This window comes from Pseudomonas sp. NFX1 (genome assembly GCF_051123555.1).
GTDB lineage: Bacteria > Pseudomonadota > Gammaproteobacteria > Pseudomonadales > Pseudomonadaceae > Aquipseudomonas > Aquipseudomonas capeferrum.
Window position 1 is genome coordinate 799662 of the sequence record NZ_CP169366.1, and the last position, 55261, is coordinate 854922.

Consider the following 55261-nt stretch of genomic DNA (forward strand, 5'->3'; position numbering starts at 1 on the left):
GGCTTACCGTTTGCTGGCCGAGGTGCAGGGGACGGGGCAGGAGCGCCTGCGAGCACTGGCAGCGGACCAGCAGCAGGGCTTGGTATTGCTGGAAGGTCTGCGCGCGCAAGGGGTTGTTATCGGTACGGTTGTCGGGGCAGGCTGAGGCAGGCAGGGGATAGGGTTGGGTGACCAACCTATCCTGAATAATCATTTCATTGCTATTGAGCCCCTGGCCGTGAGCCGTGCCCGGAGCCAATGGTCAAGGCTCAGGCGGCCGGCGCCCTGGAGCAGCAGTGGCAGCAATGCCACCAGGTAGATCATTGGCAACTTGAAGTTGCCAAAGCCCTGGTCGGTGATCGCATACCCCTGTGCCAGCTCCGCAAGGCCCGACCACTGTGCCGGCCAATGCACCGCAGCGATGGCCACCACGGTAACGACCATTAGCCCGGCCGAGGCCAGCCGCGTACCCAGGCCCAGCAACAGAAGCACAGGCAGCACCAGCTCGGCCCACATCGACAATTGCCAGTTCAGTTCTGCCGGCAGTGCGCTGAAGGGAAACGGCAAGTTCGACTGCAGGTGACCGAACCAGTTGTGGCCGGTGAATTTCTCCCAGCCAGACTCGAAAAACTCCCAGGCCAGAAACAGCCGCAGCGGCAGGTCGGCGCTCCAGCTGCCGATACGGTCGATGCGGGTGAATGTGTGGGTTATTGCCGTCATGCTTAGCGGTTTCATTGCTGTAACTCCTGCTGTGCCATTGTGTGGCCAGGAGTGTGTAGCGGTGGCGTATCGGCAGTGTGTCGGTGGATGCGTCAGTGTGTATCGGACTGTAGCTATCGGTTGTGTAAGCCGGCCCATCACTCATGCGCCTGGGTTCACTGCAGCTCGATTTCTGCACACAACCCACCGCCCTGGCGATTGCTCAGGGTCAATCGCCCGCCCATGGCCTGGGTCAACTGCTGCGCGATCGCCAGCCCCAGCCCTGTGCCCCCGGTACTGCGGTTACGCGAACTTTCAACCCGGTAGAAGGGCTTGAGCACTTCATTGAGCTCATCGTGCGGGATACCGGGGCCGTCATCGAGTACCCGAATCCGGGTGCAGCCCTGTTCACGGCTGACCTCCAGCAGTGCTTTGCCAGCGAACTTGAGGGCATTGTCCACCAGGTTGACCAGCACCCTGCGCAGCGCATGTGGGCGGGTCTCCAGCAGGCCTTCGGCGTTACCATGGCGTTCGACCTGGGCGCCGCTGTCCTGGTAATCGAACACCAGGCTGTCGAGGAAGGCGCCGAGGTTGATCCGGCACGGGGCCTCGGTGTTGATGTCCATACTGCGGGCATACGCCACACCTTCGCGTACCAGATGCTCCATGGCACTCAGGTCATGCCACAGTTTGTCTTTCTCGACCCCCTCGTCCATCACTTCGACGCGCAGCTTCATGCGGGTGATGGGGGTTTGCAGGTCGTGGGAAATCGCTGCCAGCAGCTGCATGCGCTCCTTGAGGTAGGCCGCGATGCGCGCTTGCAAGGCATTGAAGGCGACGGCGGCGTACTTCACCTCGCGTGGGCCGCTTTCGTCCAGTTGTACACCGGGCTTGTCCGGGTCGAGGTTGTCCACCGCCTGCGACAGGCGGGTGAGCGGGCCGATGGCCAGGCGCACTGCCAGCCAGGTGCACAGCAACAGCAAGGCCAGTTGGATCAGCAGCACCACCGGCAGCCAGCGGGCCACCGGTACGCTTGCCGGGGTGACGTCGAGGGTCAGGGGTGCGCCGTCGGCCAGGGTCAAGTGCACCTGAAAGTGCGCATTCGGGCCAGGGATCTCCTGGAACGTCAGGCGATAGTCGTCGCCGATGGCCTTGACGATCGACTCGGCGGCCATGGGCGGGTCGCTGGTCGGCATCGCCTGGCCTTGCAGGCCCTGGTCAAGGTGGTAGCGGTAGGTGCGCCGCTCCAGGCGTGGCAGCCAGGCGGCGCGTTCGGCTGCGGGCAGGCGGTCGAGGATGGCCACCGACGTGGCGACGTCTTGCTCCAGGTTGCTGAGCATCATCGAGCGGCTGCTGATGTAGCGCTCGTAGGCTTGCAGGCCGAACGACAGCCCATAGGCCAGCACCAGGCCTGTGAAGAAGATCAGCGCCAGGCGCGAGGCCAGGGTACGTGGCCATTTCATGAGGGCGACTCGAGCAGTTGCACTGGCAGTGAGAACACATAGCCCTCGTTGCGCACGGTCTTGATGCAGGCGGGTTCGCGGGCGTCGTCCCCCAGGCGCTGGCGCAGGCGGCTGACCAGCAGGTCGATGGAGCGGTCGAAGATGTCCGCCTCGCGGCCCTGGGTCAGGTTCAGCAGTTGTTCGCGGCTGAGTACCCGTTGCGGGTGGTCGAGGAATACCCGCAACAGCCGGTACTCGGCGCCGCTCAGGGCCACCAGGGTATCTTCGCTGTCGAGCAGGTGGCGTGCGGTGGTGTCCAGGCGCCACGGGCCGAAGGCAAGCAGGCGGCTGCTTTCACTGATGGTCAGGTTGGGCGGCAGCATCCGTGTGCGGCGCAGCACGGCATTGATGCGGGCCAGCAGTTCACGTGCGGAGAACGGCTTGGTCAGGTAGTCGTCGGCGCCCATCTCCAGGCCGATGATGCGATCGGTTTCATCGTTGCGCGCAGTCAGCATCAGCACCGGCGTGTTGCGGTGCTTGCTGGCGCGCAGTTCACGGCACAGCAACAGGCCATCGTCGCCGGGCATCATGATGTCGAGGACGATCAGGTCGACGCTGCTGGCTTCGAGAAAGGCGCGCATTTGCCGGCCATCGGCGACGATGCTGGTGCGCAGGCCGTTCTTCTTCAGGTAGTTGCCGACCAGTTCGCGGATCTCGCGGTCGTCGTCGACGATCAGGATGTGATCGACGTGTTCCATGCGCAGCGTTCCTGTGTGGGGAGGGTGTGGACGCAGTGTACCGAGCGTTATCGGGCTTGCCTGCGGGGCTTTGTATTGCAGTGTATCTGCTGCGGGTGCAGATACAGGAGGAGGCAGATCACAGGTTCAGGTGACACATACGGGATACCTGGCGGACGTGTAATGGCTCTCGACCGGGGAGCAATCCTCCCCACCCCCAGCGTTCCACAGGAGAGTTGCCATGAACCTCAAATCCATCGCCAGCGCCAGCCTGCTCGCCGTGCTCAGCTTCGGCGCCTTGACCGCCCAGGCCGCCATGGCGCCGATGAACGATGCCAGTGTCATGCAGTACCGTTACGGTGATCACCTGGATGTGAAGAAAGTCCTGTCGGTGCAGGATGATCAAAGCAACACTTGCGGCCTGGTCAACACCCGCATGGACTATCTCGATTCCAAAGGGCAGCAGCAGAGCGTGGAGTACCGCTCCTACGCCACCGGCGGCTGCCATGAGAATTGATCGGCGCCTGGCGCTGAAGGTGGGCGGCCTGGCGCTGGCGCTGACAGGCCTGGGCCTGGCCGGTTACCTGAACGCAGGCGACAGTTACGGCGCCATGCCCTCGCTGGCGGGCGCCAGCCAGTGGCTGAATTCCCCGCCACTGGACGCGCCGGCGCTCAAAGGCAAGGTGGTGTTGGTGGACTTCTGGACCTGGGACTGCATCAACTGCCAGCACAGCCTGCCGCATGTGAATGACTGGGCACGGCGCTACGCCGACCAGGGCCTGGTCGTGGTGGGCGTGCATACGCCTGAATACGATTACGAGCATGATGTTGCAACCTTGCGCGACAAGGTGGCCATGCTGGGGATCGCTTACCCCGTGGCAGTGGACAACGACCATCAGGTGTGGAATGCCTGGGGCAACCAGTTCTGGCCGGCGCATTATTTTGTCGACCGCAAAGGGCAGGTGCGCCATGTGCATGTTGGCGAGGGGGACTATGGCACGCAGGAACAGGTGATACAGGCATTGCTGGATGAAAAGGCTTGATCGGCCTGTGCCGGCACTTTCGCGGGGCAAACCCGCGAAAGTGCCGATGCCGGTTCAGCTGAAACTGGCAAAGTGGGCCTGCATCCGCCCCGCATCGGCCTCGCGTCCGCTGAACAGTTCGAACGCCTTGACCGCCTGGAACACCGCCATGTTGCTGCCGTCCAGTGTACGGCAGCCCAGCGCCCGCGCTGCACGCAGCAGTTCGGTTTCCAGCGGGAAGTAGATGATCTCTGCCACCCACAAACGTGCGTGCAGCAGCGCCACCGGCAAAGGCGTCCCTGGCAGCTTGGCCATGCCCACAGGCGTGGTATTGACCAACCCGTCTGCCTCGGCCACTGCCGCGCTCAAGTCTGTACCGAGCACTGCTCGGCTTGCGCCGAAGTGCGCGTTGAGGTTGTCGACCAGTGCTTGCGCCCGCGCAGCGTCCACCTCGAACAGCACCAGCTGTTCCACGCCCCCACCCAGCAGGGCATGGGCCACTGCCGAGCCGGCGCCACCGGCACCCATCTGCACCACCTGCCGGCGTGCCACATCTGGCAAGCCGCGGCGCATGCCTTCGGCAAAACCCAGGCAGTCGGTATTGTGGCCAACCCGCTTGCCGTCCTTGAGCACCACGGTGTTCACCGCACCGATCCCGCGTGCTTCATCCGACAGCTCGTCGAGTAGCGGCAAAATCGCCTGCTTGAACGGGTAGGTGATGTTGAGCCCGGTGAACCCGGTGTGCTGTGCGGCATCGAGCAGGCCGGGCAGGGCGCTGTCGTCCAGCTGCAACTGATCGGCGTCGATCAGGCGATAGAGGTAGCGCAGCGCCTGGGCGTCGCCTTCGTGCTCGTGCAGCGCCGGGGTGCGTGACAACTGGATGCCGCGGCCGATCAGGCCGGCGAGGATGGCTTGTTCGCTCATGCTGCCTGCTCCCGCAGCATGTCTGCGAAATGGCTCAGGGCCAGGCGGTAGCCATGGCTGCCGAGGCCGCAGATCACGCCAACGGCAATCGACGAGACGAACGACAGGTGGCGGAAAGGTTCGCGTTTGTGCACGTTCGACAGGTGCACCTCGATGACCGGCAGTTCACTGGCAACCAGGGCGTCGCGGATGGCCACCGAGGTGTGGGTCCAGGCGCCGGGGTTGATCAGGATACCGGCGCAGCGGCCACGGGCGGCGTGGATCCAGTCGATCAGTTCGCCTTCGTGGTTGGTCTGGCGAAATTCGATATCCAGGCCCAGGGTGTGGGCGCTGTCGGCGCAGCCCTGGGCGAGGTCGGCGAGGGTTTCGCGACCATACTGGGTAGGCTCGCGGGTGCCCAGCATGTTCAGGTTAGGGCCGTTCAGCACAAGAATAAGGGGCTTCATGACAGGCATCGCTTTGTTGTTTTTGGTTGCGCTTATATTTGTACCACCTGGTTAGTTTCGTCAATTGCATGGAGCCGCTGCAGCCGGATAGTGGGCGATAACCGGACGTTTTGCGCCATGGCCGGCATTCTCCGGATGACAGAATTGTAATGTTGCCGCCACCACCCCGATAAGCACGCCACCCTACAGTCCCTCGCCAACGCTCGCCGACGAGGACCTGTTTCGTGCCCCGCACCCATGCCATCCCCCGCAAGATCGCCTTGCTCAGCCTGCTATTGGCGGCCATCGGCACTGCCCAGGCCAGTGCCGGCCTGAGCCTGCCTGAAGCGCTGGCCGCCGCTTTTGCGCAAAACCCGGAACTCGCCGCCGCCGGCCGTGAAGTGGGTGTCGCCGAAGGCGAGCGGCGCCAGGCGGATTTGCTGCCCAACCCGGAGCTGTCCTGGGAGGCCGAGGACACTCGCCGCGATACCCGCACTACCACCATCACCCTGAGCCAGCCATTTGAACTGGGTGGCAAGCGCGGGGCGCGCGTCGCCGTGGCCACCACCGGCCAGGCCATCGCCCAGCTTGAGCTGGAGCGACAGCGCAATGGCTTGCGCGCCGATGTGGTACAGGCCTTTCACACGGCGCTGCGTGCGCAAACGGCGCTGGAACTCGCGCAGCAGTCGCAGGCGCTGACCGAGCGTGGCCTGCGTGTGGTGCAAGGGCGTGTTACGGCCGGCCAGGCTTCGCCGGTGGAGGCCACGCGCGCCCAGGTGCAGCTGGCCCAGGCACAATCTGAGGTACGCCGCGCCGCCTCGCAGCGCAGCGTCGCCTACCAGGCCTTGGCGCGGCTGACTGGTAGCCCGCTGGCGACCTTCGACCACCTGCAGGCAGCCAACCTGTCGCCGGGTGCCGCGCCCACGGCCGAGGCCCTGCTCGACAAGGTCGAGCAAACCGCCGAGTGGCGCCTGGCAGCGGCGCAGGTCGAACGCGGCGAAGCGTCGCTGGGTTCGGAAAAGGCCCAACGCATCCCCAACCTCACCGTCAGCCTTGGCAGCCAGTACAGCCGCGAGGACCGCGAGCGGGTCAATGTGGTCGGGCTGTCCATGCCGCTGCCGTTGTTCGACCGCAACCAGGGCAACGTGCTGGTGGCTGCGCGCCGGGCCGACCAGGCACGTGACCTGCGCAACGCCGTCGAGCTGCGCTTGCGCAGTGAAACCCGCAGCGCCCTCAGCCAGTGGGCCACGGCCATGCAGGAGGTGCAGGCCTACGACCGCACCATCCTGCCCTCGGCGCAGCAGGCGGTGGACACCGCCACCCGCGGCTTCGAGATGGGCAAGTTCGCCTTCCTCGATGTGCTCGATGCCCAGCGCACGTTGATCGAGGCGCGCGGGTTGTATCTGGCTGCATTGGCCGCGGCGACCGATGCGCGGGCCCAGCTCGAGCGGGTCTATGGCGACCTCGAAGGCAGTTTGTGATTCGCAAAAAATCCTACAGCAGGAGCAACAATGGATAACCCACGCAAGATTGCCATGCTGGCTGTCGCCTTGGCCGTGCTCGGCCTCGGTGGCCTGGCCTGGACCGGCAACCTCGGCCAGGCCAGCAGCGGCGAAGCCCAACACGACGGGCATGGCGAAGACAGCCACGGCCACGCTGATGAACAGGCCGGCGAAGATCACGAAGACGAGGCGGGCCAACTGCACCTGTCCGACGCCCAGATCAAGGCGGCAGGCGTGCAGTTGGCGGCGGCCGGCCCTCGTGAGCTGGGCACCGCCATCAACTTCCCGGGTGAAATTCGCTTCGATGAAGACCGCACTGCCCACGTCGTGCCCCGTGTACCTGGCGTGGTGGAGTCGGTGCAGGCCGACCTTGGCCAGGCGGTGAAGCGCGGCCAGGTGCTGGCGGTGATCGCCAGCCAGCAGATTTCCGACCTGCGCAGCGAACAACAGGCCGCGCAGCGCCGCCTGGAGCTGGCGCGCCTGACCTTCCAGCGTGAACAACAGCTGTGGCAGGAACGCATCAGTGCCGAACAGGATTACTTGCAGGCTCGCCAGGCGTTGCAAGAGGCGGAAATCGCCTTGGCAAACGCCCGGCAGAAGGTCGCGGCAGTCGGCCCGGCCGGCGCCGGTAACCGCTATGAATTGCGTGCCCCCTTCGATGCGGTGGTGGTGGAAAAGCACCTGACCGTGGGCGAGGTGGTCGACGAGACCAGCAATGCGTTCACCTTGTCCGACCTCAGCCGTGTCTGGGCGACGTTCGCCGTGGCCCCGCGCGATTTGAACAGAGTGGTCACCGGCCGCAGCGTCACGGTCAGTGCACCGGACCTGGGGGCCGAGGTCGAGGGCAAGGTCAACTATGTCGGCAGCCTGCTCGGTGAGCAGAACCGCGCCGCCACCGTGCGTGCCACCCTGGCCAACCCCAATGGCGCCTGGCGCCCTGGGCTGTTCGTGAACATCGCGGTCAGCGTCGAGCGCGCCGCCGCCGCGGTGGTGGTGCCGCAAAGCGCTCTGCAGACATGGGAGGCGCAGACCGTGGTGTTTGTCCGCACCGAGCAAGGCTTCGAAGCGCGCCCGGTGCAGACCGGCCGCCGCGACCCAGGCCAGGTGGAAGTCACCGCCGGGCTGGCGGCAGGCACCCAGGTTGCCACCGCCGGCAGCTTCGTCCTCAAGTCGGAGCTTGGCAAAGGTTCTGCCGAGCACAGCCATTGAAACCGGGAACGCATCCATGTTCGAACGCCTGATCCAATTCGCCATCGAGCAGCGCCTGGTGGTGATGCTTGCCGTGCTGTTGATGGCCGCAGTGGGCATCCACAGCTACCAGCAACTGCCGATCGATGCAGTCCCGGACATCACCAACGTCCAGGTGCAGATCAATACCGCCGCGCCCGGCTACTCACCGCTTGAGACCGAGCAGCGCATCACCTTCGCCATCGAGACGGCCATGGCCGGCCTGCCTGGCCTGAAGCAGACCCGTTCGTTGTCACGTTCGGGATTGTCCCAGGTCACGGTGATCTTCGCTGACGGCACCGACCTGTTCTTCGCCCGGCAACTGGTCAATGAGCGCCTGCAAGTGGCGCGGGAGCAGTTGCCCGAGGGCATCGAGGCGGGCATGGGGCCGATTTCCACCGGGCTGGGGGAGATCTTCCTGTGGACCGTGGAGGCCGAGGAGGGCGCGCTCAAGGACGACGGTACGCCCTACACCCAGACCGATCTGCGCGTCATCCAGGACTGGATCATCAAGCCGCAGTTGCGCAACGTGCCCGGGGTGGCCGAGGTCAACAGCATCGGTGGCCATGCCAAGCAGTACCTGATCGCGCCCGAGCCCAAGCGCCTGGCCGCCTACAAACTCACCCTCAATGACCTGATCGCGGCGCTGGAGCGCAACAACGCCAACGTCGGTGCTGGGTATATCGAGCGCAATGGCGAGCAGTTGCTGATTCGCGCACCGGGCCAGGTGGACTCCGCCGAGGACATCGCCAACATCGTCATTTCCAGCGTCGATGGCACCCCCATACGCGTCAGCCATGTCGCGCAGGTTGGGCTGGGCCAAGAGCTGCGCTCCGGGGCCGCGACCGAAAATGGCCGGGAGGTGGTACTGGGCACGGTGTTCATGCTGATCGGCGAGAACAGCCGCACGGTCTCCCAGGCGGTGGCGGCCAAATTGGTCGATATCAACCGCAACCTGCCCAAGGGGGTAGTCGCGGTCACCGTGTATGACCGTACCAACCTGGTCGAAAAAGCCATCGCCACGGTGAAGAAAAACCTCATCGAAGGCGCGATCCTGGTCATCGCCGTGCTGTTTCTGTTCCTGGGCAACATCCGCGCCGCGCTGATTACCGCCATGGTCATCCCGTTGTCGATGCTGTTCACCTTCACCGGCATGTTCAGCAACAAGGTCAGCGCCAACCTCATGAGCCTTGGCGCGCTGGACTTCGGCATCATCGTCGATGGCGCGGTAGTGATCGTCGAAAACGCCATTCGCCGCCTGGCCCACGCGCAGCAACGCCATGGCCGCATGCTGACCCGGGCCGAGCGCTTCCACGAGGTGTTCGCCGCCGCCCGTGAAGCACGCCGCCCGCTGATCTACGGGCAGTTGATCATCATGGTGGTGTACCTGCCGATCTTTGCCCTGACCGGGGTCGAAGGCAAGATGTTCCACCCCATGGCCTTCACCGTGGTCATTGCCCTGCTGGGCGCGATGATCCTTTCGGTGACCTTCGTGCCCGCAGCAATTGCGCTGTTCGTGACCGGCAAGGTCAAGGAAGAAGAAGGCCTGGTCATGCGCTCTGCGCGCCAGCGCTATGCTCCGGTGCTTGGCTGGGTGCTGGGCCGCCGCAAGCTGGCGTTCAGTGCGGCGGCGGTGCTGGTGCTGTTGTCCGGGGTGATGGCCAGCCGCATGGGCAGCGAGTTCATCCCCAGCCTCAGCGAGGGCGACTTCGCCCTGCAAGCCCTGCGTGTGCCAGGCACCAGCCTGACGCAGTCGGTGGACATGCAGCAGCGCCTGGAACGGGCGATCATTGCCCAGGTCCCGGAGGTGGAGCGCGTGTTTGCCCGTACCGGTACCGCCGAAATCGCCTCCGACCCGATGCCGCCGAACATCTCCGATGCCTACGTCATGTTGCGCCCGCATGCGCAATGGGCAGACCCGGGTAAATCGCGTGAAGCATTGATTGCCGAGGTGCAGCGCGCCGCCGCCAGTGTGCCGGGCAGCAACTACGAGCTGTCGCAACCGATCCAGTTGCGCTTCAACGAACTGATTTCGGGCGTGCGCAGTGATGTGGCGGTGAAGATTTTCGGCGATGACATGGACGTGCTCAACCGTACCGCCGCAGAGGTCGCCAGCAGCCTGCAGAACGTACCAGGTGCTTCTGAGGTGAAGGTCGAGCAGACCACGGGCTTGCCGGTGCTGACCATTGACATCGACCGCGACAAGGCTGCCCGGTATGGCCTGAACGTGGGCGACGTGCAGGACGCCATCGCCATTGCCGTGGGCGGGCGCACGGCCGGCACGTTGTATGAGGGCGACCGGCGTTTCGACATGGTGGTGCGGCTGTCCGAGGCCTTGCGCACCGATGTCGACGGGCTTTCCGGCCTGTTGATTCCGGTACCGGCCAGCAGCGCAGCCGGTGCTGCCCAGATCGGCTTCATCCCGCTGTCGCAGGTGGCGTCACTGAACCTGCAGCTGGGGCCGAACCAGGTCAGCCGTGAGGATGGCAAGCGCGTGGTGGTGGTCAGTGCCAACGTGCGCGGGCGCGACCTTGGATCGTTTGTGCGCCAGGCCGAACAGGCCCTGATCGAGCAGGTGCAGATCCCGCCCGGTTACTGGACGCGCTGGGGTGGCCAGTTCGAGCAGTTGCAGTCGGCGGCCGAGCGCCTGCAGGTGGTGGTGCCGGTGGCTTTGCTGCTGGTGCTGGCGCTGCTGCTGATGATGTTCAACAACCTCAAGGATGGCTTGCTGGTGTTCACTGGTATCCCGTTTGCCTTGACCGGGGGGGTACTGGCGTTGTGGCTGCGGGATATCCCGATGTCCATTTCGGCCGGGGTGGGCTTTATCGCCCTGTCGGGGGTGGCGGTGCTCAATGGCCTGGTGATGATCGCCTTTATCCGCAGCCTGCGCGAGGAAGGGCGCACCTTGCGCACGGCGGTCGAAGAGGGCGCGCTGACGCGCTTGCGGCCGGTGCTGATGACCGCGCTGGTGGCATCGCTGGGGTTCATTCCGATGGCGTTGGCGACCGGGACCGGGGCAGAAGTGCAGCGGCCGCTGGCGACCGTGGTGATTGGCGGGATCCTGTCGTCGACAGCATTGACGTTGCTGGTGCTACCGGCGTTATACCAGTGGGCGTATCGGCGCGATGAGGAGGAGGAAGGCTGAGAATGCCGGGGCCGCGAGGCGGCCCCACAAGCTCAAACGTGACTACGCGCTGCACCCTGCACGCCGTCGACGCCTGCCTCATCATGCAGTGAAATCCGCGACGTCTCCGGCAGCGCCAACCCGCCCACCAGCGCCACCAGTGCAATCACCACCAGGTAGAATGCCGGTGCCAGGCTGCTGCCGGTCTGCCCGATCAACCAAGTAGCGACCAATGGCGCAGTGCCGCCAAACAGCGTATACGCGACGTTGTAGGTGATCGCCGAGGCGGTGTAGCGGGTCCGCGTCGGGAAGCTTTCCGACAGTAATGCCGCGGTCACCACGCCACTGCACAGCGCACCCACCGCCAGCAGAATCACCCCCAGCAGCGCCCCGAACAGCGAACCGGAACTGGCCAGCCAATACGCAGGGAACACGCAGATCATCACCCACAGGCAGGTAAAGCCAATGGTCTTGCGCCGCCCCACCCGGTCGGAAAACGCCCCAGCCAGCGGGCAGCCGACGGCGGCGAACAGCAAGGCCACGGTGGTTACCAGCAGCGACTGGGCGCGGGTCAGGTTGCCGACCAGCTGCAGGTAGGTGGCAAAGTAGGTGGTGAACATATAGAACGACAGCGCCGTCAGCGAGATGAACGCCCCCAGGTTGCGGATGGCCCGGCCATGGTTGCGCAGGGTCTCCTTGAGCGGTGAATGCTCATGTTCTTTGCCCTGTGCCACGGCTTCGCGGAACGCCGGGGTTTCCTCCATGCGCCAGCGCAGGTACAGGCCCACCAACCCCAGCGGGGCGGCGATCAGGAATGGCACGCGCCAGCCCCAGCTGCTCATGGCCTCGGCCGTCAGGCTGGCTTCCAGGCCATAGGCGATCACCGCCGCGCAGGCAAAGGCGGAAAAGGTCGAGACCGGCACGAAGCTGCCGTAGAACGCGCGCTTGTCGTTGGGCGCATGTTCCATCAGGTAGGCGCAGGCACCGGCGTACTCGCCGCCTGCCGAGAAGCCTTGCAGGCAACGGGCCAGGGTTAGCAGGACGGGGGCCGCCAGGCCAATGCTGGCATAGGTCGGCAGCAAACCGATCAAGGTGGTGGAGCCGGCCATCAACAAGATGGTCAGCGACAGAATGCGCTTGCGCCCAAGGCGGTCGCCCAGCGCGCCGAACACGACCCCGCCCAGCGGGCGCAGGGCAAACGCCACGGCAAACACGGCGAAGGTCTTGAGCAAGGCCACGCTGGCATCTTCACTGGCGAAGAACTGGCTGGCGATAAGGGTTGCGAGAAAGCCATAGACGGCGAAGTCGAACCACTCGACGAAGTTGCCGATGGCCGAGGCGGCGATCACCCGGCGCAGGGTGGCGGGGGATACCTCATGAGGTGTGGACATGCGGATGCTCTCCGGTTTCCATTGGCAGCCTGAATGAACGTGACACGGTCGGGCCGCGTCATCATTGTTGTGCTGTCCAGTAGAGCGGCGAGCGCCTGCGGGTGCTTCGTCGAGGGCGACATCGGGATACCTGTTTCAACCGTTCTGTAGGAGCGGCCTTGCGTCGCGAAAGGGTCGCGCAGCGGCCCCAGCAATCTCTGCGGCGAAGCTGAAATCCAGGGGCCGCTGCGCAGCCCTTTCGCGACGCAAGGCCGCTCCTACAGACCAACCATCCACGGGGCATAGTCGACTTCGCTGTAGCCTTCGGCCTTGCCCTGCTCGTTGCTGCTGAAGCCTGGCATCTTGCTCAGGTCGAGCTTCATGCAACGGCTGTTGAGTTGCGCCTGCAGGTTGCCGTCCAGGCGGAAGGCGTCCTCGCGCAGCGGGTTGGGGGAAAGCTGCACCAGGCAGCCGTCGACCTTGCCTTGTGCGTTGGCCTGGTAGAACACCGAGGCCTTGCCGATGCTGGTGACCGGCAGATCGCGCAGCAGTTGTTGCCAGAAGTACTCGCGTTGGGCAATGGCCCGGTAGCGGGCGGTGCCGGGGGCCTGAACCGCGCGAGGCAGCTGGACGATGATCGGCGCCCGCACTTCGACGGTTTCATCGTCGTTGTACAAGGCCGCCGGTACGACGGGGTAGATGGTCTTCCAGCACAGGGCTTCGACCAGGTTAGCCAGCGCCTGATGGTCGGTGGGCGTTACATCGGCAGGCAGCAGCGCGCCATACTTGAACGGGGCTTTTTCGGCCTTGCAGGCGACCGGCGCGCTTTGCCGGTCGAAGGTGACCTGTAGCGTAACGGCGCCCATCTGCTCGCCGGTTGGGGCCAGGGCGATGCTCCGCTGCAAGGCTTGCTGCATGTTGACGGTGAACGTTTTCAGGGCTTGCGGATCGACGTCTGTCGGTCGGTCGGCGGAAGGGGACGATTGGCAGCCAATCAGGGTAATCAGGGCCGCGCCGAGAAGGGCGGGGGGCAGTGTCTTGTACACGTGAACGTCCTTGCTGAAGCGGTAGCCGGGTGTCTTCATGAGCCGGCTGATCATGAAGGTGGAAGCTTATCACTGGCAGCCCTGTCGCGAGGTAACCCCCGCGCCAGAGCCGGTCGGTCAGAAGCGCATATCCAGCGCCAGCTCGAAGGTGCGCGGGGCGCCCATGTAGTACTGGCTGCTGTAGGCTTGCTTGGCATACACCTCGTCGGTCAGGTTGCGCACCCGCCCGGTCACCGTGGTGTGCTCATCCAGCCGGTAGCGCGCGAAAGCGCCGAACAGCGTGTAGGCCGGCGCCTTGAGGGTGTTGGCGTTGTCGGCATAGACCGAGCCCACGTAGCGCCCATCGACCCCTGCCGACCACGCCTGGGTGAAGCTGTAGGTCAGCCACAGGTTGCCGACGTTGGCCGGTACGTTGACCGGGGCATTGCCCTTGCGCGATACCGATACCCCGTTGACCGCTTCGTTGAATGCATCGTACTGCGCATCGACGTAGGCGTAGTTGGCCTCGGCCAGCAGCTTGGGCGTGACCTGCAACCGCCCGGACAGCTCGACACCGCGCGAGGTCTGCTGCCCGGCCTGCACCGTCAGGTTGGCGTCGTTGGAGTCGCGCACGGCAAAGTCCTTGCGCACGATCTGGTACAGCGCCAGGGTGGCGGCGCCGCGGCCGTCGAGGAAGTCGAACTTGCTGCCGACTTCCCATTGCTCACCTTTGGACAGGTCGAACAAGCCCACGTTGGAATAGGTCGCCGCCGCCAGCGAACCGGCCGGCAAATCCGCAGAGCTGCTGTACTGGGCGTATACGCTGGCGGTGGGGGTCAGCGCGTAGGTCAGGCCGATGCGCCCGGAAAGCGGCTCCCAGCGGCGCTCGAAAAACGCCGGCGAAGTCGGCGAGACTGCGCCATAGTTGGTCACTTGCATGTCCAGGTAGTCGTAGCGCAGGGCAGTCAGCAAGGCCAGGCGATCGGTCAGTTGCAGGCGGTTTTCGGCGAACACCGCGCGGTTGGTGACTTCGTGGCGGCGCTGTTTGGTCAGCCCGGCATTTACCCCTGGGATATCGTCGAAACTGCCAGGGTCGAAATGGTCGGCGTCGACGACGTCGCTCCAACTGCTCGACGTCGGGTAGAGGGTCTGGCGCATGCGCGAGTACTCCAGCCCCAGCGACCACTGGCTGGCGAAGCCGAACAGCGTGTTGTCATGGCGCAACTCGATGCGATCGCCCAGCAGGTTCTGGTCGTGGCTTTGCAGGTAGGGGCTGCTGCGCTGCACCTTGCCATCGGTGGTGTAGCTGTAGCGTTCGACGTTGCGGTAGTCGCGCTGGGCGTTGTAGTGGTACAGCGTATTCTGCACGCTGGTGCTGTCGCTGAGCTGGTAGTCGAGGATCGAGCGCAGCCAGCGTACCCGCTGCTCGTAGCGACCGTCAGCGACGTTGTAGTTTTCAAAGCGGCGGCTTTTGTCGATTTTCATCGTGCTGCGCCCGGGCAGGATCGGCGAGCCCCAGTAGGGGCTGTCTTCGCGGTCTTCCTGATACTCCAGCGCCAGGGTGTGGGTCAGGTTGGGCGCCAGGTCGCTGAGCAGCGAGAATGCCAGGCTGTCGCTGTGTCGCTGGTTGCGGTCGATGTAGCCATTGCCCTGGCCCCGGCTGAAATCCAGGTGCATGAAGTGGCGGGCATCGGCGGGGTTGCTGGCCAGTGCCTGGTTGATGCCGAACGCCACCTCCGAGTCATCGTAACTGCCATAGCGTACGCGCCCGTCGAGGGTCTGCTGGTCACGGCTGGCAAGCTTGGTGATGTAGTTGATCGAGCCGCCCACGGCACCTGCGCCATGCAGGAAGGATGACGGCCCGCCAATCAGTTCGACCCGGTCGAGCACCCAGGCATCCACGGGCCGGGTGGCGCTGCTGTAGCCCAGGTTGATGCCGTTGTAGAGCTGGGTGACCTGGTTCTGGGTGAAACCCCGGTAGGCGACGAAGCCGCCGTAACCTGGGTTGGCCGAGGCGTTGACGCCGGTCATGGCGTTGATCACGTCCTGGCTGTCCTTGGCGTCGCGCGCCTCGATCAGGCGGCGGTCCGAGACGCTGACTGACGCGGGGGTTTCCCGCGCGGTGAGGCCCAGGCGCGAGCCGGTGCGTATCGGCTCGTCCAGTTGCACGCCGGAAGGGGTGTCGCGTTCGCCATCGATGGTGGTGGCGTTGAGTTCGAGCGGGGCGTTGTCGGCCCAGGCGAATGTGCAAGTGCCCATGAGGAGCACCAGGGAGGTATTGCGGATCATGTTGTCGTGTCTTCCACGCAAAGGTCATGGCTGACCACCCGCGCGCACTGAGGCGCGCCGGGTCGAGGTCAGGCGAACTGAATGGCGGCGTGAAGCACAGCGGGGGAGGCGCGGGGGTTGAGGGCGGGGCGTAAGTAGCGTGGCGGCGGTTGTGCCCAGCTGCGCACGACGATGGGTGAGCTGGCCCCGGCCTGGGTGGGCATGAACGCCCAGCAGGTGTGGGCAAGCGGTACTGCCAGGCCGAACGAGGAGCATACCGGGCAGTCGAGTTGGGCCATGTGCTGGTCACCACCGGCGTGATCCAGGTCGATGGCCGGGCCATGCTCACTGCTGATCGAGCAGAAACCGCCTTCCAGGCCAGCCAGGCGCAGGCCGCCCATCTGGCCGTGATGCAGGCCGCACAGCAACAGGCTGAACAGGACGCTGGCATAGAGCGTCCATGCGGTCAGCGTGCGGGTCTGCCGGGTGGTTTTCATGGCGGCGAATCTATCACCCGGATGAGTGGTCGGGTAGCCCTGATCACTCAAAATGCTCGGGTCTGTAGGCAATAGCCCACACAGGCCCGTGCTACAGCAACGAGGTAGGGCGTGTTCCAGGTTCGCTCAAGCTGCCCGCTCCAGCACATCCAGCAGGTCGGCAAATTCCAGCGTCAACTTGTGCCGCGGCGCCAGATGCACCAGCGGCACCGACACCTGATGCGACTCGCGCATCTTGATCGAGCTGCTCAGGTACACCGGCAGCACCGGCACGCCTTCCCCCCGCAATTGATCGACCAGGGTCTGATGCAGTGCCGTACGCCCGGCGAACTGGTTGACGACAATCCCTTCCACCTGCAGCGTCGGGTTATGGTCCTGACGCAGTTCTTCCACCTCGGCCATGACGCTGTGCAGCGCCTGGCGCGAGAAGCTGTCGCAATCGAACGGGATCAGCAAGCGTTCGGCGGCCACCAGCGCGCTGAAGGTGTAGAAGTTCAGCGCCGGCGGCGTGTCGATATAGATCCGCTCGTAATCTTCGGCCAGTTCCACCAGCAGCTTGCGCAGCTTGTTGATCTTGAACTTGCTCTCCAGCTTGCTTTGCAGGTCGGTAAGGTCAGGGCTGGCGGTGATCAGGTGCAAGTTGCTGTAGCGGGTCTCGGTGATGGCCACGCGGTGCTTCTTGCCGTGCGCGGTGGCGGGTGACAACGTCTGGCGGAAGAAATCGGCAATGCCCGAGGGGATGGCGTCATTGACCAGCCCGGTCAGGTAGTAGGTGGCATTGGCCTGCGGGTCGAGGTCGACGAGCAAGGTGCGATAGCCTTCAGCGGCACTGGCGGCCGCCAGGTTGCAGGCAATGCTTGATTTGCCCACGCCACCTTTCTGATTGAAAACCACACGACGCATGAGACGCTCATCCATGAAGAGTGAAAATGTCAGGTTGGGGTCAATCCTATGACTGAAACACGACAGTTTTATGACAAGGCTTGTAACAACTCATGGGGCGAGCGGGCTGTATGGGTTCAGCGCTATAAACCCTCGACGCACACCCGATTGCGCCCCTGTTGTTTTGCGCTGTAAAGCGCCCGGTCTGCCTTGCTCAATGCATCGCCAGGCTCGCTGCCTGCATGGCCAGGCCAATGCGCCACGCCCAGCGACACGGTTACCGCCCCCACCGGTTCTACCGGCGTATCCTGCACCGCCACCCGCAGCCGCTGCGCCACCGCTGCGGCAACCTCCAGGCTGGCCCCCGGCAGCAGCATGAGAAACTCCTCGCCGCCGGTGCGACACAGCAGGTCGCCTTCGCGGCAACAACGCCGCATCAGCTCGGCCAGCCGCTGCAGCACCTGGTCGCCGACCTCATGCCCATGCCCATCATTGACCCGCTTGAAGTGGTCGATATCCAGCACGATGGCCGAAAATGCCCGCCCTTCGGCCTCCAGCAGCGACAGGCTGAAATCCAGGCTGCGGCGGTTGCCCAGCCCGGTCAGCGGGTCGGTCTGGGCATCGCGGTTCAGCCGGCCGATGCGCTCTTGCAGCAGGTTGAGCCCGAATAGCAGCGCACGTTTGAGTTCGGCCGCCTCGAAGTACCAGGCCGGCACCCGATGCAGGCGCTCGGCGGTGCCCGCGCGGTCCATCGACCTGGCCCCGGCCGCCAGTTGCCAGAGTGGCCGGGCGATGGTCATTGCCAGCCACCACAGCACCAGGCTGCCGACCAATGCCAGCGGCGCGGAGGTGCCCACCACGTTGAGCACAAGGCGGCTCAGCGGTGCCACGGTCTGTTCCAGCGGTTGCTGCGCCACCACCCCCCAGCGAGCGCTCGGCACCGTGGCGAAGCCTGCCAGCATGGGCACGCCTTGGCTGTTGGTGAGCTGGCGGGTACCGCTGTCCAGTGTCGCCAGTTGATCGATCAGCGCGTTGCCTTCCACCACCGTGCCTACTCGCTGGCTGTCCGGGTGATAGAGCAGGCGGCGATTGCGGTCGACCACATAGAGGTACGAGCCATCCTTGTAGAAGTGCTCGCCCAGCAGGCTGTTGAGGATGTTGCGCTCGCGCAGGTACAGGCTGCCGCCGACGTACCCCAGGTAGCGGCCATTGCTATCGAAGATGGGTTGCGAGAGTGCCACCACCAGGTTGTTGGCGGCTGACAGGTAGGGTGTCGAAACCAGCGCCCTGCGCTCATGCAAGGCTTCCTGAACACCGGGTGACTGCACCTTGGTGTTCAGGTAGTGGCGCAATGTAGCAGGGGATATGGCCCGCAGGATGCCTTGGGCATCGACCACGAAGGTCGAGTTGAAGGCCATGCCCTGGTGCAACACGCGATCGGTTTCTGCCTGCAGGGCGTCGGCATCGGCCAATTGGTTGGCTTGTACCCCGGCGCTGAACGCCAACTGCCGCAAGGCGTTGGCGATGAAGGTCTCGGTGATCGAGGCCAGTTTTGCTGCATACACCCGGTTGGCCTCCAGGGCGTGGTCGATCAGCAACTGACGCTGAACCCGATAGCTGGCGAAATAACTGGCGCAGAGCATGACCAAGGCGGTCAGGGCGCAAAGAACCAGAATGAGCGAGCGTAGATCCAGGCGCAATCCGTGCTTGGTGTGTGTCAATCCTGACCTCGCTGGTACGAAAAGGGAGTAACCCTGCTTTTTATAGGTGTAGTGGGCTATTGTCGCCGCAGCCGCGTGCAACGTCGATCAGGAACCTGACTTTTCCTTCGCCAGTGCATCCAGCTCATCCTCGACGTCTTGCATGCGCTGCTCGACCAGTGCCTGTACCTTCGCGTCACGGGCGGTTTCGCGCATCAGGGCGGTCAGCTTCTCGCTCAGGCGTTTGCCAGCCTCGGTGTCTTCCATGGCGCGGGCCTTGGCTGGGTCCTGCATGGCTTCGACGATGCTGGCGAATTCGGCGTCGCTGAAGTTCTTCTCGCTGTAGAGCTTGAACAAGTCCTGGCGCTGGTCGTCGACCGTCAGGTGCTTGCGCAGGACATCCCGGATGCTCGCTTCGGGCACTTGCGGGTAGCGGCGTGACAGCAGCGCCGCCATGCGGTCGATGTTGTGTTCATAGGCGTCCTGCAGTGGCAGTTGCGCCAGTATCTGCTCATCGCGAGAGGGTTTCTGGTCGCAGGCGGCGAGGGCCGCGGTCAGTAGCAGTGGCAGCAGCAACGTCTGGAAGCGGGGCATGGAATGGCCTGGTGGGCGGTCAAGACCTCGGATTATAGCGAGGTCGGCCAGACCGCGACGACCCCTGAATTTGCCAGGGGGCGGCCCGCTGCGGTAGAACCTTTGCCCTCACTCCCAAAGCCTTTGCCCCCATGCCGAACTGGATCATCCAAGCCGTCCCGCAGGCAGCCATCGACGAAGTCGTGGCTTTCGTCGACAGCGCCCGCCGCGAGCTCTTCCCCCTGCTCGCCGCTGCACCGTTGCCCAATGACCTGGCTCGTTTTGCCGAGACCTACCTGGACGGCGAAGGCGTGTTCCTCGAAGCCCGCGATCAGGGCCGGCTGGTGGCGGTGATTGGCTATGTCCCCTATGACCATCGCTTTGCCCAGCTTGCGTATCAGCGCATGCACGTGGTCGAGGTGGTGCGCCTGTTCGTCTTGCCGGCGTATCGCCGGCATGGGCTGGCCGCGGCGTTGTTCGCCGCGTTACGCCAGGCGGCCGAGCAGGCGGGCGTCGAGTGCCTGTACCTGCACACGCACCCGTTTCTGCCGGGAGCGATTACGTTCTGGCAGCGCCAAGGGTTCGCGGTGATCGATGTGGAGCAGGACCCGATCTGGCAAACCACCCATATGCAATTGCAGTTGGCATGAGCTGCGCGTAACCGTTCAGAAACCCCCTACAGCTGGCGTTCTGCTGTGCTCAACGCGTTCATTTCAAAAGCACGCCAGCTTGCTTACCTTCCCGCTCACAGCTCGAACCATGCACAAGCGGGAGAATCGCCGATGCCACACATGGCCTTGTACAAGCTCAAACTGCTGGATGAATTCGAAGACCGTAGGGACCTATGGTCATTCGGCCACTTCGAAAACAGGCTGATGGACTTGTGGCGAGGTGCCACGCGTCACGACGCCAAGGGCATCATCAATACGGCGCACAAGGAAGGGCGTTGGCCCAGGACCGTGAAGCGCTACCTGCTGACCAACTACAAGGCATTCGGCAATGTCAGCGCAGAGTTGGGCCAGACGTTTGCCGAAGTGCTTGTGTCGATGACGGCGCAGGAAAAGGCCGAGTGGGGGGTGCAGGCGCAATCCGCTGCGGCACCTTGACCCTGGGAGCTGCTTCGAGGCGTGTCAGAACCCGCCCCCCAGCGGCCACTCGACTGCCAGGCGAATCTGATCACCGTCGAGCTCCGCCTGCGCCGTGTTGCCCCGGTGTGCATTATGGCGAATCGAGAACGTGGTGCCCTTGGCCTTGCCACTTTGCACCACATACCGCGCCTCAAGGTCGCGCTCCCAATGCTTGCCGCCCTTGCCGTAGCCCAGGTACGCATAGCCGCCAGCGGGGTCGACATGCGTGCCATCGATATCGAACCCGCGCACATACAGCGCCGTCAGGTTCAAACCCGGCACCCCGTAGGCGCCCATGTTCAGGTCATACCGCGCCTGCCATGACTTTTCATTTGGCGCGTTGAAGTCCGACATCTGCACGGCGTTGCCAATGAAGATCGCGCCGCGCGTCACATAGTCGAACGGCGTATTGCCGTCCACCTGCTGCCAGCCCAGGCTGAAACCGTGCGGCCCCTGGTTGTAACGCGAGACCAGGCTCCAGGTGGTGTTGTCGATGCGCCCGGACAGCGCCTTGCCGGTGTCGGTGGTGCGGTACAGGTTGAGGTCCAGGCTCAGGCTGCGGCGCTGGTCCAGGGCGTGGGTGAGGGTGCTGCCCAGGTAGTGCTGGTTCCAGCTATCCTCGTAACGTGAGGTATACAGGCTCGCGTTGAAGGCCGCGCTGGGGTTCCAGACCACGCCGGCCAGGTCGAAGCTGTTGCCCTGGCGGCCATTGGAGTAGTTCACCACGAACCCCTGATCGTGGCTTGAGGCGTTGCGGTCCGTGCTTTCGTTGAAGTGGCCGGCGACCAGTCGGAGCGTGTCGATCTCGCGACTGCTGAGGAAAAAGCCGGTGGCGGTCTCGGGCAGCAAACGGCTGTCGGACGAACTGAACACCGGGGTCTTTACCCGCTGCTCGCCGTAGGACAGCACCGTATTCGACACCCGCACCTTCAGCGCAGCGCCGGCTCGGCTGTATTCGTTTTTCGGGTGCCCATCGTTGTCGACACCCAGCAGGCGCGCCTTGCCGACACGGCCACCGCCACTGTCGAGCTGTACGCCCAGGTAGGCATGGGCATCGACACCGACGCCAACCAGGCCCTGGGTGAACCCGGACTGGAACGTACCCATCAACCCGTAAGCCCATTCCTCAGCCTTGCCGCTGCGTTCGCTTCGGGGCTTGTAGGCATTGCGGCCACTGCTGTTGCGCCCGCCGTGCCGGTAATCGCGTTGGTCGAATACGCTGCGGTTAAGCAGGCTCCAACTGCCGTCTTCAATGAAGCCCCTGCTGTTGGACTGGGCGGAGTCAGCCGTTGCGAAAGGGGTAAGCCCCACCAGTGGAAGCGCCAACAACAGGCGCTTCATTGCCCAGCCCCCAGCTTCTGCAGTTGCGCAGCAAAGCGGGCTTGCGCCCGTGCAGGCAGGTTGGCCGGCAATTCGGCAGGCGCCGCGTCACCCACCTGAATGACCATCACCATGCCCATCGCCAGGTGCGGAATGCACTGGATGCCGTACACGCCCGGCACGCTGAACTGGTGCTCGTAAGGCTGGTTCAATTTGCTCTTGAACGCCTGCGCCCCCTGCGGCAGCAACCCTGGCACGCTGGCAGCGTTATGCCCGCTCATGGTCGGCAGAAAGCGCACCGTGTCCCCGGCTGCGATGCGCAGGTGATCGGGCTCGTAGACCATCGCACCCTGGGTGCCACGGTTGAGCATCTTCACTTCGTGCACCTCTGCCAGCACGGCAGGGGCAAACAGGGTGCTGGCGAGCAGCAGGGCGACAGGGCGCAACAGCATGGTGGGAACTTCCTGGTTCAGGGGGCGCGAAAACGCAGAATGCGCGCGCCGTCGAAGGGGTCGGTGAGGTAGTGCGCGTGCACGCCGAAGGTACTCAGCAGGCGCTCGGGGGTGAGCACGTCGAGCGGCTTGCCCAGGGCGACCAGGCGGCCTTGGTCGAGCACCGCGACGCGGTCGCAGGTCAGCGCCTGGTTGAGGTCGTGCAGGGCTACCAAGGTGGTGACCGGCAGCGCCTGGACCTGTTGCAGCAGGCTCAACTGGTGCTGGATGTCCAGGTGGTTGGTTGGCTCGTCGAGCAATAGCACCTGCGGGCGTTGGGCCAGGGCGCGGGCAATGTGCACGCGCTGGCGTTCGCCACCTGAAAGCGAATGCCACAGGCGCGTGCGCAGGTGCAGGGCGTCAAGGTCGGCCAAGGCCTGCTCGACGATGGCACGGTCCTGGCTAGCGAACGGCGCCAGGGCCGACAGCCAGGGGGTACGGCCCAGGGCTACCGCGTCGTATACGCTGATCGCATCAGCTGTGTCCGCCTGCTGCTCGACCAGTGCCAGGGCCTGGGCAATGCGCCGGCGTGGCAGCTGCGCCAGCGGCTCACCCAGCAGGTCGACACGGCCACTGCCAGGCTTGCGCAAGCCCGCCAGCAGTTTTAGCAGGGACGATTTGCCAGAGCCGTTAGGGCCGACGATGGCCAGCGTTTCGCCCTGGATAGCGGCCAGCTCGATGTCGCGCAGCACGCTACTGCCGCCCAGCTGCAAGCCCAGGCCCTGACAGGCAAGCGGGGCGATCTGCAGGTTGGCCATGACGGTCATGGGCGCCCCCGTCGGCTGACCAGTATCAGCGCGAACACCGGTGCGCCGATCAGCGCGGTGACCACGCCCACCGGGATCACCTGGCCTGTGATCAGCGTGCGCGACAGGATATCCGCAGTGATCAGAAACAATGCCCCACCCAGTGCGCTGGCCGGCAGCAGGCGGCTATGCCCGGGGCCGAGCAGCAAGCGCAGGGCGTGGGGGATCACCAGCCCGACAAAACCGATGGCGCCGACGATGGACACCATCACTGCGGTCACCAGCGCGGCGCAACTGATCAACAGCAATTGGGTACGCCGCACCGGGATCCCCAGTGACGCCGCCGAATCGGTGCCGAAGGTGAAGGCATCCAGTGCGCGGCGATGCCACAGGCACACCACCAGCCCGAACAGCGCCACCGGCAATGCCAGCCACACCGACGGCCAGCGCACGCCGCTGAGGTTGCCCAGCAGCCAGAACAGAATGCCGCGTGCCTGTTCGGCGGTGGCCGACTTGGTGATGAGAAAGGCGGTAAGGGCGGTGAACAGCTGCGAGCCGGCAATGCCGGCAAGGATCACCTGAGCATTGTTGTTGCTTGGCCCGGCAGCGCGGGCCAGCACCAGCACCAGCGCGAACGCCGCCAGCGCGCCGATGAAGGCACCGCCAGACATGCTCAGGGCCACGCTGCCCAGCCCCAGCAGGCCGACCAGCACCGCGCCGGTCGAGGCGCCAGCGGACAACCCCAGCAGGTAGGGTTCGGCCAGCGGGTTGCGCAGCAGCGCCTGCAGGATCACCCCGCACGTGGCCAGCCCGGCGCCGCAGGCGGCTGCCACCAGGGTGCGGGTCAGGCGGTAGTTCCAGACGATCCCGGCGTCGATCGGGTCGACCGGGTAACCGGCCTGCCACAGGTGATTGGCCAGCACCTGGTAGACCACGCTAGGCGCCAGGTCGCTCTCGCCGATCGCGGTACCGGCCAGCAGCGCGGCGCACAGGGCTGCCAAGGCCAGGACGCTGTAAGGCAACAAGCGGCTCATCACTGTGCCGCTTTACCGCTGGCGAACGCCGCAGACAGGGTCTGCAAGCCTCGGAACAGGCGGATGCCGGCCTGCATGGCGTCGGCGTCGAGGACGATGATGCGGTCGTGCTTCACCGCGTCCATGTTGCGGGTTACCGGGTCGTTGCGCAGGAATTCGAGTTTTTTCTGGTAGTCGTCTGCCGGGAAGCGGCGGCGGTCCATGCGGGCGATGATCAGCCAGGTCGGGTTGGCCTTGGCCAGGGTTTCCCAGCCCACGGTCGGCCATTCTTCGGTGGACTCGACCACGTTGCGTACGCCCAGGGTGCGCAGCATGAAGTCGGCGACGCCTTGGCGGCCAGCCACATAGGGGTCGATATCCAGGTCGGCGCTGGAGAACCAGAACAGCGCCGAGGTGTTGGACAGGTCCTTGCCGGCCAGTTGCGCCTTGGCGCTGTCCAGGCGGCCCATGAGGTCGGCGTTCAGCGCCGCACCGCGGTCCTGCACGTCGAAGATCTCGGCCAGCTGGCTGACGCTTTTATAGATGCTGTCGACCTGGAATGCCTGCAGGCGGGTGCCATCGGCACCCACCAGGTTGTCCTTGCCTTCGCAGTCCGACGGCAACAGGTAGGTCGGGATCTTCAACTCGTCGAACTGTTCACGGGTACCCACCACGCCTTGTGCGCCGACCATCCACTCGAATTGCACTGCCACCAACTGCGGACGCTTGCCTACCACAGCCTCGAAGCTCGGGTCGTTGTCGGCCAGGCGCTCGACCCTGTCGTTCATGGCCTTGAACTCGGGCAGCACGTTGTTGAACCACAGCGACGTGCCCGCCAGCGTGTGGCCCAGGCCCAGTGCATAGAGGATTTCGGTGCCGGCCTGGCCGATGGTGACCGCACGCTCGGGGGCGTGGGCGAAGGTCTGTGGCATGCCGCAGTTGTCGACCGTGAGCGGGTAGTGGGTGGCAGCGGCCTGGGCCAGGCCGGTGAGGCCGAGGCCAGCGATCAGGGCGGCAATACGGGGCAGCATGGTGGGCGATCTCCTATCGAATGGTTCACGGCATGAACGCACGGACAGGCATCGCCGATGCCCCTTGCGCAGGGCAGGGGGCAGCACCCGCAAACGGGTGGAGATGGCCATCCCGGACACCCCGCCGGTTGGTGGATTTTCGCCGGCAGGTCTCCTGACTGGTGCGTCATGGCCCGGCTCCAGCCTTCCCGGATTGATCCAGTGGCATCGATGGAGCAGGCTCGGCACCTACAGTTGCGGGGGCAGTTCCGTTTGGCCCGGTGACGGGCCTGGGATTCCCTATTGATTCCGTGGTGGAAACCGGCGGCCCGCATGGTAGACCATCAGGCAGCCGGGTGAAAACGCTTTTCAGAAGTACTTCAGCAAGGTGATGTCACGCCGCCGTGCCTTCAAACGGGCGAACCCGCGTACCGGCAGGTACAGCGACACGGCCAGCAACGCGGCACTCAGCCACACCGCGGTGATGCCGTCGAAGCCGAAATAATCACCCTGGTTGTGGCCGAACAGGGCGACGCAGGCCAGGTACAACAGCTTCAGCACATACAGGTGCAGCAGGTAGAAAAACATCGGTGCTGCGCCGTACACCGCAAGGGCGCTGATCCAGCGCGCCTGGCCGACGCGCTCGAAGCCGCGCAACAGCAGCAGGCCGCAGCCTAGCGTGAGGGCGAGGAACAGCAAGCTGGGCGGGTACTTGGTGATGTTGAAGAAGCTCATCAGCGTCTGCGTCAACGTCGGGTACCCGCTCCAGGGCGCTTCGCCATAGCCGTTGAGCATGCGCAGCACGATAAAGCCGAGCAGCGCGATCGCCCCGGCCAGCAACAGCCGGTGTTGGCGTTGACCTGCGTCGCTGTTGCGGGCGAACCAGGGGCCGAGGCCGTAGCCCAGGGCGATCACGCCGATCCAGGGCAGCACGGGGTACGAGGTGCGCAGGCGCAGGTTGTCGGAAAACGCCAGCCAGCCGCGGTCATGCAGGATCGCCCACGGCACGTGCATGGCCGATTCTGCGCCGAAGTGCAGGTGGTCGAGCAGGTTGTGGCCGCCGACGATGATTGCACCCAGGGCGATCAGCGCAGCACGTGGCAACCACACCAGCAGCGACAGCGCGATCATGCTCACGCCGATGGCCCAGATCACTTGCAGGTAGACCACGCTGGGGGGCAGCTGGAAGGTCCAGGCGAAGTTGACCAAGGTGAACTCCAGCACCACCAGAAACAGCCCGCGCTTGAACAGGAAGGCGCAGACGTCGCTGCGGCCCTGATACTTCTCGCCATACAACCAGGCCGACAAGCCAGTCAGCAGGACGAACACCGGCGCACACAGGTGGGCCAGGGTGCGGCTGAAGAACAGCGATGGGTCGGTGGCGTCGATGGCCATCGGGTCGCTGACCTGGCTATGCAGGAAAAAGGTCTCGCGGACGTGGTCCAGGAGCATGAACAGGATCACCAGGCCACGCAGGGCATCGATGCTCTGCAGGCGCTGGGTGAGGAGAGTGGGGGTTGCGCTGGCGCTGGTCATGAGGGGTCGCTGGTAGGAATGGAGTGTTGTTATGAAATGTTATCTTATATCTTTATTCGGGTTTCCGGCAATGACGGTTTAGGTTGAATTCAGCCGTGCACCCCACCAACTACCTTGCGCGTCAATTTCTGGCGCCCCAGAAATACCCTTTAAAAACATCACATTGCGCGTTCTAACTGATTTCTTTTCGAACTTTCTCGACAGCGTGTGTCTCGAACCGATCGTTCATCATTTATTCACAAGTCATGGAGACTCCACGCATGTCCGCTCGTCATCTGCTGCGTCACACCTGCCTGCTCGCCTTGATCGCATCGCCCCTGGCGGCCACCGCCGCGCCCAGTACCGACCCCCTGTTCACCTTCGGCCTGCTGGGTGCCTACGACAAATTCAAGTTCGAAGGGGGAAGCGAAACCGACAAGGAGCACCTGGGCCAGGGCGGTGTGTTCGCTACCTTCGGCAACAAGATGACCGCCGAATCCGGCTTCATCTATCAGGTCGGCGCCGAGGCCAAGTACGGCAAGAAGAACGACAACAAACTCAAGGAAGCCCAGGCCGATCTCGACCTCGGCTGGCGTGCGGCGCTGGATGCCCGCAACTTCGTCGACGTGACCGTGGGCGGTGGTTACAGCTGGTCGCGCTTCGAGCCCGAAATCAACGACCTGGATACCAAACTCACGGTCAAATCGCCCTTCGCCAAGGCCGCGCTGGGCTACAACCACCAGTTCGACGCCTCGACCCTGCGAGTGGAAGTGGGGGCACGGCATACCCTCGATGGCCGGGCGCGCCTGAAGGTGGATGATTTTGGCAGTGACAGCGTGGACCTCAAGGACCGCACCAACCCTTATGCCGAGGTAACGCTGCTGATGAACCAGCAGGGCGGTATGCCGGTGCAGGCCGGGGTCTACTACACCCGCACTGAATACAAGCTCGATGGCGACTCGCCTGTGGCGGACAACACCAAGCTCAAGCGTGACGAGTTTGGTTTCAAGGTCGGCTTGGCGTTCTAAGCCGCGATTGGCCAACGCCGTGGGGTGTGTAGGAGCCGCGCAAGCGTGCTCCTACCGCCGGGTTGACGGTTAACGCCCGCGCCGCCGGGACACCCGGGCCTCGATATTCTTGCGCCCGATCAGCAAGGCGGGTTTTTCCACCACGGGCTCATCCGCCAGCCACTTGTACATCACCAGGCAATCCACCAGGCCCAGGCGGGCGTGGCGGAATGCCTTGGGCAGGCGGCCGACGGTGTCGAAGCCAAGCTTGTGCCACAGCGCCACGGCCACTTCGTTGCTGGCCACGACCGAATTGAACTGCAACGCAAGAAACCCTTCCTGACGCGCCAGCTTCTGCGAATGCTCGCACATGGCACGGGCCACGCCACGGCCGCGTGCGGCCTCGCACACCATGTAGCCACAGTTGCCCACATGGGCACCGGGGCCGGCGGCATTGGCTTTGAGGTAGTACGAGCCCAGCAGCTCACCGGCGTCCTCCAGCACCCACGTATGCAGGGGTAGCTCCAGCCATAAGTGCCGGGCCTGTTCGAAGCTCAAGGCGGGGTCGAAGGCGTAGGTTTCGCGGGCCTGGACAATGGCCTGGAAGGTGGGCCAGAAGCGCTCGAAGTCCTCAAGCGTCATGGGGCGGATGTGGCTCATGGTGGATCCTGCAATGGCTGGCCGCCAAGTCTGGGTGGCGCGGCGCCATCGCGCAAGGGCGATGCGCCGCGTGGGCTCAGCCGGTGGCCTTGCCGACTGCATCCATGGCGCGTGCCGAGTAGACCAGTGCGGCCCCGGCATTCATCGCCACGGCCACACCGAGGGCCTCGGCGATCTCTTCGCGGCTGGCGCCGTGTTTCACCGCTTGCTGCGAGTGCACGGCGATGCAGCCGTCGCAGCGGGTGGTCACGGCCACCGCCAGGGAGATCAGCTCTCGGGTCTTGGCGTCCAGGTGGTTGGTCTTGGCGCCCGCACCGCTGGCGGTCATGTAGCCGGCCACGGTGTCGGGGGACAACTGCTTGAGGTCGCCGATGCCGGCCATCAACTGCTTACGGTAGGCGTCCCAGTCCATCATGCTCATCGTCTTCACCTTGGGAGGGATTGCGAGTGGAGCTTTCAGGCTAGTCGATGTTAGGGATGCCTGTGTGCTGTCTGTGTAGGAGCGGCCTTGCGTCGCGAATGGGCTGCGTAGCGGCCCCTGTATTTCAGCGTCACTGCAAGTACCCAGGGGCCGCTACGCAGCCCGTTCGCGACGCAAGGCCGCTCCTACAACGACAGCACCCACGCCGAAGCGTCAGATGTAGATAAACACCAGTACCAGCGCTGCGACCACCGCCCACTTCTCCAGGTAGTAGCGCATGCGGTTGCGCTTTTTCAGCGCCTTGCCGCGCTCGCGGATCTTGTAGATGCGGGTGAACAGCCGGTTGATGCCGCCGGTCTTGTCGTTGGCATCGTTGGGCGCGGCAGCGGCAGCCATGACGTTGCGGCTGAACCAACGGTTGAATGCGGTTGCCCAGCGGTACTTGAGCGGGCGCTCGACATCGCAGAACAGGATGATGCGGTTGTGCTCGGTGGTGTTGGCGGCGTAGTGGATGTAGGTTTCATCGAAGATCACCCCCTCACCGTCGCGCCACGAATACTTCTCGCCGTCCACATCGATGTAGCAGCCGTCGTCGTTCGGCGTGTCCAGGCCCAGGTGGTAGCGGTAAGACCCGGCATACGGGTCGCGGTGGCGCACCAGCTTGGCGCCCGGCGGCAGGGTGGCGAACATCGCCGCCTTGACCGTGCCGATCCCTTGCAGCAACTCGGTGGTACGCGGGCACAGGGCCATGGCAGACGGGTGGCTTTCGCCGTACCACTTCAGGTAGAAGCGCTTCCAGCCGGTCTTGAAGAACGAGTTGAAGCCCACGTCGTCATAGTTCTCGGACTTCTTGATTTCGCCCACGTGCAGCAACTGCTGAGCCTCGGCACGAATTTCCTGCCAGTGATCCTGCAGCGGTTGCAGTTCAGGGAAGGCCTCGACCGGCAGGTAAGGTTTGGCCGGGTGCTTGGAAAACAGGTACAGGAAGCTGTTGACCGGCGCCAGGAAGCTGGAGTGGTCGCCCAGCTGGCGAGTCAGCTTGTGACGAACCCGACCGCGCAGGTGAACATAGGCGATCGAGAGAACGAAAAGGAGTACGAGTGCAATTTTCATGGACGTTTACTTGTCGAAAAATGGCCATGCGCCATGGCATAAGCTCGCCAGCATAAACAATCATGGGGGCAGTTTGTACTTATTGTTACGTGACTACCGCGCGACTTAGGTGTAATGGCCTAGCGCTTGCGCAAACGATTCACGCCAAGGAGATCACATGGTTCAGGACGCTCGCGCCAGTGGCGCCCCCTTCAAACGGCTGTTTTTCGCCTTGCCGGTCAGCGATGCCCAGCGCCGTGCCCTGGCCCAGTGGCGGCGCGGCTTGAACCTGCGCAGCGGCAAGCCGGTACCGGCCGACAACTTCCATGTGACGCTGCTGTTTTTGGGGGATGTGGACACTGCCCTGGTGCCGGCGATCTGCGCTGCGGTCGACGTGCTCAAGCGCCCGGCTGCGCCGCCGCGCCTGTTGCTTGACCGCTTGCAGGCTTGGCCGCGCGCCGGCGCCCTGGTGCTTGAGCCGCAACAAACGCCGCCGGCCTTGTTGCAGCTGGTCTATGGCTTGCAGCAGGCGCTGCTGCCCTTGGGCTTGGAGGCGGCGAGCCGCGAGTACCGCCCACACCTGACCTTGTCCAGGGACTATCGCGGCCAGCCGCCAGAGGCCGCCAGCGCCCCGGAGTTCTTCCTGGCCGCGCGGCATTTCACCCTGTACGAGTCGCGCAAGGGCGTTTACTGGCCGCTTGCGCAATGGCCGATGGCCGACTGACGCCTGCTCGGAACGTTCTGCTGCTTAAAACTCAGGGGTGTACTTGACCGTCAGCATGAAGTTGCGCGGTTCGCCGTAGTTGTTGCTGCCATTGAGCTGGTTGAAGCCGGCGACCCAGTACTTCTTGTCGAACAGGTTGTTGGCGTTCACTGCCAGGTTCACTTCCGGCGTCAGCTGGTAGGCCAGGCGCGCGCTCCATACGGTGTAGCCGGGCACGGTGTAGGTGCGCTCGTAGCCCAGGGTGTGGCTTTGGCTGGTGAAGCCCAGGCCGGTGCTCCAGCGCTGGCCGTCCAGCGGCAGGGTGTAGTCGGCCCAGGCGCGCAGCATGTGCTTGGGGGTCCACTGGCTGAATACGCGGCCTTCGTTATTTGGGTCGTCGAGGAACTTGGTGGTGTTGTAGGTATAACCTGCGAACAGTTGCAGGCCGCTGAGCACCTCGCCGCTGATCTCGGCCTCGATGCCCTGACTGCGCACCTTGCCCGCTGCGGTGGAGCAGTACCCGCCATCACAGGCAAAGCCCGAGGCCACGTCGGTAACCGCGCGGTTTTCCTGGTCGTAGCGGAACAGCGCCAGCGAGGCGTTGACCCGGCCGTCCAGCAACTCGCCCTTCAGGCCCGTTTCGTAGTTGCTGCCGATCACCGGCTTGAGAGGGGCATTGCCGAGGGCGCGCTCGGTCTGCGGGACGAAGACATCGGTGTAGCTGGCGTACCAGGCCCATTCGCGGGTCAGGTCGTAGACAAATCCTGCATACGGTGTCACTTCCCCTGTTTCGGTCATGTGGCTGGTGGGGTTGACCTGGCCTGGGTTGAGGCCGCGGTAAGTGGTAGTGGCATAGCTGTAGTCGAACCAACTGACACGCGACCCCAGAATCAGCGTCAAACGGTCAGTCGGCTTGACCCGCCAAGCACCGTACAAGCCTTTTTGGCGGATATCATAGGCGCTGCGTTCGGAACGCCCGAAGGGGGTTGCAAGCAAGCTGTCGCGGCTGGGTTCGGGACGATCATGGTCGATGTCAAAAATGTTGTCATTGCCACCAAAGGTGCGCCAGTAACCATCATCGGTGGTCAGCTTGGAGTAGTTGCCACCGAGGGTCACCTCGTGGGCCAGGGGGCCGGTGTCGAAGTGCCCCACCAGGTTCATGTCCAGGCCCAGTTTGGTTGAGTGGAAGTCTGTGATCCAGTCGGCATATTCGAGGCCACTGCCGTCAGGCTCCAGGCCTTCCAGCACCGTTTGCGTCCGTTGATGGGTGGACGTATTGGTTTCGCCCATACGCAGGGCTGCAGCCTTGAAGGTCCAATCGTCGTCGAAGCGGTGCTCAAGGTCCAGGTAGTAGGTGGTGACGTCAGTCTGCGCCCGGTTCCAGCGGGCGCCGGTGAAGGTCGAGCGTGGCAGGTCAACCGGTTCACCGGTGGCATAGCGAGGGATGCCACGCAGCATCGGCCGCGACTGCTGGCGGTTGTAGCTGATGCCGGCACCCACGGTGGTGGCGTCGTTCAGGTCGATGTCCAGTGCGCCATACAGCGAGTGCGATTTGCTCCACTGGTAGTCGATGAAACTGTCGCTCTGGTCCTCGTCAGCGACAAACCGACCGCGCACACGCCCATCGGCGGTCAACGGGCCGCCAGCGTCCAGTTGCAGGCCATAGTGGTCCCAGGACCCGGCCTTGCCGGTGACGGTGACCGTCGGGGTGGCCTGGCCACGCTTGCGCACGAGGTTGATCGCGCCGCCGGGGCTGCCGGTGCCTTGCAACAGGCCCGAGGCGCCGCGCAGCACCTCCACGCGGTCGAAGAACACCAAGTCCTGGGTTGCCCAGTTGCCCAGCGAGTAGGTGTTGCGTGGAATCGGCACGCCGTCGTACTGCCAGTCGTCGATCTGGAAGCCGCGCGAAGTCACCACCACGCCAGGGCCGATGCCCTGTGCGCCGACGATCCCGGTAGTGTGGTTGAGTGCATCCTGCAGGTCGGTGATGCCTTGGTCGTCCAGCTGTTTACGGGTGATCACCGTTACCGACTGGGGGATTTCCTTGAGGCTGTGGGTGCCTTTGCCAAGGGTCACCGCACGGGCTGCGTACGAGCCACTGCCTTCGCTGGTGGCATCCAGGTAGTTGTCGCTGATGCTGGTACTGCCAAGCTCCAGCACGTCGGTCTCAGGGTTGGCCGGGGCGACGCTGAAGTGCCCGCTGCTGGTGAGCCGCAATTGCAGGCCGCTACCGGCAAGGGCGGCTTGCATGGCTTGCTCGGCGCTCATCTGGCCGACCACCGCTGGCGCGTGCTTGCCACGCACCAGTTGCGGTTCGAGGGCGATGATGTAGCCGCTCTGGCTGGCGATCCGGTTAAGGGTGGTAGCCAGGCTGGCGGGCGGCAGGTCGAACGCCAGGGTCTGCACCTGGGCATGGGCGTTGAGGCTGGTCAGGGCGACGACGAGGGGCAGGGCGCGGGGCCAGAGGTTGAGCACAGAATTCTCCCGAATGAAGTGGCTTGTCAGGAGATAGGTGGGATGAGAAACGAAAACCGGACACGTCTGCGAATGATTTTCACAAATATTTTCATTTATTGTGCTCGGGGCCGATCAACAGCAGCCACGGGCCATAGCGCTCGACGCTGATCGGCAGGGCCTCGGCCAGGGCCGCCAGCGCCTGCTGTGGCTGGTCCAGCGGGAATACACCTTGCACGCGTATGTCACATACCGCTGGCGCTACCCGGATATAGCCCCGCTGGTACGGGCGCAGCGCATCGACCACGGCATGCAGCGGTTCGTCGAGCACTTCCAGGCGGCCCTGCAGCCAGGCTGCGCGTTGTTGTTGCTCGCCATCCAGACGCTGGAGGCCATCGCTGCGCAGCAGTGCTGCCTGCCCCTGTTGCAGGTCTTGCCAGCGGCCATCGGGCAGGCTGGCGCGCACGCTGTGCTCGAACACCACAACGCGGGTGGCGTTGGCTTCCTGGCTCACCAGGAAACGGGTGCCCAATGCCTGCACCTGCCCTTGCGCCGTGCGCACCCGCAGCGGCCGGCGCGGGTCTGCCGCGACCTGGATCAACAGCTCTCCGCGGCGCAGTATCAGCAGCCGTTGGTTGGCATCGAAGTCCAGGTCGACGGCACTGCCACTGTTGAGGCTCAGGCGGCTGCCATCGGCCAAGGTGAAGCTGCGCCGCTCGCCACTGGCGGTGTGCAGGTCGGCCAACCAGTTTTGCGCCCCGTCGCTGCGCCAGCCGCCCCAGGCTGCGGCAGCAGCGACGCTCAGGCCAGCCAGGGCCCCTAGCACTTCGCGTCGGGAGTGGGTAGGGGCGAGCAGGACCTGGCGCGCATCGGCGGCATGCCCGGGGGCGCGCCGGTCCAGCGCGCGCAACGCGGCAAACGGGCTGCCGACGCGCTGTTGCAAGCGGTCCCAGGCACGTTGGTGCGCGGGGTCCTGGCGCAACCAGTGGGCCAGGCGTTGCAGCAATGCCTCGTCTGGCGTGCCGGCCTTCAGCGCGACCATCCAGTCGATGGCCTGCTCGCTTATCGGGTCCAGGCCGGCTGCGCTCATGCTTGCACCTCGCACAGGTAGCACTGGCGCAGGGCCTGCTTCATGTAGCGGCTGACGGTGCGTTCACTGATCTGCAGCCGGGCGGCGATGTCGACATAGCTCATGCCGTCGAGCTGGCTGAACAGGAAGGTGGCCTTGACCACGGCGGGCAGACCGTCCAGCACCTTATCGATGGCCACCAGTGCCTCGATCAGCAGCAGTTGCTCTTCGGCCGAAGGGGCGACTGGCTCTGGCAGCAGTGCCAAGCGTTCGAGGTAGGCCTCTTCGAGTTGGCGGCGGCGATGCCGGTCGAAGATCAGCCGCCGGGCGATGGTCGAGAGGTAGGCGCGCGGCTGCTGGATGCTGTCCGGGTCGACACGCGCGCCGAGCATCTGGCAGAACGCTTCGGCCGCAGTGTCTTCGGCGTCGGCGCGATTGCGCAGGCGTTTGAAGATGTGTTGGAGCAGCCAGCGGTGATGGTCGCTGAAGAAGAAGCCCAGCTTACGGGTCGAGGTGCTGTCCAACGCCTGGCATCCAGTTGTGAGTGTGAATCGTTCTCAATGGTAACTGGGGAGTCTGGTGGGTAGCAATGGGGGCGTGGGTCTTCGGGTGTACGGCTGGGGTTTGGTGGTGGGGCGGATATCGAGCGCCGCCCGCGCGGCGCTCGATTGCAGGTACACCACATAGCCCCAGCCATGCACCTGAAAGCCTCACACCCACCCTAGTCCACCAATCAAACCGGCAAGCTCTGATAAGCCGTCTCATCCCCAGGGCTGCGGTCAAACTGGCGCTTGTACTCGCGGCTGAACTGCGAGGTGCTCTGGTACCCCACCCGGTGCGCCGCCTGCGCCACGCCAAGGCCCTCACCAATCAGCATCTGCTGCGCCTTGAGCAGCCGCAGGCGCTTGAGGTACTGCATCGGCGCCATGTCGGTGCAGCGCTTGAAGTGTTCGTGGAAGGTCGACACGCTCATGTTGGCACGCGCAGCCAGTGCCTCGACACTCAGTGGCTCGGTGTAGTGTTCGCGCAGGTGGGCGAGGGCGGCGCCGATGCGGGCGAAATGCCCCTGCTGCTCGACCAGTGCCCGCAGCACCCCGGCCTGCGGGCCGCGCAGCGCGGTATACAGCACTTCGCGCACCCGTGCCGGGCCGAGCACCTTGGCATCCAGCGGGTCCTGCAGGCACTGCAGCAGCCGCTCGACACTGTCGCGCATGGGCGCATCCAGGGCCGCCGACGTCATCGATTGCGGGGTCTGCGCCTGTACGGCGGCATCCGGGGCCAGGTCCATGCTTTGCACCAGTTCACCGAGCACGCCACGGTCAATGTCCACCGCCACGCCAAGCAGAGGCGCATCACCGGTGGCAAAGGTTTCACACATGAACGGCACCGACAGCGCCTGGACCAGGTAGTGGCCGGCGCCGTACTCCAGGGTGCGTGGCCCCAGGCGCGCGAGTTTGCTGCCCTGGGCCAGGATCATCAGGCTCGGCTCGTAGATCTGCGGGCTGCTGGCCACATAGTGGTCCCAGCTCAGCACCTGAACCTGGGGCAGATGTGTGGGGACGAAGCCCGGACGCGTGGCGAGGCGGCGGATCAGCGCGCAAAGGGGGGCGTTGGCGTCGACGTGGCGGGTGAGCTGCATGGTTAACCTGGGCAGAGAATCAGACAGTTGCATCATCGCAGATTGACGGTCTAGCGTCAGATGCTGGCAGGCAACTCCGGAGAATCGGGCATGGATGCCGGAGAATCTGCGGTGGGCGAGGCGGAGCATGACGCGCAGAATGCGCCGCCTGAATCGTTTCACTTCTCTGCGAGGTCCCGCATGTACACCGCCATCGGTTATGCCGCCCAAACCCCGACCAGCCCACTGGCCCCCATGACCTTCGAACGCCGCAGCCCGCGCCCGGACGACGTCGCCATCGACATCCTGTATTGCGGCGTGTGTCACTCCGACATCCACCAGGCACGCAACGAGTGGGGCATCGCCGTGTACCCGCTGATGCCGGGCCACGAGATCATCGGCCGCGTCACCGCCGTGGGCGACAAGGTGTCTGCACACAAGGTTGGCGACCTGGTAGGCGTCGGCTGCATGGTCGACTCGTGCCGCCACTGCGAGGCATGCGCCAAGGACCTGGAGCAATACTGCCTGGAAGGCCCGACCATGACCTATGCCACCCCGGACCGGGTCGATGGCAGCAACACCATGGGCGGCTACTCCAGCAGCATCGTGGTCAGCGAGCACTTTGTGGTGCGTATCCCCGCCGGCATGGACCTGCCCAGCGCCGCGCCTATCCTGTGCGCCGGCATCACCACCTATTCGCCGCTCAAGCACCACGGTGTAGGGCCGGGCCACAAGGTCGGCATCCTGGGCATGGGCGGCCTCGGCCACATGGGCATCAAGCTGGCCAAGGCCCTGGGCGCGGAAGTGACCTTGTTCACCCGCTCCCAGGCCAAGGCCGAAGAAGCCCGCCGCCAGGGTGCCGACCATGTGATCGTGTCCACCGATGACGAGCAGATGCGTGCTGCGGCCGGCCATTTTGACTTCCTGCTCGACACCATCCCGGTGCAGCACGACCTCAACCCGTACCTGGAAACCCTCAAGTTCGATGGCGTGCACATTCTGGTCGGCCTGATCGAACCGATCGACCCGGCGGTGCACGCGGCCAACCTGGTGCTCAAGCGCCGGGTACTGGCCGGGTCGTTGATCGGCGGTATCGCCGAGACCCAGGAAGTGCTGGATTTCTGTGCCGAGCACGACATTCGTTGCGACATCGAAATGCTCGATATCCGCAATATCAACCAGGCTTACGAGCGGATGATTGCCGGCGATGTGAAGTATCGCTTCGTGATCGACATGGCCACGCTTCAGGGTTGATCCACGGCTTGGCCTGCACTGGCCCTTTCGCGGCGTTGCCCGCGAAAGGGCCGGTGCAAATTTACCAGACCAGCGCCTTGTCCCACCCCTTCCAGAACAACCACCGCCGCACTTCGCCATGCGCGCCGGTGCCGATCTGCCATTCAGGCCGCCCGCTGCCCAGGGCAATCACCGAAATGAAGCCGGCATGGCTCGCCGCAACCAGCGTGCGCCCGTCCGCGCTGAGGTCCATGGCACTGATGGTCGAACCCAGGTAGTGCTGCCAGTGTTCCGCGCCATCCTCGCCAAAGGCCCGCAAGTAGCCGTAGGCGTCACCGACGATATACTCGCCATCGCCTGCGACCCCAGCGTAAACCCGCGCCCCATCCTGTAGCAGCGGTGTGCGTGGGTCTTCACTGTAGTAGTCGGTATCCAGCCCCGGCAGGTCGGCCACGCGCACCCCGAGCGTGCCGCCGTTGTAGAAGTGGCAGGCATTGACGATCAACTGGTCGCCGCGGCGGTTGAACAGGGCGAAATGCGGGTACTCACCCCCTGGGCCTATCTGTGCCACCAACGCCAACTGATCGTTCAACACCAGATGGCGGCTGCTCTGCTCGCCGACCACGATCAGGCGCCCATCCGGCGACACCGCACCATGCTCCATGGCCAGGCCCAAGGCGATATCGTCCGGGTCGGTGCCTTCGGCCAGCTCTTCGAGTATTTGCGATTGGCGCGGCAGCAGCCGGGTGGCGCCTTCGGCCGCCAGCAGGAAGATGCCCTCGGCGCTCACCAGCAGTACCCGTTGGCCCTGGGCGAAGGGCACCAGCGTGGTGGGTGTCGGCGGCAGGTCGAAAGGGTCGAAGGGGTAACCGGCTGGCAGCCCCTCCAACCCACTAGGCCAGGGCAGCCGGGCGACCTGCGGGCCGCCCCAGCCATCGGTCACGCGCACGCCCTCGGCGTTGGCCAGGGCAAAGTAGCGGCGTTGCGGGCAACGGCCGAAATGCTCGATACCGATGACCGGCGTCACGCCCTGCTGATCGATGCGTACTACTTGGCCCTTTTCATAGGGCATGCCAATGCGTGCGAGCAGGCTGCCGTCGTCCAGCAGCAAGACATTGCTGATACCTTGCCCATGCGTGTCGAGCAATGGCACCAGCGGCAGGTGTGCTGGCGGCCAGGCCGTGCGGAAGGCCTGGCGTTGCTGTTCGTCTACCCCCGGCTGGTTGATCGCTTGCAGGGCGGCCTGCCAGGCGTCGAGCAAGTGCTCGGTGGCCGCGTGCTGGGGTTCTTCGAGGTCATCCCAGCCCTGCTCGCAGCCTTGCGCGACGTAGCGGTTGATGGCCTGGGCGTAGGCGGTGACCGCCTGCTGCCACTGCTGCTGGGGTTGTTGCTTGTCCATGGGCGGATCGGGCTCCTTGTTCCGCTTGCAGTTCACACAAAGCGCGCATGTTACGCGCAATGTGCGCGGGTTGTGAGGCCTGGTATTGACGCGTACCATGCCGGCATTCCTTCCAATAACAAACCCGTGCCTCAGCGCGGCCGATACTTGGCCCCTGACGCGCGTCTTTTCGCCATGCCTGCGGAGCATAGAATTCCACCCATGAACGGACCCATACCCACCGACCTGCCGCCGACCACCGGTGGCGGCAGCTGGCTGAGCGTCATTGCCCTGGCCTTGGCGGCCTTCATCTTCAACACCACCGAATTCGTCCCGGTGGCGCTGCTCAGCGACATTGGCCGCAGCTTCGACATGAGCACGGCTCAGGTCGGCCTGATGCTGACCATCTATGCCTGGGTGGTCGCCCTGGCATCGCTGCCGATGATGCTGCTGACCCGCAACATCGAGCGACGGCGCCTGCTGTTGTTCGTGTTTCTGGTGTTCATCGTCAGCCACCTGTTGTCGTGGCTGTCGCAGAGCTTTGCCATGCTGCTGGTGAGCCGCATCGGCATCGCCCTGGCCCATGCCGTGTTCTGGGCCATCACTGCGTCGCTGGCAGTGCGCGTGGCGCCGCCTGGCCAGCAGGCCAAGGCACTCGGCCTGCTGGCCACCGGCACCACCCTGGCGATGGTGTTGGGTATTCCACTGGGCCGCGTGGTAGGGGAAGCCTTGGGCTGGCGGGTAACGTTCCTGAGCATTGCCGGGGTGGCATTGGCCACCATGCTTTGCCTGATGAAGTCGTTGCCGCTGCTGCCAAGCCAGAACTCCGGTTCGCTACGCAGCCTGCCGATTCTGTTCAAGCGCCCGGCCCTGGTCGTCACCTACCTGCTGGTGACGCTGGTGATCACCGCACAGTTCACTGCCTACAGCTACATCGAACCCTTCGCCCTGAACGTGGCGCAGATCAGTGGCGAGCGCACTACGTTGTTGCTGCTGTTGTTCGGTGGCGCCGGGGTGTTCGGTTCGGTGCTGTTCAGCCGCTACAGTGAGCGTTTCCCCCAAGGCTTTCTGGTGGGTTCGATCGGCCTGCTGGCGGCTTGCCTGCTGTTGCTGTTGCCGCTGTCGGGCAACTTCTACGTGTTTTGTGCGTTGAGCATGTTCTGGGGCGTGGCGATCCTGAGTTTCAGCCTGTCGTTGCAGTCCAAGACCTTGAAGCTGGCGTCCGATGCCACTGACGTGGCCATGGCCTTGTTCTCGGGTATCTACAACATCGGGATCGGCGGTGGGGCACTGCTGGGCAGTATCGTCAGCAGCCAGATGGATGTGGCCTATATTGGCCTGGTCGGAGGTTGTGTGGCGGTGGTGGGGTTGGCCCTGGCCTTCGCCAGCACGCGGCGCTTTCGCGAAGCCTTGGGCACCTGATTGACCGTGCCGGCCGCTTCGTGGGTTTGCCCGAGAAGCGGCCGGCGCAGCCACCATCAAATTCAACCAAGCAGCGCCGCCCAGGCCGACACCAGCAACATCCCCGCCAACCCTCGGTTGAACCACAGCAACCGCGCAGGGGCCTGCAACCAGCGTGCACTGCCCACCCCCAGCAGCGCCCAGGCCGTCATGCACGGCAGGGCAATCAGCAGAAACACCAGCGCCAACTGCCATACCGGCAGCGCCGGCGCGGCAAATACCCCGATCACCGCCACTGCCATCATCCACACTTTCGGGTTGACCACTTGCAGCGCAGCTGCGCTGAACGCATCGAAAGGCTTGTCTGCGCTGAGGTCCAAGGGCTGCCCGGCGCTGCGCAGAATGCGCCAGGCCAGCCAGCTCAACCACAGCACGCCCGCCCAGCTCATCAGTTGCTGGGCCAGGGGGTGACGCAGTAACAGCTCGCCCAGCCCCAGCCCGACCAGCAGCACCACCGCCGCCGCTGCGCCACAGCCGGCCAGGATGGGGGCCACGCTTGCGCGCAGGCCCTGCCGTGCACCGTGCGCCAGAATCAACAAGTTGGTCGGCCCCGGGCTGATGCTGGCAACCAGGGCGAAGAGGATGAAGGGCAATAACGACTGCGACATGACACAAAGCTCCGAGGGGTCGAAGCACCATGTTCGCCGTCAGGCTGCCGTCAGTCTGGAAGGTTTGAGCAACGCCTGCGGTAGTCGGCCGGGGTCAACCGATAGGCCCGGCGGAACCAGCGACCCAGGTGGCTCTGGTCGGCAAAGCCCAGCGCCATGGCCACTTCAGCGGGCGTCTGGCCTTGGGCGAGCAGGCGCCGGGCGCGGGCCAGGCGCAACTGGATCAGGTAGGCGTGCGGTGCCAGGCCGAACGCGGCCTTGAAGGCACGGGTCAGGCGAAAACGGTCGACGCCACAGGCCTGGGCCAGGTCTTCCAGGCCGATGTCACGGTCCAGGTGGGCATGCAGGTAGTCACGTGCGCGCTGAGCGGTCAGCGGCAGGCGAGGGTCCGGGTTGAGGCGTTTGCGCCAGTGCAGGTGGCGGGTCAGGCAGGCGAGCAGGTCGTCCATGGCCGTCTGGCGGACGATGCGCAAGTCCTGATTGTGTACGGTGTGAAAGGCCAACCGGGTGGCCTGTGCCAGGCGCGCGTCGTGGCACAGGGTATCGGCAAAGCTGGGCAGGCTGGCGCTGGGTGCATGCTCGAACAGCGTTCGTAACTGGTCTTCGAGCCATGCAGGCTCCAGGTACAGCGTCGAGTAGGTAAAGCCTTCCTCGGTCGGCGCGAGGCCGTCGTGGAGGTCGCCGGGCTCCAGCAGAAACACCTGCCCCGGCGTGCTGCGATGGCGCACCCGCCGGCAGTTGAACTGCTGCACGCCTTGCTCGGTGATGCCAACCAGAAAACTGTCATGCCAGTGGGGGTCGTAGGCATGCCCGATGAAATGCGCGCGGACCGACTCGATGCCGGTGTCGGCGTCTTGCTTGAGGTCGATCCAGTTGCTCATGGGGGCAGCCCGTGGGTAAAACGCTACCTTAGCGCAAGTGCCCGTATCAGTCTGGAACGATTGTGCAGCCCTTGTTCAGCAGCCGGGGCCGCAGGGCTTCGAAGCGCTCGCGCAGCCACAGGTGCAACTGCGTCACTGCCGGGGTCAGCTGCTTGCGGTGTGGGCAGACCAAGGTGACCGGCGTCGGCTCGCCCAGGTACTCGGGCAAGAGGATCTCCAGCTCGCCCGCCTCGATGTCGGCGCTCACATCCAGCCACGATTTATAGACGATGCCTTCACCTAGCAGGGCCAGTCGGCGGATCACGTCGGCGTCGTCGCTGACCAGCGGCCCCCGTACCTGCACGGTGCGGTTGCCCACCCGCCATTTGTCATACACCCGGTTCTGTTGCAGGTACAACAGGCAGGCATGTTGCTGCAGTGCCTCCGGTGTCTGCGGCCGGCCGTGGCGCGCCAGGTAGTCCGGGGAGGCAACCAGCACCCGGCGGTTCCAGTTGGCCAGGGGCAGGGCGATGTAGTTGGCGTCCTGGTTGAGGCCATAGCGGATGGCGATGTCCACCGGGTCGCGATTGAGGTCGGCCATCTGGTCGGACAGAAAGAAGCGCAGGTGCAGCGCCGGGTGCTCGCGACGGAACGCGCTCAGCCAAGGCAGCAGCATGTTGCGGCCCATGTCCGAAGGTGCCGAAACCTGGAGGGTCCCGCGCAAGGTACTGGCGTTGCCGTGCAGGTCCTCGCGGCCTTGGCGCAGGCTTTCCAGCACGTTCTGTGCCGTTGGCAGGTACAGCTCGCCCTCGGCGGTCAGGCGCAGGCTGCGAGTAGTGCGCGCGAACAGGCGCACGTCCAGCTCACGCTCCAGGCGCTTGATGGCGGCGGCCACCTGGCCTGGCAGCAGTTCGGCCTCGTGGGCGGCGGCTGTGAAGCTGCCCAGCACGCTGCTGCGCACGAACAGTTCGAGGTCGGCGATGCGTAGCATTTTCACTCCTGAGATGAAAGTGTTGCTGCATTGTGCCGGTTTTTCTTTTTTGCAGGAAAGATAACATGCGCGACAAATCCCATTCACCGCAGGAGTTGTTGCATGGATACCGTTTCCCTGGCCAAGCGCCGCTACACCACCAAGGCTTACGACGCCTCGCGCCGCATTCCTCAGGCCACGATCGACGCGTTGCTCGAGCAACTGCGCCACAGCCCGTCCTCGGTCAACTCCCAGCCGTGGCACTTCGTCGTCGCCGACAGTGCCGAAGGCAAGGCACGGTTGGCCAAGAGCACCCAGGACCGTTTTGCCTACAACTCGCCGAAGATCCTCGATGCGTCCCATGTGATCGTGTTCTGCACCCGTACCGAAATGCCCGAGGCTCATCTGCAGGCGCTGCTAGACCAGGAAGCCGCCGATGGTCGTTTTCGCGACGAGCAGGCCCGCGCGGCGCAGAACCAGAGCCGTCGCCATTACGTCGACCTGCACCGTTTCGACCAGAAAGACGTGCAGCACTGGATGGAAAAGCAGACCTACCTGGCCTTTGGCACCGCGCTGCTCGGCGCGGCGGCGCATGGCCTGGATGCCACGCCCATCGAAGGCTTCGACAGCAAGGTACTGGATGCCGAACTGGGCTTGCGTGAGCAGGGCTTTACCAGTGTGGTGATCCTGAGCCTGGGCTACCGTAGCGAGGGTGATTTCAATGCGGGGCTGAACAAGTCGCGGTTGCCGGCTGCGAAGGTATTTACCTTCTTGTGATAGCGCCAGGGGCCGCCGACCGGCCCCTGCTTTGCGCCTTACCAGAGCGCCAGCGAAGCCGCCGCTGTGACCCTGGCGAACACCTCGAGTGCTTTATCCACTTCGGCCTCGGTGCTGAAGCGCCCGATACTCAAACGCACGCTGTTGCGCGCCCGACGTTCATCCAGCCCCAGGGCCAGCAGCACATGCGAGGGCGCATTGCTCGCCGAGTTGCAGGCCGACGTGGTCGACAACGCCAGCTCACCGGCCAACGCGGCACTGTTGAAGCCTTGGCTATCGATACACAGGTTCAAGGTATGCGGGATGCGCTGCGTGGCACAGCCATTGAGGCTTACCGCCGGCAAGGCCAGCAACCCGTCGCGCAGGCGCTGGGCCAGTTGTTCGATGCGCTGGTGTTCACTGTCGCCCGGCTGGCCCGCCAGGGCGAAGGCGCTACCCATACCGACGATCTGGTGGGTTGCCAGGGTGCCGGAACGCAGCCCCTGCTCATGCCCACCGCCGTGCATCTGCGCGCGCATCAGTTCGCGGGCACGCGGGCCGACGTAGAGCGCGCCGATGCCTTTGGGGCCATAGGCTTTGTGGGCCGAGAACGACATCAGGTCCACCGCCATTGCCGCAAGGTCGATGGCCAGCTTGCCCACCGCCTGGGCCGCGTCCACATGCAACAGCGCCCCGTGGGCACGCACACGCTCACCAATGGCGGCGAAATCGGTCACGGTACCCAGTTCGTTGTTGACCGCCATCAGCGAGACCAGGCGGGTATCGGCGCGCAATGCCGCCTGCACGGCATCGGGCTGAATCAGCCCGCCCGCATCCGCTGCCAGGCGCGTGATGGACCAGCCTTGGCGCTCCAGTTCAGCGACCGTGTCGAGCACGGCCTTGTGTTCCAGCTGGCTGGTGATCAGGTGGCCCGGTTGGCCGATGCCTTGGGCGGTGCCTTTGAGTGCGAGGTTGTTGGATTCGGTCGCGCCCGACGTCCATACCAACTGATCGGCACGGGCGCCAACGCGTTCGGCCACCTGCTGGCGTGCCTGTTCCACCGCGTTGCGGGCAGCCTGACCATAGGCATGGCCACTGGAGGCGGGGTTGCCGAAGTTGGCGTGGCGGCCAAGGCAGGCGAGCATCGTTTCGATGACGCGGTCGTCAACGGGGGTGGTGGCGGCGTAGTCGAAGTAGAGCGGGGCGCTGGGCATGGGGTGGGTCCGTGTCTGTCACGTTGGATTCGATGATCGTTGGTGCAAGCGTACCCGCCCGTGGGCTGATGGTTTTTGTCTTATGCCTGGCTGATTGTGCCCAGGCTTGGAAAATAATTCTCGCTTTGCCCGTTTCTGGAGAAATTAATTATCAATACTCGGCGTAAACGACCTTTGGCAATCGCCTCAGGCCGGCGCCAGCGCGCGTTCTTCCTCGGCCACAACCCGTTCGCACAACTCGATGATCTGCTCGCGCATCCAGCGGTTGGCAGGGTCTTGGTCAGTGCTCTCGTGCCAGTACAAGTGCGTTTCCAGCGCCGGTACGTCCACCGGCAATGGCTGGTAGCGCAATTGATGACGGCGGGCGAAACGTTCGGGGACAGTCATGGCCATGTCGGTCTGCTGCAACACCTGCGAAGCCATCAGGTAATGCTGTGAGCGCAAGGCAACCTTGCGCTGTACGCCCATCTTGCCCAAGGCCAGGTCAACATAGCCCAGGCCATTGCGGCGGCTGGAAATATGGATATGGGTCATGCCCAGATAGCTGTCCAGGGTCAGTTTGCTGTCGGCCAGCGGGTGGCCTTGGCGCAGGGCGCAGACGTAGCGGTCTTGCATCAGTTTGACGTGGCGCACCTGCGGGTCGGTGTTCAGCGGGGCATCGACCGCGAAATCCAGGCGCCCGGCCGCCAGTTCCTTGGTGGTTTCGCGCCGTTTGCACAGGAAGCTTTCAATCAGCACAGCAGGTGCCAGGCGGCGCAGCCGCTGGAACAACGGCGGCAGGATCACCGCTTCGGTCAGGTCGGTCATGCTGATGCGAAAGGTCTTGTTGGCCTGCTGCGGGTTGAAGATACGGCTTTCTTGCACCGACGTGCGCAGCAGGGCCAGGGCGTTGCGCACCGGGCCAATGATGTTCTGGGCCATGGGCGTGGGCACCATGCCTTGCGCGGTACGCACGAACAGCGGGTCGTTGAAGGTTTCGCGCAGTCGCGACAGGGCATTGGACACCGCCGGCTGAGTGATGCCGACAATTTGCCCGGCGCGGGTCAGGTTGGCTTCGGTGTAGATCGCATCGAAGACGATGAACAGGTTGAGGTCGACCTTGCTGAGGTTCATGTGCGCCGCTCATTGTTGGAATTATTGCCCGATCATATATCGGTTATGAATGTTTATACACGCGGAAAATAGACTAGGTGGATGGGCGCTTGCTGCTCTAGGCTCTGGCCCATGTACTCCGAACCGTGAAGGTAGCCCCGATGGATTTCGCCTATTCGCCCAAGGTCCAGGCACTGCGCGAGCGCGTCACAGCGTTCATGGATGCCTACGTCTATCCCGCAGAAGCGGTGTTCGAGCGCCAGGTCGCCGAGGGTGATCGCTGGCAGCCCACCGCGATCATGGAAGAGCTCAAGGCCAAGGCCCGCGCCGAGGGGTTGTGGAACCTGTTCTTGCCCGAGTCGGAGTACGGCGCCGGGCTGAGCAACCTGGAATACGCCCCACTGGCCGAAATCATGGGCCGCTCGCTGCTCGGGCCAGAGCCGTTCAACTGCTCGGCACCGGATACCGGCAATATGGAAGTGCTGGTGCGGTATGGCAGCGAGGCGCAGAAACGCCAATGGCTGGAGCCACTGCTGCGCGGCGAGATCCGCTCGGCGTTCGCCATGACCGAGCCGGACGTGGCCTCGTCAGACGCCACCAACATGGCCGCCACCGCCGTGCGTGATGGCGATGAATGGGTCATCAACGGCCGCAAGTGGTGGACATCCGGCGCGTGCGACCCGCGCTGCAAGGTCATGATCTTCATGGGCCTGTCCGACCCCGAGGGGCCGCGCCACCAGCAGCACTCGATGGTGCTGGTGCCGACCGATACGCCGGGCGTGAAGATCGTGCGGCCATTGCCGGTGTTCGGCTACGACGATGCGCCACATGGCCATGCCGAGGTGCTGTTCGAGAATGTGCGCGTGCCTTACCAAAACGTGATCCTCGGCGAGGGCCGCGGTTTCGAGATCGCCCAGGGGCGCCTAGGCCCAGGCCGTATCCACCATTGCATGCGTTCGGTCGGCATGGCCGAGCGGGCGCTGGAGTTGATGTGCAAACGCTCGGTCGAACGCACCGCCTTCGGCCGCCCACTGGCCCGCCTGGGCGGCAACGTCGACAAGATCGCCGACTCGCGCATGGAAATCGACATGGCACGCCTGCTGACCCTCAAGGCGGCGTACATGATGGACACGGTGGGCAACAAGGTGGCGCGCAGCGAAATTGCCCAGATCAAGGTAGTGGCGCCGAATGTGGCCTTGAAGGTAATCGACCGGGCGATCCAGATGCATGGCGGGGCAGGGGTGAGCGGTGACTTCCCCTTGGCGTACATGTACGCCATGCAACGCACCTTGCGCCTGGCCGACGGGCCGGACGAAGTGCACCGCGCGGCGATTGGCAAATATGAGATCGGCAAGTATGTGCCGGTGGAGATGCTGCGCAGTTCAAGATGAAGAATCGGAAGTTATTGCATGGGAATTCTTTGTCCGATTAACGCAGCATGCTGGCTAAGGATGAGCTGGCTGAACAAGTAGGTATTTAGTGTAGGAAGTGTCTGGTTTGCACGTTCGGGCACTAAAAGCCCTATTGCAGCTGTTAGGTTTCGACACCTTACTTTTTGCACAGGGTACTTGCCGATGCGTGTCAATCTGGGTGGGAAAGGCCAGGCGGTAGATGGCGATATCACCACGACGGGTGCTGTTTGCATCGCTGCCGGCCACGGTTATTTGAGCAATGGGCGCAGGGTTCTCCGGGAGGGGGACAGAACGACACGTTGCCCGCGCTGTGGCGAGCAAGGGACTGTGGTTGAGGGCGTTCGGTGCTTCATCTCCGGCGGTCAAGCCGTGGCCATGGACGGTGCGTTGGTGGCCTGTGGTTGCCCGTCCGGCAGCAATCGGGTCGTGGCACCGCTGGGTGCGGCTATGCCATCCCTTCAGGCATTCGCGAACAGTTGCGCAGTGCCTACCGCAGCAGCTGAAGCTCATCCGAAAAGCCTCGTGCGGGGTGCGGTGACTGCGATGCCAGGCACGTTGGAGCCGGGCTTCTACGTGGTGCCCAAAAGCATGTCGTTCTCTCACGTTCTGCTGCAATTATCCGAGCAGGACGCCAGCTTGCCGATTTCCCGTTTGCAGCGGCTCAACCCCACCTTCGCGCAAGGGTTCAAGGCGGGAGAAATCTTCGTTATCGGTGACCCGGACAATGGTGATGCCTGTACCCGCGAGGAGGCCAAGCTGATGGCTGCCGCTCAGGATGCACGCCACGCGTTGGCAGCGCTCGATTTCGCGGAATCCGACTTCATGGTGCAGCACCAGGCTGAGATTGCCGGTTTGCTGAGTAGTGCCAGCCAGTCGATGGGCGTGGGCAAGGATATGCTCGATCAAGGGTTGAAACAGGTCAAGAGCACGCTGAACCAGATCGAGCAGTTGCATCAGCGTGAGTTCTTGCGGCATGGGCATTTGAACAGTCGGGAGTTCTTCGCCTCTCGGCGGCAGCTGTTGCAGCAACTGGATGTTCAGTTGAAAGCGGCGCTGCTCAATAAACAGCTTAACCTCGGCAACTATGAACGCCTCAAGAAGAGTCTGAATATTTCTACCAAGCGTCTTGTGCACCATTGGTCTAAAGCGGGTGGGGCGGGGCAGATACCGGGGTATGCGACGCATCTCGATAAAGTGGCGAAGCTATCCAAGTACCTTAAGCATGGTGGGAATGCGGCTATTGGACTCAGTGGGACTTCGTCGTATCTTAATGTGAAAGAGGTCTGCCAGGCAGGAAGCACAAAGGCGTGCCGAAAAGCCCGTTTCGTAGAAGCTGGAAAATTCAGCGGTGGCGTTGGTGGTGGGATGGCAGGTCCGATCGTGGCCACTGCAGCCTTTGGCACATTGTGTGTTGGCTTTGCCGTGAGTACAGCAGGAGTGGCGGCTCCACTGTGCGGTATCTTAATAGCGGGAGGTGGTGGCCTAATTGGCAGCAAGCTTGGAGAGTTAGCCGGTGAGCACGCAGGGGAGTATCTTTACGAGGTATCAGATGACGGATATTAACGCTTGGCCGGCAATTGTAAAGCTGCTGTTTATTGTTGTGCCATTTTTTATCAGTATGGTAGGGGTTGCTACTATTGTTTACATCACTTCGACGCGCGATTACCACGTCGTATGTGCTGCGGTCACGAGTGATCCTGCCCTGGAAGCGCTCAAAGTCACGCTGGGTACATCCACATTTAAATGGCGTTTAGTTCTAATGTGTACTATCGGCTGGCTTTTTGTTTTCCCAGGGCGAGCTCTGCGACGTCGGCAGTTGACGATGGAAGAGCTACAAGCATTTCCACCGAGGCTTAAGCGAAAACTGGTAGTGTCTTTATGGCTAACCACCGTTGGCTTCACAGGGATGGCAATTTTCACGTTGGTGCTTGAATTTACAAAAGTTAAGATTTGATTTTCACTTTTATGTAACACCTTTTCGCGGCGAGTCGCCGCGAAAAGGGTCTCAACTGACAGAGTTCTGCTTCGTGTCACATGGCTTGACCGCAGTTGTTGGCCCAGTAGCAGCTTGTTCCGGAGAATCCCCCTCCACCGTCGCCTTATCCTCCCGCGTCTTCACCAGCGACACCACCACCCCACCCAACAACAGCCCAAACGTCACCCCCAACGACAGCAACGCCGGCACCTTGCCCACCATGCCGTGGTAGAAGATCTTGCAGCCGATGAAGATCAGCACCATCGCCAGCGCATACTTGAGGTACACGAACCGGTGCATCAACGCCGAAAGCGCGAAGTACAGCGAACGCAAACCCAGAATGGCAAAGATGTTCGAGGTGTAGACGATGAACGGGTCCTGGGTAATGGCAAAGATCGCTGGCACACTGTCGACGGCAAATACCAGGTCGGCCAGTTCGATCAGCACCAGCGCCAGGAACAGCGGTGTGGCATAACGCAGCGCCTTGCTGTGCCCGGGCGGGGTCAGGCGCACGAAGAAATGCGAGCCGTGGATCTGGTCGGTAACGCGCATGTGCCGGCGCACGAATTTCAGAATCGGGTTGTTGGCAAGATCTGGATGGCTGTCTTCTTTCGACAGCGCCATCTTCACACCGGTGAACAGCAGGAAAGCGCCGAAGATGTACAACACCCATTCAAAGTTCTGCACCAGTGTCGCACCCACGCCGATCATGATCGCGCGCAGGAACACCACACCCAGAATGCCCCAGAACAATACCCGGTGCTGGTAGCGGCGGGGGATGGCGAAGAAGCCGAAGATCATCGCCATGACGAACACGTTGTCCATCGACAGCGACTGCTCGACCAGGAACCCGGTGTAGAACTCCAGCGCCGACTGCGCGCCCAGCTCGAACCAGACCCAGGCACCGAACAGCACGCCGACGCTGAAATAACCCGAGTACAGCAGCAGGCTCTCGCGCATTTCGATCTCGCGGTCCTGGCGGTGCAGCACGCCCAGGTCGAGCACCAGCAAACCGATGACGATGGCCATGAACACCAGCCACAACCAGGTGCTGGTACCGAGAAACGGGGTGGTGAGGAATGTGTGCAGAGCCGTCATGAGCCCCTCCTTGATTGTCGACGTTGCATGGCAACAGTGATCCGACATGGCGGCTTGGCAGCCGTCAGAGGGGCCCGGTATCACATAGGCTTGAGCCTAGCCGCGTTTCCCCGGGATGCCGAACGCCGACCTGTTACATTTCTTTGCCTGGTGCGCGGGCGCTTCAATAGACCCACACTTCCACTCGCCGATTGCGCAAGCGACCTTGTTCCTGGTCATTCCCGGCTACCGGCAGCTCATCGCCCATGCCGGTCACTTCCAGCACGTCCACGCCATCGCGTGCCAGCTCGCGGCGCACCGCCAGCGCCCGCAAGCGTGAAAGCAGCGCCGCACGCCCCGGTGTTTCCTTGGGGTCGCCAAAACCCACCAGCACCGCCTTGCTCTGCAGCTTGCCCGCCTGGCGCAGGTAGTCGGCTACCCGCTGCACATCGCGCAAGGCCTTGTTGTCGAGGCTGGCGCTGCCTTCCTGAAAGCGAAAGTTCACACTCAGCCGCTGCGCTTGCTGGGCCAGCGTTCGGTAGCGCGGCGGCATGTCGGCCTGGGGCTGCACAGCCTGGGCCTTGACTTGCTGCGAGACGAAGCCCAACTGGGCGACGATGGCCTGGCCCGCCGGGCTCTGGGTGAAGTCGGCCAGGGCTTTGGCCTGAGGTTTGGCATTGGCTGGCAGGTAGAAATACAAGCGCCGCGACAGGGGGTAATCTTCGCTGGCCACCTGCGCGCGCTGCGGCAGCATGGCCGGCGCATCGCCCTCGGCGACTGCCAGCACCTTGGCCCCGTGCACTGCGGCCAAGCTGCTGAACCCGATAGCCAGGCGGTCGCTGCTGACCCGCTCGGCCAGCTCATCACTGGACTCAAAGCGCTGGGCCTGGGCCGACAGCACGCCTTGATGAGGGTCGAGCACCAGTGCCTTGAACGTTTCGTAGGTGCCGGAACGGTCGTCGCGGGCGTAAAGGTGAATCGACCCTCCGGTGATGCCCAACTGGTCCCAGCGCTGGACTTGCCCAGAGAAGATTTGCGCCAGTTGCCGGGTGGTCAGTTGTGGCAGCGGGTTGTCGGGGTGGACGATCACCGCCACGCCATCCAGGCCGATGACCTGCTCGGCGCTGGCCGCGCGCAAATTGCCCAGGGCCTGCAGTTGGCGCACTTCTGCGTCGTTGATCGGCCGTGAGGCGGCAGCCAGGTCGGCCTCGCCACCGCCCAAGGCAGCGAAGCCAGTGCTGGAACCATGCGCGGCGATATCGATACGCAGCGGTTGCCCGCGCACGTCGCGGGCAGTGATGACGGTTTCGTTGGCCTGCGCGCCGGGGGCCTGCTCGATGGCGGTTGCCTGTTGCGAGCGCAATTGCCCTTGGACCAAGGCCGGCAGCAGCGCAGCACCGATGGTGTTGGAGCCCTGCACGCGCAAATGGGCAGAATCGGCCAGGGCCGATAGCGGCAGCAGGGCGAGTAGAGCGAGCAGCAGGCGGGGCATGCCGGGCTACCTATGGCATAGAGTTGCCCGGCAGATTACGACGGTTGCGTGATGGAAATATGACAGTCACCTGGGGCCGCGTTGCGGCCCCAGCACCCTCAGTGCGCGCCTGCCGACTTGCTCAGGTCACTCTCTGCCCACTCGGTATAGATGCAGGCATCGGCCACCGCCCAGCGCACGTTCACGGTGTCGCCGGGCTGCATCGGCATGCCTGCCGCAGACAGCGCCTTCACGGTCATCTCGGTACCGCCTGCGGTGACCACATGGCAGGTCTGGCTTTCACCCAGGAACAGCACCTCGGCGACCTTGGCAGCCACCTCGTTCCAGCCGGGCGGGAGGGGTTGCGCCGCAGCCTGGGCAGTGGTCAACGCCAAGGCTTTTTCCGGGCGCACCATGATCAGCGCCTCCTGCCCGGCAGCCAATCCGGCGGTCAGGCGGATCGCCACAGGCTGGCCCTCGAAACTGCCCGCGCCGTTGCTGCTGGCCTTGATCCGCAGGAAGTTGGAGTTGCCCAGGAACGAGGCGACGAACGCATTTGGCGGGTTCTGGTAAAGGTCGTAACCACTGCCCAGCCCGACAATCTTGCCGTGGCTGAAGATGGCGATGCGCTGGGACAGGCGCATGGCCTCTTCCTGGTCATGGGTCACATAGACGATGGTGATGCCCAAGCGCCGGTGCAACTGGCGCAGTTCGTCCTGCAGGTCTTCACGCAGCTTCTTGTCGAGCGCGCCCAGCGGTTCGTCCATCAGCAGGATGCGGGGCTCGTAGACCAGCGCCCGGGCAATCGCCACGCGCTGCTGCTGGCCGCCGGACATCTGCGAAGGCTTGCGGTGGGCGAACTTCTCCAGTTGCACCAGCTTGAGCATGGCGTCGACCCGCTTGTTGATTTCGGCGCTGCCAAGCTTGCGGATGGCCAGGGGGAAGGCGATGTTGTCACGCACGTTCAGGTGCGGGAACAGCGAGTAGCGCTGGAACACCATGCCGATATCACGCTTGTGCGGCGGTACGTTCACCAGCGATTGGCCCTCGACCAGAATCTCGCCGCTGCTCGGGGTCTCGAAACCGGCCAGCATCGACAGGGTGGTGGACTTGCCCGAACCGCTGGAGCCGAGAAAGGTCAGGAACTCGCCGTCCTGGATTTCCAGGTCGAGGTTGTCCACGGCGGTGAAGTCGCCGTAGTGCTTGTTCAGGCCGCGCAGGCTGACCAGGGTCTTGGTGTGCGCGTTGTCTTTGATCACTGCACTCATTGTTGTTCTCTCCGGCACTCAGGCGTTGACTTCGGTGCGCCGGCGCAGGGCGGCGGCAATAATCATCACAAGCAGGGACAGGCCGATCAGCAGCGTCGAGGCCACGGCGATTACGGGGCTCAGGTCCTGGCGCAGGGTGGTCCACATTTTCACGGGCAAGGTCTGCAGGTCGGGGCTCGCCATCATCACGCTGAGCACCACTTCGTCCCACGAGACCAGGAAGGCGAACAGGCCGCCGGCGATCATCCCCGGGCGAATGGCCGGGAAGGTCACCTTGAAGATCGCCTGCAGGCGCGAGGCCCCGCAAATGACTGCAGCGTCCTCGATCGACTGGTCGAACAGCTTGAGCGAGTTGATGATCGAGATGATGGTGAAGGGCAGGGCGACGATCACGTGGCTGACCACGAACGCGAACAGCGTGCCGGTGTAGCCCAATTTGAGGAACAGCGCATACACGGCCACGGCGATGATCACCAGCGGCACGATCATCGGCATGGTGAACAGGCCGTAGAGCATCTCGCGGCCGGGGAAGCGGCCACGTACCAGGGCAAACGCGGTGGGCAGGCCCAGCAGTACTGCGGCGACCGTGGTCAGCACGGCAACCTTGAGGCTGGCCAGGGCTGCGTCCATCCACTCAGGGTTGGAGAAGAACTGGCCATACCATTTGAAGGTCCAGTCCGGTGGCGGGAATACCAGCCACTGGGACGAGCCGAACGACAGCAGCACGATGAACACCACCGGCAGCAACAGGAAGGCGGCGATGACCCCGGTGGTCAGGTACAAGCCCGTACGCAGCGGGCGGCCCATGGCATTGGGTGACAGGAGCATGGCGGATTACCTCGCGTTGCCGACCGGGGATTCCGGCTGCAGCTTCAGGTACAGGTAGAAGAGCACCAGGGTGATGACCACCAGCAGTGCGGCGGCGGCGCTGGCCAGGCCCCAGTTGAGGAACGACTGCACCTGCTGGATGATGAATTCGGGCAGCATCATGTTCTGCGCACCGCCGAGCAGGGCTGGGGTGACGTAGTAACCGAGCGACATCACGAACACCATCAACGCCCCCGAGAACAGCCCCGAGCGGCACAGCGGCAGGAACACCTTCCAGAAGTTGGTCCACGGGCTGGCGCCGCAGATCGAGCCTGCTTGCAGCACCATCGGGTCGATGGCATGCATGGTCGCCTGCAGCGGCAGCACGATGAACGGGATCATGATGTAGCTCATGCCAATCACCACGCCGGTGAGGTTGTGCACCATTTCCAGCGGGGTATCGATGATACCCATGGCCATCAACGCCTTGTTGATCACCCCCGAACTCTGCAGCAACACCAGCCACGAGTAGGTGCGCGCCAGCAGGCTGGTCCACATCGACAGCAGCACGATGTTCAGCAGCCAGCGGCCCCAGCCATTGGGTACCAGGGTGATCGCCCAGGCCAGCGGGAAGCCCAGCAGCACGCTGATCAGCGTTACCACGCCAGCCACCGAGAAGGTGTTGAACAGCACCCGGGCGTAGGCCGAGTTGGCGAACAACTGCTCGTAGTTACCCAGGCCCGGCACCGGCTCCAGCACACCGCGCAGCAACAGGCCGATCAGCGGGGCGAAGAAGAACAGGCCAAGAAACAGCAAGGCAGGCAGCAGGTTGCGGCTGCCTTTCCAGCGCTGGCCCAGGCTTGCGCGGCGGGGGGCCGTTCCCGGGGCGCCGGTGCCCGTGGGGGCACCTTGGGCGTTGTGCAGGGCGTTGATGGCGACTTTCATTTGACCAGCCACTCATTCCAGCGCGCGGCGATGGCCTGGCCGTTTTTCGCCCAGTAAGCGAAGTCCAGGGTTACCTGGTCCTGGGCGTAGGCGGTTGGCAGGTTCGGCGCGAGGTCGGCTTTGAGCTTGGGCACGCTGTCCAGGTTGACCGGTGCGTACGCCGTGAGGTTGGCGAAATCGGCCTGGCCTTCGGGGCTGCTGGCGTTGGCCAGGAACTTCATGGCCGCGTCCTTGTTCTTGGCGCCTTTGGGGATGACCAGGAAGTCGGCCATGACCAGGTTCTGCTTCCAGCTCACGCCAACCGGTGCACCGTCTTGCTGCAAGGCGTAGACGCGGCCGTTCCAGAACTGGCCAAGCGAGGCTTCACCGGAGGCCAGCAGTTGCTGCGACTGGGCGCCACCGCCCCACCAGACGATGTCTTTCTTGATGGTGTCGAGTTTTTTGAAGGCGCGGTCCAGGTCCAGCGGGTAGAGCTTGTCGGGCGCGACGCCGTCGGCCAGCAAGGCCAGCTCCAGTACGCCGGGGCTCGGCCACTTGTACAGGGCGCGCTTGCCGGGGTAGGTCTTGGTGTCGAACAGCGAGGTCCAGTCCACCGGCTTGTTGGCACCGAGCTTGCCTTCGTTGTAGCCGAGCACGAACGAGAAGAAGAACGAGCCGACGCCATGATCGGAGACGAAGCGTGGGTCGATGCGGTCTTTCTTGATCGTGTTGAAATCCAGCGGTTCGAGCAGGCCTTCGCTGGCGGCGCGCAGGGCGAAGTCGGCTTCGACGTCGACCACGTCCCACTGCACGTTGCCGCTCTCGACCATGGCCTTGAGCTTGCCGTAGTCGGTCGGGCCGTCCTGGACGACTTTGATGTTGGTCGATTTGGAGAAGGGTACGGCCCATGCTTCTTTCTGGGCGTCCTGGGTGGTACCGCCCCAGCTGACGAAGTTCAGGCTGTCAGCGGCCTGCGTGGCCTGACATGCCAGGGTCAGCAGGCTGGCGGACAGCACTGCGGTTACACGTTTGCTCAACAGCATGGTTACGCCCTCGTTGCTTTTGTTATTCGAGGCGGGGCTTTTTGGTGCGCCCGCCAACAGTATTCGGGGA

General features: G+C 64.0%; 53 protein-coding genes and 1 riboswitch (1 of these 54 running past the window's edge). Of the genes, 16 read left to right on the forward strand and 37 right to left on the reverse strand.

Annotated features, from left to right (window positions below):
- On the forward strand, positions 1 to 145 hold the 3' portion of the coding sequence (locus DJ563_RS03520; RefSeq protein WP_434518824.1) for an HvfC family RiPP maturation protein. It extends 566 nt beyond the left edge of the window; 145 of the gene's 711 nt are visible here — the last part of the coding sequence; its start codon lies off the left edge, out of view; its stop codon occupies positions 143 to 145.
- A gap of 44 nt (positions 146 to 189) precedes the next feature.
- On the opposite strand, the gene DJ563_RS03525 is transcribed toward DJ563_RS03520, so the two are convergent.
- The 3 genes from DJ563_RS03525 to DJ563_RS03535 all read right to left on the reverse strand — a co-directional run bounded on the left by DJ563_RS03525 (position 190) and on the right by DJ563_RS03535 (position 2878).
- Positions 190 to 699: an HvfX family Cu-binding RiPP maturation protein gene (locus DJ563_RS03525; protein WP_274097642.1), complete on the reverse strand. Its 510-nt coding sequence runs from the start codon at positions 697 to 699 to the stop codon at positions 190 to 192.
- 155 nt (positions 700 to 854) lie between these two features.
- Positions 855 to 2141 carry a sensor histidine kinase gene (locus DJ563_RS03530; RefSeq protein WP_434518825.1) on the reverse strand — a complete coding sequence of 429 codons (1287 nt, stop codon included), beginning with the start codon at positions 2139 to 2141 and terminating at the stop codon, positions 855 to 857.
- Positions 2138 to 2878, reverse strand: coding sequence for a response regulator (locus DJ563_RS03535; protein ID WP_434518826.1), 741 nt, complete (start codon positions 2876 to 2878; stop codon positions 2138 to 2140). Before DJ563_RS03535 ends, DJ563_RS03530 begins: the two co-directional genes overlap by 4 nt.
- A 220-nt stretch (positions 2879 to 3098) precedes the next feature.
- On the opposite strand from DJ563_RS03535, the gene DJ563_RS03540 reads away from it, so the two are divergent.
- Together DJ563_RS03540 and DJ563_RS03545 are read left to right on the forward strand one after the other, a co-directional pair.
- Positions 3099 to 3374 carry a DUF2790 domain-containing protein gene (locus DJ563_RS03540; protein WP_033698976.1) on the forward strand — a complete coding sequence of 92 codons (276 nt, stop codon included), beginning with the start codon at positions 3099 to 3101 and terminating at the stop codon, positions 3372 to 3374.
- Complete coding sequence (locus tag DJ563_RS03545; protein WP_274097603.1) at positions 3364 to 3900, forward strand: thioredoxin family protein; 537 nt, start codon at positions 3364 to 3366, stop codon at positions 3898 to 3900. The genes DJ563_RS03540 and DJ563_RS03545 overlap by 11 nt, the downstream gene beginning before the upstream one ends.
- A 54-nt stretch (positions 3901 to 3954) precedes the next feature.
- On the opposite strand, the gene DJ563_RS03550 is transcribed toward DJ563_RS03545, so the two are convergent.
- Positions 3955 to 4803, reverse strand: a complete 849-nt coding sequence (locus DJ563_RS03550; protein WP_434518827.1) for a shikimate dehydrogenase — start codon at positions 4801 to 4803, stop codon at positions 3955 to 3957.
- Entirely contained in the window at positions 4800 to 5249 is a 450-nt protein-coding gene (gene aroQ / locus DJ563_RS03555; RefSeq protein WP_186654935.1) for a type II 3-dehydroquinate dehydratase, read from the reverse strand. Before aroQ ends, DJ563_RS03550 begins: the two co-directional genes overlap by 4 nt.
- 224 nt (positions 5250 to 5473) lie before the next feature.
- On the opposite strand from aroQ, the gene DJ563_RS03560 reads away from it, so the two are divergent.
- From DJ563_RS03560 to DJ563_RS03570, 3 genes are read left to right on the forward strand one after another with little or no spacing between them, the layout of a single operon-like run.
- The gene (locus DJ563_RS03560) at positions 5474 to 6709 is read left to right on the forward strand and encodes a TolC family protein (protein ID WP_434518828.1); all 1236 of its coding nucleotides are present in this window, start codon (positions 5474 to 5476) and stop codon (positions 6707 to 6709) included.
- 30 nt (positions 6710 to 6739) lie between these two features.
- Complete coding sequence (locus tag DJ563_RS03565) at positions 6740 to 7939, forward strand: efflux RND transporter periplasmic adaptor subunit (RefSeq protein ID WP_434518829.1); 1200 nt, start codon at positions 6740 to 6742, stop codon at positions 7937 to 7939.
- Positions 7940 to 7955: 16 nt separating this feature from the next.
- Positions 7956 to 11102: a CusA/CzcA family heavy metal efflux RND transporter gene (locus DJ563_RS03570; protein WP_434518830.1), complete on the forward strand. Its 3147-nt coding sequence runs from the start codon at positions 7956 to 7958 to the stop codon at positions 11100 to 11102.
- Positions 11103 to 11134: 32 nt separating this feature from the next.
- Here DJ563_RS03570 and DJ563_RS03575 read toward each other — a convergent pair whose 3' ends face one another.
- The 7 genes from DJ563_RS03575 to DJ563_RS03605 all read right to left on the reverse strand — a co-directional run bounded on the left by DJ563_RS03575 (position 11135) and on the right by DJ563_RS03605 (position 19417).
- Entirely contained in the window at positions 11135 to 12472 is a 1338-nt protein-coding gene (locus DJ563_RS03575) for an MFS transporter (RefSeq protein ID WP_274100427.1), read from the reverse strand.
- A gap of 257 nt (positions 12473 to 12729) precedes the next feature.
- On the reverse strand, positions 12730 to 13536 hold the full coding sequence (locus DJ563_RS03580) for a hypothetical protein (protein WP_434518831.1): 807 nt from the start codon (positions 13534 to 13536) through the stop codon (positions 12730 to 12732).
- A gap of 78 nt (positions 13537 to 13614) precedes the next feature.
- Positions 13615 to 15765: a TonB-dependent receptor gene (locus tag DJ563_RS03585; RefSeq protein WP_434518832.1), complete on the reverse strand. Its 2151-nt coding sequence runs from the start codon at positions 15763 to 15765 to the stop codon at positions 13615 to 13617.
- 68 nt (positions 15766 to 15833) lie between these two features.
- Complete coding sequence (locus DJ563_RS03590; protein WP_434518833.1) at positions 15834 to 16241, reverse strand: DUF2946 family protein; 408 nt, start codon at positions 16239 to 16241, stop codon at positions 15834 to 15836.
- A gap of 126 nt (positions 16242 to 16367) precedes the next feature.
- Positions 16368 to 17144 (reverse strand): ParA family protein, encoded by a 777-nt coding sequence (locus DJ563_RS03595; protein ID WP_033698961.1) that lies wholly within the window; start codon positions 17142 to 17144, stop codon positions 16368 to 16370.
- A gap of 122 nt (positions 17145 to 17266) precedes the next feature.
- Entirely contained in the window at positions 17267 to 18844 is a 1578-nt protein-coding gene (locus tag DJ563_RS03600) for a sensor domain-containing diguanylate cyclase (protein WP_274099215.1), read from the reverse strand.
- A gap of 87 nt (positions 18845 to 18931) precedes the next feature.
- On the reverse strand, positions 18932 to 19417 hold the full coding sequence (locus tag DJ563_RS03605) for a hypothetical protein (protein WP_434518834.1): 486 nt from the start codon (positions 19415 to 19417) through the stop codon (positions 18932 to 18934).
- Between the two features lie 131 nt (positions 19418 to 19548).
- Between DJ563_RS03605 and DJ563_RS03610 the strand changes: the two genes are divergently transcribed.
- Entirely contained in the window at positions 19549 to 20046 is a 498-nt protein-coding gene (locus DJ563_RS03610) for a GNAT family N-acetyltransferase (RefSeq protein WP_274099217.1), read from the forward strand.
- A gap of 132 nt (positions 20047 to 20178) precedes the next feature.
- The gene (locus DJ563_RS03615; RefSeq protein WP_274099218.1) at positions 20179 to 20502 is read left to right on the forward strand and encodes a hypothetical protein; all 324 of its coding nucleotides are present in this window, start codon (positions 20179 to 20181) and stop codon (positions 20500 to 20502) included.
- Between the two features lie 24 nt (positions 20503 to 20526).
- Here the strand turns inward: DJ563_RS03615 and DJ563_RS03620 are convergent, their stop codons facing one another.
- From DJ563_RS03620 to DJ563_RS03645, 6 genes are all read right to left on the reverse strand, one after another.
- Entirely contained in the window at positions 20527 to 21864 is a 1338-nt protein-coding gene (locus DJ563_RS03620; protein ID WP_274099219.1) for an OprD family porin, read from the reverse strand.
- Positions 21861 to 22295 (reverse strand): pseudoazurin, encoded by a 435-nt coding sequence (locus tag DJ563_RS03625; protein WP_274099220.1) that lies wholly within the window; start codon positions 22293 to 22295, stop codon positions 21861 to 21863. The genes DJ563_RS03620 and DJ563_RS03625 overlap by 4 nt, the downstream gene beginning before the upstream one ends.
- Positions 22296 to 22312: 17 nt before the next feature.
- Entirely contained in the window at positions 22313 to 23101 is a 789-nt protein-coding gene (locus DJ563_RS03630; protein WP_274099221.1) for an ABC transporter ATP-binding protein, read from the reverse strand.
- Positions 23098 to 24114 carry a FecCD family ABC transporter permease gene (locus DJ563_RS03635; RefSeq protein ID WP_274099222.1) on the reverse strand — a complete coding sequence of 339 codons (1017 nt, stop codon included), beginning with the start codon at positions 24112 to 24114 and terminating at the stop codon, positions 23098 to 23100. Before DJ563_RS03635 ends, DJ563_RS03630 begins: the two co-directional genes overlap by 4 nt.
- The gene (locus tag DJ563_RS03640; protein WP_274099223.1) at positions 24114 to 25124 is read right to left on the reverse strand and encodes an ABC transporter substrate-binding protein; all 1011 of its coding nucleotides are present in this window, start codon (positions 25122 to 25124) and stop codon (positions 24114 to 24116) included. The genes DJ563_RS03635 and DJ563_RS03640 overlap by 1 nt, the downstream gene beginning before the upstream one ends.
- Positions 25125 to 25251: 127 nt before the next feature.
- Positions 25252 to 25444, reverse strand: a riboswitch (cobalamin riboswitch).
- A gap of 28 nt (positions 25445 to 25472) precedes the next feature.
- On the reverse strand, positions 25473 to 26639 hold the full coding sequence (locus DJ563_RS03645; RefSeq protein WP_434518835.1) for a DUF1624 domain-containing protein: 1167 nt from the start codon (positions 26637 to 26639) through the stop codon (positions 25473 to 25475).
- Positions 26640 to 26899: 260 nt separating this feature from the next.
- Here DJ563_RS03645 and DJ563_RS03650 point away from each other — a divergent pair, with 260 nt between their 5' ends.
- Complete coding sequence (locus tag DJ563_RS03650) at positions 26900 to 27646, forward strand: outer membrane beta-barrel protein (RefSeq protein ID WP_186654882.1); 747 nt, start codon at positions 26900 to 26902, stop codon at positions 27644 to 27646.
- Positions 27647 to 27715: 69 nt separating this feature from the next.
- On the opposite strand, the gene DJ563_RS03655 is transcribed toward DJ563_RS03650, so the two are convergent.
- The 3 genes from DJ563_RS03655 to lpxO all read right to left on the reverse strand — a co-directional run bounded on the left by DJ563_RS03655 (position 27716) and on the right by lpxO (position 29819).
- Positions 27716 to 28285: a GNAT family N-acetyltransferase gene (locus tag DJ563_RS03655; protein WP_434518836.1), complete on the reverse strand. Its 570-nt coding sequence runs from the start codon at positions 28283 to 28285 to the stop codon at positions 27716 to 27718.
- A 76-nt stretch (positions 28286 to 28361) separates the two neighbouring features.
- On the reverse strand, positions 28362 to 28706 hold the full coding sequence (locus DJ563_RS03660) for a carboxymuconolactone decarboxylase family protein (protein WP_033698936.1): 345 nt from the start codon (positions 28704 to 28706) through the stop codon (positions 28362 to 28364).
- Between the two features lie 213 nt (positions 28707 to 28919).
- Positions 28920 to 29819 carry a lipid A hydroxylase LpxO gene (lpxO, locus tag DJ563_RS03665; protein ID WP_033698934.1) on the reverse strand — a complete coding sequence of 300 codons (900 nt, stop codon included), beginning with the start codon at positions 29817 to 29819 and terminating at the stop codon, positions 28920 to 28922.
- Between the two features lie 157 nt (positions 29820 to 29976).
- Between lpxO and thpR the strand changes: the two genes are divergently transcribed.
- Complete coding sequence (thpR, locus tag DJ563_RS03670; protein ID WP_434518837.1) at positions 29977 to 30522, forward strand: RNA 2',3'-cyclic phosphodiesterase; 546 nt, start codon at positions 29977 to 29979, stop codon at positions 30520 to 30522.
- Positions 30523 to 30546: 24 nt separating this feature from the next.
- Here thpR and DJ563_RS03675 read toward each other — a convergent pair whose 3' ends face one another.
- The 4 genes from DJ563_RS03675 to DJ563_RS03690 all read right to left on the reverse strand — a co-directional run bounded on the left by DJ563_RS03675 (position 30547) and on the right by DJ563_RS03690 (position 35663).
- A complete protein-coding gene (locus DJ563_RS03675; RefSeq protein ID WP_434518838.1) occupies positions 30547 to 32976 on the reverse strand; it encodes a TonB-dependent siderophore receptor in 2430 nt (809 codons plus the stop codon).
- 91 nt (positions 32977 to 33067) lie between these two features.
- Complete coding sequence (locus tag DJ563_RS03680; RefSeq protein ID WP_434518839.1) at positions 33068 to 34045, reverse strand: FecR family protein; 978 nt, start codon at positions 34043 to 34045, stop codon at positions 33068 to 33070.
- The gene (locus tag DJ563_RS03685) at positions 34042 to 34548 is read right to left on the reverse strand and encodes a sigma-70 family RNA polymerase sigma factor (protein ID WP_033698927.1); all 507 of its coding nucleotides are present in this window, start codon (positions 34546 to 34548) and stop codon (positions 34042 to 34044) included. The genes DJ563_RS03680 and DJ563_RS03685 overlap by 4 nt, the downstream gene beginning before the upstream one ends.
- Before the next feature lie 209 nt (positions 34549 to 34757).
- Complete coding sequence (locus DJ563_RS03690) at positions 34758 to 35663, reverse strand: AraC family transcriptional regulator (protein ID WP_186654868.1); 906 nt, start codon at positions 35661 to 35663, stop codon at positions 34758 to 34760.
- 180 nt (positions 35664 to 35843) lie between these two features.
- Here DJ563_RS03690 and calA point away from each other — a divergent pair, with 180 nt between their 5' ends.
- The gene (gene calA / locus DJ563_RS03695; protein WP_186655255.1) at positions 35844 to 36896 is read left to right on the forward strand and encodes a vanillin reductase; all 1053 of its coding nucleotides are present in this window, start codon (positions 35844 to 35846) and stop codon (positions 36894 to 36896) included.
- Between the two features lie 61 nt (positions 36897 to 36957).
- On the opposite strand, the gene DJ563_RS03700 is transcribed toward calA, so the two are convergent.
- Positions 36958 to 38274 carry a hypothetical protein gene (locus DJ563_RS03700; RefSeq protein WP_434518840.1) on the reverse strand — a complete coding sequence of 439 codons (1317 nt, stop codon included), beginning with the start codon at positions 38272 to 38274 and terminating at the stop codon, positions 36958 to 36960.
- Positions 38275 to 38475: 201 nt separating this feature from the next.
- Here DJ563_RS03700 and DJ563_RS03705 point away from each other — a divergent pair, with 201 nt between their 5' ends.
- On the forward strand, positions 38476 to 39675 hold the full coding sequence (locus DJ563_RS03705; RefSeq protein WP_033698919.1) for a sugar transporter: 1200 nt from the start codon (positions 38476 to 38478) through the stop codon (positions 39673 to 39675).
- Positions 39676 to 39737: 62 nt separating this feature from the next.
- Here the strand turns inward: DJ563_RS03705 and DJ563_RS03710 are convergent, their stop codons facing one another.
- From DJ563_RS03710 to DJ563_RS03720, 3 genes are read right to left on the reverse strand one after another with little or no spacing between them, the layout of a single operon-like run.
- On the reverse strand, positions 39738 to 40322 hold the full coding sequence (locus DJ563_RS03710) for a LysE family translocator (protein WP_274098973.1): 585 nt from the start codon (positions 40320 to 40322) through the stop codon (positions 39738 to 39740).
- 50 nt (positions 40323 to 40372) lie between these two features.
- Positions 40373 to 41203, reverse strand: a complete 831-nt coding sequence (locus DJ563_RS03715) for an AraC family ligand binding domain-containing protein (protein WP_434518841.1) — start codon at positions 41201 to 41203, stop codon at positions 40373 to 40375.
- A 46-nt stretch (positions 41204 to 41249) separates the two neighbouring features.
- A complete protein-coding gene (locus DJ563_RS03720) occupies positions 41250 to 42173 on the reverse strand; it encodes a LysR family transcriptional regulator (protein ID WP_033698913.1) in 924 nt (307 codons plus the stop codon).
- Between the two features lie 102 nt (positions 42174 to 42275).
- On the opposite strand from DJ563_RS03720, the gene nfsB reads away from it, so the two are divergent.
- On the forward strand, positions 42276 to 42929 hold the full coding sequence (gene nfsB, locus DJ563_RS03725; protein WP_274098975.1) for an oxygen-insensitive NAD(P)H nitroreductase: 654 nt from the start codon (positions 42276 to 42278) through the stop codon (positions 42927 to 42929).
- A gap of 38 nt (positions 42930 to 42967) precedes the next feature.
- Here the strand turns inward: nfsB and DJ563_RS03730 are convergent, their stop codons facing one another.
- A complete protein-coding gene (locus DJ563_RS03730) occupies positions 42968 to 44122 on the reverse strand; it encodes a cysteine desulfurase family protein (protein ID WP_274098976.1) in 1155 nt (384 codons plus the stop codon).
- Positions 44123 to 44308: 186 nt separating this feature from the next.
- Positions 44309 to 45235: a LysR family transcriptional regulator gene (locus DJ563_RS03735; protein ID WP_186663152.1), complete on the reverse strand. Its 927-nt coding sequence runs from the start codon at positions 45233 to 45235 to the stop codon at positions 44309 to 44311.
- Between the two features lie 140 nt (positions 45236 to 45375).
- Here DJ563_RS03735 and DJ563_RS03740 point away from each other — a divergent pair, with 140 nt between their 5' ends.
- The 3 genes from DJ563_RS03740 (at position 45376) to DJ563_RS03750 (ending at position 48580) form a co-directional block, all read left to right on the forward strand.
- On the forward strand, positions 45376 to 46605 hold the full coding sequence (locus tag DJ563_RS03740; RefSeq protein ID WP_434518842.1) for an acyl-CoA dehydrogenase: 1230 nt from the start codon (positions 45376 to 45378) through the stop codon (positions 46603 to 46605).
- Between the two features lie 183 nt (positions 46606 to 46788).
- Positions 46789 to 48189 carry a PAAR domain-containing protein gene (locus DJ563_RS03745; RefSeq protein WP_434518843.1) on the forward strand — a complete coding sequence of 467 codons (1401 nt, stop codon included), beginning with the start codon at positions 46789 to 46791 and terminating at the stop codon, positions 48187 to 48189.
- Positions 48176 to 48580, forward strand: coding sequence for a hypothetical protein (locus DJ563_RS03750; RefSeq protein ID WP_274098980.1), 405 nt, complete (start codon positions 48176 to 48178; stop codon positions 48578 to 48580). The genes DJ563_RS03745 and DJ563_RS03750 overlap by 14 nt, the downstream gene beginning before the upstream one ends.
- 51 nt (positions 48581 to 48631) lie before the next feature.
- On the opposite strand, the gene DJ563_RS03755 is transcribed toward DJ563_RS03750, so the two are convergent.
- The 6 genes from DJ563_RS03755 to DJ563_RS03780 all read right to left on the reverse strand — a co-directional run bounded on the left by DJ563_RS03755 (position 48632) and on the right by DJ563_RS03780 (position 55191).
- A complete protein-coding gene (locus tag DJ563_RS03755; protein ID WP_434518844.1) occupies positions 48632 to 49699 on the reverse strand; it encodes a TerC family protein in 1068 nt (355 codons plus the stop codon).
- Positions 49700 to 49862: 163 nt separating this feature from the next.
- Positions 49863 to 51170: a substrate-binding domain-containing protein gene (locus DJ563_RS03760; RefSeq protein WP_434518845.1), complete on the reverse strand. Its 1308-nt coding sequence runs from the start codon at positions 51168 to 51170 to the stop codon at positions 49863 to 49865.
- Positions 51171 to 51268: 98 nt separating this feature from the next.
- On the reverse strand, positions 51269 to 52417 hold the full coding sequence (locus DJ563_RS03765; protein WP_033698901.1) for an ABC transporter ATP-binding protein: 1149 nt from the start codon (positions 52415 to 52417) through the stop codon (positions 51269 to 51271).
- An 18-nt stretch (positions 52418 to 52435) separates the two neighbouring features.
- Positions 52436 to 53245 carry an ABC transporter permease gene (locus DJ563_RS03770; protein ID WP_434518846.1) on the reverse strand — a complete coding sequence of 270 codons (810 nt, stop codon included), beginning with the start codon at positions 53243 to 53245 and terminating at the stop codon, positions 52436 to 52438.
- 6 nt (positions 53246 to 53251) lie between these two features.
- On the reverse strand, positions 53252 to 54169 hold the full coding sequence (locus DJ563_RS03775; RefSeq protein WP_274098983.1) for an ABC transporter permease: 918 nt from the start codon (positions 54167 to 54169) through the stop codon (positions 53252 to 53254).
- On the reverse strand, positions 54166 to 55191 hold the full coding sequence (locus DJ563_RS03780) for a polyamine ABC transporter substrate-binding protein (RefSeq protein ID WP_274098984.1): 1026 nt from the start codon (positions 55189 to 55191) through the stop codon (positions 54166 to 54168). The genes DJ563_RS03775 and DJ563_RS03780 overlap by 4 nt, the downstream gene beginning before the upstream one ends.
- Between the last annotated feature and the right edge of the window lie 70 nt (positions 55192 to 55261).

Bases quoted from the DNA above. Each gene is read 5' to 3' on its own strand.
- DJ563_RS03525 (WP_274097642.1), bottom strand. From the start codon at position 699: ATGACGGCAATAACCCACACATTCACCCGCATCGACCGTATCGGCAGC.
- DJ563_RS03530 (WP_434518825.1), bottom strand. From the start codon at position 2,141: ATGAAATGGCCACGTACCCTGGCCTCGCGCCTGGCGCTGATCTTCTTC.
- DJ563_RS03535 (WP_434518826.1), bottom strand. From the start codon at position 2,878: ATGGAACACGTCGATCACATCCTGATCGTCGACGACGACCGCGAGATC.
- DJ563_RS03540 (WP_033698976.1), top strand. From the start codon at position 3,099: ATGAACCTCAAATCCATCGCCAGCGCCAGCCTGCTCGCCGTGCTCAGC.
- DJ563_RS03545 (WP_274097603.1), top strand. From the start codon at position 3,364: ATGAGAATTGATCGGCGCCTGGCGCTGAAGGTGGGCGGCCTGGCGCTG.
- DJ563_RS03550 (WP_434518827.1), bottom strand. From the start codon at position 4,803: ATGAGCGAACAAGCCATCCTCGCCGGCCTGATCGGCCGCGGCATCCAG.
- aroQ (WP_186654935.1), bottom strand. From the start codon at position 5,249: ATGAAGCCCCTTATTCTTGTGCTGAACGGCCCTAACCTGAACATGCTG.
- DJ563_RS03565 (WP_434518829.1), top strand. From the start codon at position 6,740: ATGGATAACCCACGCAAGATTGCCATGCTGGCTGTCGCCTTGGCCGTG.
- DJ563_RS03570 (WP_434518830.1), top strand. From the start codon at position 7,956: ATGTTCGAACGCCTGATCCAATTCGCCATCGAGCAGCGCCTGGTGGTG.
- DJ563_RS03575 (WP_274100427.1), bottom strand. From the start codon at position 12,472: ATGTCCACACCTCATGAGGTATCCCCCGCCACCCTGCGCCGGGTGATC.
- DJ563_RS03580 (WP_434518831.1), bottom strand. From the start codon at position 13,536: ATGAAGACACCCGGCTACCGCTTCAGCAAGGACGTTCACGTGTACAAG.
- DJ563_RS03585 (WP_434518832.1), bottom strand. From the start codon at position 15,765: ATGATCCGCAATACCTCCCTGGTGCTCCTCATGGGCACTTGCACATTC.
- DJ563_RS03590 (WP_434518833.1), bottom strand. From the start codon at position 16,241: ATGAAAACCACCCGGCAGACCCGCACGCTGACCGCATGGACGCTCTAT.
- DJ563_RS03595 (WP_033698961.1), bottom strand. From the start codon at position 17,144: ATGCGTCGTGTGGTTTTCAATCAGAAAGGTGGCGTGGGCAAATCAAGC.
- DJ563_RS03605 (WP_434518834.1), bottom strand. From the start codon at position 19,417: ATGCCCCGCTTCCAGACGTTGCTGCTGCCACTGCTACTGACCGCGGCC.
- DJ563_RS03610 (WP_274099217.1), top strand. From the start codon at position 19,549: ATGCCGAACTGGATCATCCAAGCCGTCCCGCAGGCAGCCATCGACGAA.
- DJ563_RS03615 (WP_274099218.1), top strand. From the start codon at position 20,179: ATGCCACACATGGCCTTGTACAAGCTCAAACTGCTGGATGAATTCGAA.
- DJ563_RS03620 (WP_274099219.1), bottom strand. From the start codon at position 21,864: ATGAAGCGCCTGTTGTTGGCGCTTCCACTGGTGGGGCTTACCCCTTTC.
- DJ563_RS03625 (WP_274099220.1), bottom strand. From the start codon at position 22,295: ATGCTGTTGCGCCCTGTCGCCCTGCTGCTCGCCAGCACCCTGTTTGCC.
- DJ563_RS03630 (WP_274099221.1), bottom strand. From the start codon at position 23,101: ATGACCGTCATGGCCAACCTGCAGATCGCCCCGCTTGCCTGTCAGGGC.
- DJ563_RS03635 (WP_274099222.1), bottom strand. From the start codon at position 24,114: ATGAGCCGCTTGTTGCCTTACAGCGTCCTGGCCTTGGCAGCCCTGTGC.
- DJ563_RS03640 (WP_274099223.1), bottom strand. From the start codon at position 25,124: ATGCTGCCCCGTATTGCCGCCCTGATCGCTGGCCTCGGCCTCACCGGC.
- DJ563_RS03645 (WP_434518835.1), bottom strand. From the start codon at position 26,639: ATGACCAGCGCCAGCGCAACCCCCACTCTCCTCACCCAGCGCCTGCAG.
- DJ563_RS03650 (WP_186654882.1), top strand. From the start codon at position 26,900: ATGTCCGCTCGTCATCTGCTGCGTCACACCTGCCTGCTCGCCTTGATC.
- DJ563_RS03655 (WP_434518836.1), bottom strand. From the start codon at position 28,285: ATGAGCCACATCCGCCCCATGACGCTTGAGGACTTCGAGCGCTTCTGG.
- DJ563_RS03660 (WP_033698936.1), bottom strand. From the start codon at position 28,706: ATGAGCATGATGGACTGGGACGCCTACCGTAAGCAGTTGATGGCCGGC.
- lpxO (WP_033698934.1), bottom strand. From the start codon at position 29,819: ATGAAAATTGCACTCGTACTCCTTTTCGTTCTCTCGATCGCCTATGTT.
- thpR (WP_434518837.1), top strand. From the start codon at position 29,977: ATGGTTCAGGACGCTCGCGCCAGTGGCGCCCCCTTCAAACGGCTGTTT.
- DJ563_RS03680 (WP_434518839.1), bottom strand. From the start codon at position 34,045: ATGAGCGCAGCCGGCCTGGACCCGATAAGCGAGCAGGCCATCGACTGG.
- DJ563_RS03690 (WP_186654868.1), bottom strand. From the start codon at position 35,663: ATGCAGCTCACCCGCCACGTCGACGCCAACGCCCCCCTTTGCGCGCTG.
- calA (WP_186655255.1), top strand. From the start codon at position 35,844: ATGTACACCGCCATCGGTTATGCCGCCCAAACCCCGACCAGCCCACTG.
- DJ563_RS03700 (WP_434518840.1), bottom strand. From the start codon at position 38,274: ATGGACAAGCAACAACCCCAGCAGCAGTGGCAGCAGGCGGTCACCGCC.
- DJ563_RS03705 (WP_033698919.1), top strand. From the start codon at position 38,476: ATGAACGGACCCATACCCACCGACCTGCCGCCGACCACCGGTGGCGGC.
- DJ563_RS03710 (WP_274098973.1), bottom strand. From the start codon at position 40,322: ATGTCGCAGTCGTTATTGCCCTTCATCCTCTTCGCCCTGGTTGCCAGC.
- DJ563_RS03715 (WP_434518841.1), bottom strand. From the start codon at position 41,203: ATGAGCAACTGGATCGACCTCAAGCAAGACGCCGACACCGGCATCGAG.
- DJ563_RS03720 (WP_033698913.1), bottom strand. From the start codon at position 42,173: ATGCTACGCATCGCCGACCTCGAACTGTTCGTGCGCAGCAGCGTGCTG.
- nfsB (WP_274098975.1), top strand. From the start codon at position 42,276: ATGGATACCGTTTCCCTGGCCAAGCGCCGCTACACCACCAAGGCTTAC.
- DJ563_RS03730 (WP_274098976.1), bottom strand. From the start codon at position 44,122: ATGCCCAGCGCCCCGCTCTACTTCGACTACGCCGCCACCACCCCCGTT.
- DJ563_RS03735 (WP_186663152.1), bottom strand. From the start codon at position 45,235: ATGAACCTCAGCAAGGTCGACCTCAACCTGTTCATCGTCTTCGATGCG.
- DJ563_RS03740 (WP_434518842.1), top strand. From the start codon at position 45,376: ATGGATTTCGCCTATTCGCCCAAGGTCCAGGCACTGCGCGAGCGCGTC.
- DJ563_RS03745 (WP_434518843.1), top strand. From the start codon at position 46,789: ATGCGTGTCAATCTGGGTGGGAAAGGCCAGGCGGTAGATGGCGATATC.
- DJ563_RS03750 (WP_274098980.1), top strand. From the start codon at position 48,176: ATGACGGATATTAACGCTTGGCCGGCAATTGTAAAGCTGCTGTTTATT.
- DJ563_RS03755 (WP_434518844.1), bottom strand. From the start codon at position 49,699: ATGACGGCTCTGCACACATTCCTCACCACCCCGTTTCTCGGTACCAGC.
- DJ563_RS03760 (WP_434518845.1), bottom strand. From the start codon at position 51,170: ATGCCCCGCCTGCTGCTCGCTCTACTCGCCCTGCTGCCGCTATCGGCC.
- DJ563_RS03765 (WP_033698901.1), bottom strand. From the start codon at position 52,417: ATGAGTGCAGTGATCAAAGACAACGCGCACACCAAGACCCTGGTCAGC.
- DJ563_RS03770 (WP_434518846.1), bottom strand. From the start codon at position 53,245: ATGCTCCTGTCACCCAATGCCATGGGCCGCCCGCTGCGTACGGGCTTG.
- DJ563_RS03775 (WP_274098983.1), bottom strand. From the start codon at position 54,169: ATGAAAGTCGCCATCAACGCCCTGCACAACGCCCAAGGTGCCCCCACG.
- DJ563_RS03780 (WP_274098984.1), bottom strand. From the start codon at position 55,191: ATGCTGTTGAGCAAACGTGTAACCGCAGTGCTGTCCGCCAGCCTGCTG.